Raw genomic sequence first — 57,671 nt, 5'->3', positions numbered from 1 at the left:
ATGGCATCAACCTGACGCAGGCCGGCCGGCGCAAGCTCGCCTTCTATGTCGAAAAGCCTGCCCGCCGCATTCTCGGCACCCAGGCAAGCCCGGATTTGGTCCGCCTGGACGAAAGCAATCTGCCGGGCCTCGGCCTTCCCACCAATCCGGTCGAACACACCGTGCCGATCAGCCTCTCGGATCCCAATCTCGACGGCGGCGCCGAGCTTCTCGGCGCGAGGCCCCCGCCAATTACTTTGACCAGGTCGCCCCGCGACCTCCTGGTCGAGCAGGGCGAAATGACGCCCGCGCCGCCCGGCCGCGTCGACGATTACCGCCTGCCTGCGGCAAAGACGCCGGCTGAAGTCTCGGTGAAATGAAAAGTCGGCGCGGCAGCCTTCCGCACCGTTCCGTTTGCGTCACCGCCACCTGCGGCCAGCTTCCCAGCATTGCTTAGAGGCTTGCGTCGGATACCGGCGCGTCAAGCGGTGGCACCCAGAGCCTTTTCCCAATAAAAAACTCCGCCGGAAGGGCGGAGTTTTCTCTCGGGATCTCTATGCGGCCTGCAGTCAGTTCGGCAGAACAGTTGAGCCCATCAAGGCCTCGTCGATGGCCCGCGCCGCCTGGCGGCCTTCGCGGATTGCCCAGACCACCAGCGACTGGCCGCGGCGCACGTCGCCCGCCGTCCAGAACTTGTCGACCGACGTCTTGTAGTCGCGGTCGTTGGCGACGACATTGGTCGAGCCGCGTTTGTCGGTGTTGAGCGTCAGCTTTCCTGCGAGTTCCTTCAGCACGCTTGTTGTGAACGGGCCGCGGAAACCGATGGCGATGAAGGCCAGATCGGCGCGGATGATGAATTCCGTGCCCGGAACCGGCCGCCGGCGCTCGTCGACCTCGCAACACTTGACCCCGGTCAGCACGCCGTCTTCGCCGACGAATTCGAGTGTTGCCACTTGGAACTCGCGCACGGCGCCTTCGGCTTGCGAGGAAGAGGTGCGCATCTTCGTCGCCCAGAAGGGCCAGACGGCGAGCTTGTCTTCCTTCTCAGGCGGCTGCGGCCGGATGTCGAGCTGGGTGACCTTGACGGCGCCCTGGCGAAACGCCGTGCCGACGCAGTCCGAAGCCGTGTCGCCACCGCCGACGACGACGATATGTTTGGCGCCTGCAAGGATCGGGTCCGACGGCCAGCCGACGCTGTCGATGTTCTCGCGCCCGACACGGCGGTTCTGCTGCACCAGATAGGGCATGGCATCATGCACACCGGCAAGATCCGTGCCCGGAATGCCCGCTTCGCGCGGTGTCTCGGAGCCGCCGCAATAAAGGACGGCGTCGTGATCGGCGAGCAGTTGCTCGACCATGACGTCGACGCCGACATTGGCGCCGCAATGGAAGGTGACCCCCTCGCCCTTCATCTGCTCGACGCGGCGGTCGATGAAGTTCTTCTCCATCTTGAAGTCGGGAATGCCATAGCGCAGCAGGCCGCCCGGCTTGGTCTCGCGCTCATAGACATGCACCTCGTGGCCGGCGCGGCCGAGTTGCTGGGCAGCCGCCATGCCGGCGGGGCCGGAGCCGATCACCGCAACCTTCTTGCCGGTATGAACCGTGGCCGGCTGCGGCCGGATGAAGCCGAGCTCATAGGCCTTGTCGGCGATCGCCTGTTCGACCGTCTTGATGGCAACAGGCGCATCTTCGAGGTTCAAAGTGCAGGCTTCCTCGCAGGGCGCCGGGCAGACGCGGCCGGTGAACTCCGGGAAGTTGTTGGTCGAATGCAGGTTCTGGATCGCCGCTTCCCAGTTGTTGTTGTAGACAAGGTCGTTCCAGTCGGGGATCTGGTTGTGCACAGGGCAGCCCGTCGGGCCGTGACAATAGGGGATGCCACAGTCCATGCAGCGCGCGGCCTGTTTCTGCACTTCCGGGTCCGACATCGGGATCGTGAACTCACGGAAATGGCGGATACGATCCGACGCCGGCTGGTACTTCGCCACTTGCCGGTCGATTTCCAGAAACCCTGTTACCTTACCCATATCTTCGTCCCTTACCCTCATGACCGCCTCATCCGCGGCCAATTGTCTGTCGTCAGTCCCGGCATTCCGGGCGGGTTGCTTCTCTTGACCGTCATTGGAACATATCCCCTGAAACTTCCGGGCGATCTCGACGGCCATCGGCCATCGGCGTGATCGTCACGGATCATCGAGACGTTTCCGATATTCGCCACCTGCAATCAGCACGTGGCGAATATCCCGGTGCAATTCACTCGGCAGCGATGCCCATCCGGCTGCGCTCCATTTCCTCGAGCGCACGACGGTATTCGACCGGCATGACCTTACGGAACTTCGGGCGGTAGTCGGCCCAGCTGTCGAGGATCTGCTTGGCGCGGGTGGAGCCCGTATAGTGCAGATGGTTGGAGATCAGCTGGTAAAGGCGCTCCTCGTCATGGCGGGTCATGTCGCCCGAGACGTCGACGCGTCCCTTGTGCATGAGATCGCCGCCGTGATGATGCAGCTTCTCCAGCATGTCGTCCTCCTCCGGCACCGGCTCGAGTTCGACCATCGCCATATTGCAGCGGCTGGCGAAATCGCCGGTTTCGTCGAGCACATAGGCGACACCGCCGGACATGCCGGCTGCGAAGTTGCGGCCGGTCGCGCCGAGCACAACGACGACGCCGCCGGTCATGTATTCGCAGCCATGGTCGCCGACACCTTCGACAATGGCGATCGCTCCCGAGTTGCGGACGGCGAACCGTTCGCCCGCCACGCCGCGGAAGTAGCATTCGCCCTCGGTCGCGCCGTAAAGCACGGTGTTGCCGACGATGATCGAGTTCTCGGCGACGATCCGCGAATTTTCCGGCGGCCGGATGATGATCTTGCCGCCCGAAAGCCCCTTGCCGACATAGTCGTTGCCATCGCCGATCAGGTTGAAGGTGATGCCGCGCGCCAGGAAGGCGCCGAAGCTCTGACCCGCCGTGCCGCGCAGCGTCACATTGATCGTGTCTTCCTTCAGCCCGCGATGGCGGTAACGCTTGGCGACCTCGCCGGACAGCATCGCACCTGCCGAACGGTCGACGTTCTTGATGCCGACCTCGAAGGCGACGGGCGTCTTGTCGGTCAGCGCCGGCTCAGCCTGCGCAATCAGCGCGCGGTCGAGAATATCGTCGATCGGGTGCTGCTGCCGGCTCGTCCAGAAAGTCTCTTCCTTGGCGGCATCGACCTTGTGGAAGATGCGGCTGAAGTCTAGCCCCTTGGCCTTCCAATGCGCCAGCATCTCGTCCTTCTCCAGCAGCTCTCGAGGCACCGATGATCTCGTCGAGCCGGGTGACCCCGAGCGAGGCGAGAATTTCGCGCACTTCGTTGGCAACGAAGAAGAAGTAGTTGATGACATGCTCCGGCGTGCCCTTGAAGCGCTTGCGCAGCACCGGATCCTGGGTCGCCACGCCGACCGGACAGGTGTTGAGATGGCACTTGCGCATCATGATGCAGCCGGCGGCGATCAGCGGCGCGGTGGCGAAGCCGAATTCGTCGGCGCCGAGCAGCGCCCCGATGATGACATCGCGGCCGGTCTTCAGGCCGCCGTCCACCTGCAGTGCAATACGCGACCGCAGGCCGTTCAGCACCAGCGTCTGCTGGGTTTCGGCAAGGCCGATCTCCCAGGGGCTGCCGGCATGCTTGAGCGAGGTCAGCGGCGACGCACCCGTGCCGCCGTCGAAGCCGGCGACCGTAATATGGTCTGCGCGCGCCTTGGCGACGCCGGCGGCAACCGTGCCGACGCCGACTTCGGAGACCAGCTTGACCGAGACATCGGAGGTCGGGTTGACGTTCTTCAGATCGTAGATCAGCTGCGCCAGATCCTCGATCGAATAGATATCGTGGTGCGGCGGCGGCGAGATCAGGCCGACGCCCGGCGTCGAGTGACGGGTCTTGGCGACCGTCGCATCGACCTTGTGACCGGGCAGCTGGCCGCCTTCGCCGGGCTTGGCGCCCTGCGCCACCTTGATCTGCAGCACGTCGGCGTTGACCAGGTATTCGGTCGTGACGCCGAAGCGGCCCGACGCGATCTGCTTGATTGCCGATCGTTCCGGGTTGCTCGAACCATCGGAGAGCGGCATGTAGCGGTCGGATTCCTCGCCGCCCTCGCCGGTGTTCGACTTGCCGCCGATCCGGTTCATGGCAATCGCCAGCGTCGTATGCGCCTCGCGGGAGATCGAGCCGAAGGACATCGCCCCGGTCGAGAAGCGCTTGACGATATCGGCCGCCGGCTCGACCTCGTCGATCGACACCGGCTTGCGGCCGAGCGCCTCGGCGCTCTTGATGTTGAATAGCCCGCGGATCGTGTTCATCCGCAGCGCCGAATCGTTGACCATCTCGGAGAATTCGCGGTAGCGGTCCTCGGCATTGCCGCGCACGGCATGCTGCAGGGCGGCAACCGCATCCGGCGTCCAGGCATGGCTTTCGCCGCGCATGCGGTAGGCGTATTCGCCGCCGATATCGAGCGTCGTCGCCAGCAGCGGATCGGTGCCGAAGGCTGCGTTATGGCGCGCGACGGTCTCTTCGGCGATCGCCTCAAGGCCGATGCCTTCGATCATCGTCGCGGTGCCGAAGAAATACTTGTCGACAAGTTCCGACGACAGGCCGATCGCATCGAAGATTTGCGCGCCGCAATAGGACTGATAGGTCGAAATGCCCATCTTCGACATGACCTTGAGGATGCCTTTGCCGACCGCCTTGATGTAGCGGTAGACGACCTCGGAAGCATCCACTTCCTTCGGGAACTCACCCTTGGCATGCATATCGAGCAGCGTGTCGAAGGCAAGATAGGGGTTGATCGCTTCGGCGCCGTAGCCGGCGAGCAGGCAGAAATGATGCACTTCACGCGGTTCGCCGGTCTCGACGACGAGACCGACCGAGGTGCGAAGCCCCTTTCGGATCAGGTGATGGTGCACGGCCGCCGTTGCCAGCAGCGCCGGAATGGCAATCCGATCTGGCCCGATCTGGCGGTCGGAGAGCACGATGATGTTGTAGCCGCCCTTGACGGCCGCTTCCGCGCGCTCGCAGAGCCGGTCGAGCATCTCAGGCATGCCCGCCGCGCCGCGCTCGATGTCATAGGTGAAATCGAGCGTCTTGGTGTCGAAACGGTCCTCGGTATGGCCGATCGAGCGAATCTTTTCGAGGTCGCCATTGGTCAGAATCGGCTGACGCACTTCGAGCCGCTTGGCGTTCGCCATGCCTTCGTGGTCGAGAATATTCGGCCGCGGGCCGATGAAGGAGACGAGGCTCATGACCAGTTCCTCGCGGATCGGGTCGATCGGCGGGTTCGTCACCTGCGCGAAGTTCTGCTTGAAATAGGTGTAGAGCAGCTTCGGCTTTTCCGACATCGCCGAGATCGGCGTGTCCGTGCCCATCGAGCCGATCGCCTCCTGGCCCGTCGTCGCCATTGGCGACATCAGGATGCGGGTATCTTCGAGCGTGTAGCCGAAGGCCTGCTGACGGTCGAGCAGCGACACGTCGCGGCGCAGCGCCCGCGGCTCCACCGGCTTCAGTTCTTCGAGGATCAGCTGGGTGCGGCCGAGCCAGCTGCGATAGGGATGCGCCGTCGCAAGCTTCGACTTCACCTCGTCGTCGGAGATGATGCGGCCTTCTTCCATATCGATCAGCAGCATCTTGCCGGGCTGCAGACGCCACTTCTGGATGATCTTCTCCTCCGGAACCGGCAAGACCCCGGCTTCCGACGCCATGATGACACGGTCGTCATCGGTGACGAGGTAGCGCGCCGGCCGCAGGCCGTTGCGGTCGAGCGTCGCGCCGATCTGCTTGCCGTCGGTGAAGGCAACGGCAGCCGGTCCGTCCCAGGGCTCCATCAGCGCGGCGTGATATTCGTAGAAGGCCTTGCGTTCTGGAGCCATCGACTGATTGCCGGCCCAGGCCTCCGGGATCAGCATCATCACGGCATGCGCCATCGAATAACCGCCGCGCACGAGGAATTCGAGCGCATTGTCGAAACAGGCCGTGTCGGACTGTCCTTCATAGGAGATCGGCCAGAGCTTGGAGATATCCTCGCCGAATAGCGGCGAGGAGACCGAGGCCTGGCGCGCCGCCATCCAGTTGACGTTGCCGCGCAGCGTGTTGATTTCGCCGTTGTGGGCGACCATGCGGTAGGGATGCGCGAGCTTCCACGACGGGAAGGTGTTGGTCGAGAAACGCTGGTGCACCAGGGCGACCGCGCTTTCGAAACGCGGGTCCGTCAGATCCTTGTAATAGGCGCCGACCTGATAGGCCAGGAACATGCCCTTGTAGACCACCGTCCCCGACGACAGCGACACCGGATAGAAATTGCTCTCTTCGCCGTCGAACTCGTCATAGATGCGATTGGAGATCACCTTGCGCAGGGTGAACAGCCGACGCTCGAACTCGTCGTTGTTTTCGGCATCCTCGCCGGCGCCGATGAAGACCTGCACGTGATGCGGCTCGGTGGCGGCAATCGCCGGCGCCTTGGACAGCGAGGAATTGTCGACCGGCACGTCACGAAAGCCGATAAGGACCTGGCCTTCCTCGGTGACGACATCCTTGATCACCTTCTTGAAGTGCTCGATCTGCTTTTCATCGCGCGGCATGAAGATGTGGCCGACGCCATATTCGCCGGCCGGCGGCAGGGTGATGCCCTGCGCGGCCATTTCCTCGCGGAAGAACCGGTCGGGGATCTGCACCAGGATGCCGGCGCCGTCGCCCATCAGCGGATCGGCCCCGACGGCGCCGCGATGCGTCAGGTTCTCGAGGATGAACAAGCCGTCCTTGACGATCTGGTGCGACTTCTGGCCCTTCATATGGGCGACGAAGCCGACGCCGCAGGCATCATGTTCGTTGCGCGGGTCGTAAAGACCTTGTTTCTTCGGCAGGCCGGAGGCGGATTTGGACATATTGGCCGTGGCGCGCACATTGGCAGCAGCGAACCGGTCAAATTCCATGGATGGCGTCTTCGTCATCATCTTTCCTCCTGTCGAAGCCCGCGGAGCCGCGGGCGGCTTTTCGTCCTGTGCCGCAACCAAAATAGGTCCGGCGCATGACAGCGCTGTTGCATGGTGAAGATCGGCCGCAGACATCTGCTTATCAAGGAAAGCAAACCGTCGCGTTCCGCGCCTGCCATTCGCCCTCCGCGCAACGCCCTTGAGGCTTGACGCTCGGAAGAACTATAGCGTGAAAAGCCGTCCGTTCCAGGGCTTTCGGCGCCTCTTCGGCCGTTCGGGCCAAAATAGGACAGCAACACTGTCCTAATTCATCTGCTCTATGCCAGAAAGCATTCGGGTCCGCAAGAGCGCGTCCTCAAAAAACGTCATTTTGCGACGGAAGATTACCGGATCGGTCGCCACCGCGAAATAAAATTACGAAAAAGATGATCATTTTGTTTATTGATTGCGTAGTTCAATTTCTGTGATGTGTCATGGGCAACAGCCTTGATCCTGTGAAGCTTTGGCGTAATCTCCGCCTCGGCCCTGTCAAACCCTTCCTTTGCATCGGTTCCCCTCATGTTCTTTGCTTCCGATAACTGGGCCGGCGCCCATAGATCCATTGCCGAACGTCTGCTGGCGGAATCGGCCGGTTTTGCCGCCGCCTATGGCGCCGGCGATCTCGACAAGAAGGTCGAGGCTCGTTTCTCCGAAGTCTTCGAGCGCGAGGTTTCGGTATTCTTCGTCGCCACCGGCACCGCCGCCAACTCACTGTCGCTGGCAAGCGTCCAGCGCCCCGGCGGTATCACCTTCTGCCATTCGGAGGCGCATGTGATCGAGGATGAATGCGGCGCGCCGGAATTTTTCTCCGGCTCCGCCCGCCTCGCCGCCGTCGACGGCGAGGCCGGCAAGATCGATCCGGCCAAGCTTTCCGCAAAAATCGCACACTTTCCGGAGGACGCCCTCCGTCAAGGACGCGCCAGCGCCGTGACCATCACCCAGGCAACCGAGATCGGCACCGTCTATTCCCTTCCCGAGATCGGCGAGATCGCCGCCATAGCAAGGAAACGTAACCTGCCGCTCCACATGGACGGCGCCCGTTTTGCCAACGCGCTGATCGCCCTTGGCGCGACGCCGGCCGAAATGACCTGGAAGCGCGGCGTCGACATGCTGTCCTTCGGCGGCACCAAGAATGGCTGCTGGTGTGCGGAAGCGATCGTCTTCTTCGATCCGGATCGCGCCCGGGAAATGCCCTTCATCCGCAAGCGCGCCGCCCAGCTCTTTTCCAAGTCGCGTTTCATCGCCGCCCAGTTCGATGCCTATTTCGAAAACGGCCTCTGGCTTGATCTCGCCCGTCATTCGAACGGCATGGCCAGCCGCCTGCGCGCCGGTATCGGCGCCAGCAACGCCGCCCGCCTTGCCTGGCCGACCGCTTCCAACGAAGTCTTCGCCGTCGTCAGCAAACATGCGGCAAAAACCGCCGAGGAAAAGGGCGCAAAATTCTACGAGTGGCCGGTCCCGGCGGCAACGCCCGAACTGGTTTCCGAGAACGAAACCCTGATCCGCCTCGTCACCAGCTTCGCGACGACGGAAGCGGACGTGGATGGCTTTCTGAAGTGCCTGGCCGCCTGACCGCCTCCGAGCCTGCCTGCCGCAGGCCTTTCGGCGACGCAGTGGCTCACGCCGACCTCAGCCCTCTCACTTTCTGCAGAATATCGTCCGAAAGGGCGGCGACCAGCGCCTGATCCGCCCCCTTGCGCGGCACCAGCACGAATTCCACGCCCTCCAGCAGCGGAAGCTTTGCCGCAGCGATCTCTTTCAGCCCCGAAGGCGCCATGCTGCGCGGCTGCACCAGCACGCCCATCCCGGCCCGCGCCGCCGCCGTCAGCCCGCTGAGGCTCCCACAGGTGCAGACGATCCGCCACGCCACGCCGTTTCGCGCCAGCGCTTCCAGCGCGATCGCCCGTGTGACGCTCGGCGGCGGAAAGGCGATCAGCGGCAAAGGGCCGGAGGCCAGCACACGTTCAGGATCGCGCGCCAGCCAGACGAGCGGTTCGCGATAGACCAGTTTTCCACGGGCATCGCCGAGCCGGCGCTTGGCGAGCACCAGATCGATTTCGCCATTGTCCTGCATCTCGTAGAGGACGCCGGATAGCGCCACCGTCAGTTCCAGATCGACGGAGGGATGCGACCGAACGAAATCCTCCAGCACGGCCGGCAGCTGGCTGGTGACGAAATCCTCCGACACGCCGAGCCGCAGGCGGCCGCGCAGGCTGTTGCCCCGAAACAGCGACTGCACCTGCCCTTCGATCGAAAGCATGCTGCGCGCATGCGACAGCAGTGCCTCGCCATCGCCTGTTAAAATGACCTTATGCGTGTCACGTGCCAGGAGCTTGCGGCCGAGTGCCGCCTCCAGGCGCTGGATGTGCTGGCTGACCGTAGACTGGCCGAGACCGAGCCTTTCCGCAGCCAGCGTGAAGCTGCTCATCTGTTCGACGGCGACGAAACTGCGCAGTTGCGAAAGGTCCAGCATGATCCAGCTTCTTGATAACTGTTATTTCTTGCATCGTGGATCATAATGGACGACAAAACAATGACTATCTGTCACGCCGCGAGACCGCCATGCGCCGCTTTTTGCCTGATACGTTTACGACCCTGCTGGTCTGCACCGTCATTCTCGCCTCGCTATTTCCGGCGAGCGGCACATTCGCAGGTTATTTCGGCATCGCCACCGATCTTGCCATCGCCGCCCTGTTCTTTCTGCACGGCGCCCGCCTTTCGCGTGATGTCGTCATAGCAGGCCTGTTGCACTGGCGCCTGCATCTCGTCATCCTGCTGACCACCTTCGGCATCTTCCCCTTGCTTGGTCTCGGCCTCGGCTTCATCCCCGACACGATCCTGCCGCAGCCGCTCTACCTCGGCATTCTCTTCCTCTGCGTGCTGCCGTCGACGGTGCAGTCGTCGATCGCCTTCACCTCGATGGCCGGCGGCAATGTGCCTGCTGCCATCTGCTCCGCCTCGGCCTCCAACATTTTCGGCATGTTCCTGACGCCGCTGCTGGTCGGCCTGCTCTTTTCCGTCGGCGGCCATGGCGGCTTTTCCTTCGACGCATTGCAGCAGATCCTGTTGCAGCTGCTTGCCCCCTTCATCGTCGGTCAAATCCTGCAGCCCTGGATCGGCGACTGGATTCGCGCCAAGAAGAAGATTTTGATGCCCGTCGACCGCGGCTCGATCCTGATGGTGGTCTATCTCGCCTTCTCGACGGCGGTGGTGGAGGGCCTGTGGCACACCTTCTCGATCACCGACATCGCCGTCGTCATTATCGCCGATATGGTTCTCCTCGGAATCGTGCTGGTGCTGACAATGTTCAGCAGCCGCCGGCTCGGCTTCAACAAGGCCGACGAGATCACCATCACCTTCTGCGGCTCGAAGAAGAGCCTTGCAAGCGGTGTGCCGATGGCAAACGTCATCTTTTCAGGCCAGTCGATCGGCGCGATCGTGCTGCCACTGATGCTCTTCCATCAGATCCAACTGATGGTCTGCGCCCTCATCGCCCAGAAATACGCCGCCGCCGCGGCCCGCCGCGCAACGGAAAAGGAAATAGACGAAGCCGCCAGTCCGGCCTGAACCTATTGCCGCAATAAAAAACGGCGCCCCGATCGGAGCGCCGTTTTTTTCTTAACGGATGTGATTAGCCGTTGATGACTTGCGCTTCGATGGCCTTCGGAGCCTCGACCGGCTCTGCGGCAATCGCAATCTTGCGGGGCTTCATGGCCTCGGGAATGTTGCGCAGAAGGTCGATATGCAGCAGGCCGTTCTTCAGCGAAGCGGCAGTCACCTCGACATGGTCGGCAAGCTGGAAGCGGCGCTCGAAGGCGCGCTTGGCGATGCCGCGATAGAGGAATTCGCCATTTTCGGCAGGTTCCTCGGCCTTTTCACCCTTCACGGACAGCACATGGGCGTGGGCTTCGATCGAAAGTTCGGTCTCGTCGAAACCGGCAACCGCCATGGTGATCCGATAGGTGTTTTCACCGGTGCGCTCGATATTATAGGGCGGATAGGTCTGGGCCTGCTCCGGCTGGGCGAGGCTGTCGAGCATGGTGAAGAGCCGGTCGAAACCGACGGTCGAGCGATAGAGCGGAGAGAAGTCTACGTGACGCATGATGTCCTCCTGTGGAAGCGACGTGTTGCGATAAAATGCCCCTGAAACCCCATCTTTGGCGGTCTCGGGACGGTTGCGCGGGCCCTCTTCGGCACCCGCAAAAAGGAGATGGTGATGGGATTTGACGAGTTCAAGACCCTCCCGAAATTGCCCGGCCGGCCCGTGAACCCCGCATGAACGGCCGGTTCGGAGCGCATTCAGGCGCCGGCGCCTAGAGATCGCAGCGTCGGGTGAATCTGGTCCCGATGGCTGAAGTGCATCGTCCCTTCTTCTTCAGCCTCAAACTCGGCCGGCTGTGAGCACCCTCATGCTCCTGCCGGCCCTTTTCGCGCTTTGCAGACTTGCGGACGCCGCCGCTTTCCAAGCCGGGTGCCATGCGTTATCCCTGATGCGAAGCACTCAGCAGCGGCGCATTGGCAAAGTCATGGATCAGGTTCTCTATTCGACGCCCGACAATCCCGCCCCGGAAAACCGCACGGAAGGGTTCTTCGAAACCCATGACGGCCACCGGCTGCGTTATGCCGTTTTTCGCTCCGGCGCCCAGGTCGCCAAGGGCACGGTCGTCATCCTGCACGGCCGCAACGAATATATTGAGAAATATTTCGAGACGATCCGCGACCTGACGGCCAAAGGTCTCTGGGTCGCCACCTTCGATATGCGCGGCCAGGGCGGTTCTGGACGGCTCCTGAAGCGGCGCAACCACGGCCACATCCGCCGCTTCGGCGATTACGAACGTGATCTCGACACCTTCCTCGAAAAGGTGGTGCTGCCGGATACCCGCCTGCCCTTCTACCTGCTCGCTCATTCCACAGGCGGGTTGATCGCGCTCTCGGCCGCGCCCTATCTCAACACCCGTATCGATCGCATGGTGCTGTCGGCGCCCTTTATCGGCCTGACCGGCCAGTCGGCCTCGCCCCGCGTCATCCGCGCCCTGGCCGGCGCGTTGACGGCAATCGGTCTTGGTTCCTTGCCGCTGACCTCGAAGCTGAAGGAACCGGATTTCCGCGACAACCCGCTGACCTCGGACGAAACCCGCTTTGAGCGCAATGTCGCGATGATGAAGGCGCATCCCGAGCTGACGCTCGGGCCGCCGACGGCCCGCTGGCTGACCGAGGCTTTCCGCACGATGGACCGGGTCACCTCGCCCTACCATCTCTTCTCCATCACCATCCCGACCATCGTCATCGCTCCGACGCGTGACGGTGTCGTGCCCTACACAGCGCAGGAGCGGCTCTCGCGTTATTTCCGCGCCGGCCAGCTGATCCCGATCAACGGCGCCCGCCACGAGATTCTCCAGGAACGGGATACCTACCGCGCGGCCGCCCTTGCCGCCTTCCACGCCTTCATTCCCGGCAGTGACGCCGAGGAAAACCAGGATGTCGCCGCCCTCGGCACATGAATGGGTTTAGCCCTGCGGATCCGGATCAACGCTGCAGGATGGCGATCGCCTGCTCGTAGACGGCCCGGCTGCCGGCGGCGATGATCGAGCCGCCGTTCTCAGGCCGCCCGCCGTCCCAGGTGGTGATGATGCCGCCCGCCCCTTCGATGACCGGAATGATACCGCCGACGTCATAGGGCTTCAGACTGTTTTCGATGACGAGATCGATATGGCCGGCGGCAAGCAGCGCATAGGCATAGCAGTCGCATCCATAGCGGAAGAGCCGCACCTGGCCCTCGATCTCCCGGTATTTTTCCATCTCCGTGCCGGCGAAGAGATGCGGCGAGGTGGTGAACAGGATGGCGTTCGAAAGCGTCTCGCACTGGCGCGTCGTCAGCCGCCGTTCGCCCTCCGGCCCGCTATAGATCGAACCATTCTGATCGGCGAAATAACGCTCGCCGGTAAAGGGCTGTTCGATCATGCCCATGATCGCTCGGCCCTCTTTCTGCAGACCGATCAGCGTCCCCCACACCGGCAGGCCTGATATGAAGGCGCGCGTGCCGTCGATCGGATCGATCACCCAGACATAGTCGCGGTCGAGCCCGATATTACCGTGCTCCTCGCCGAGAATGCCATGGTCGGGAAAACTCTCTTCGATCAGGGCCCGGATGGCAAGTTCGGCCGCCCGGTCACCCTCCGTCACCGGATCGAATCCGGAGGAAAGCTTGTTGGTGACGTCGAGGCCCGAGCGGAAACGCGGCAGCGTCTCGGCCTTGGCGGCCTCCGCCAGACGGTTGAAGAACGAGCGGTCAGGAAGCATGGTCGATCCGTTTGCTGGCGGGCGTGGTGCTTTCATAGCGAAAAGCAGCGGGAATGCAAACGGGAGCCGTTCGGCCGAACTGCCCAAAGATATCGCAGCGCAATATATTGCTTGACATTTGTGCAACGCAATAGTAGTCTCCTTCGTACAGTCTTATGACTGTAAATACCCTCCTTGGGTGTTTCCTCCCTAGACTTAGCCGCGCTTACAAGCGCGGTTTTTTTGGCGGCGAAGACCGGCCGGATAATGTCGGTGAAATCGACTGAGCTATTCGGCGGCCAGCGCCCGATCGCCGGCGAATTTCTCGACATAATCCGCCATCTGCTGCATGAAACCCGTGACCGCCTCGGCCACCGCGGCGAAGTCAGCGCGTTTTTCCAGCGTCACCTCGTCGACATAGATCGCCCGGTTCACTTCGATCTGCAGCGCATGCAGCCCGCGCGAGGGCCGGCCGTAATGTTCGGTGATGAAGCCGCCGGCATAGGGCTTGTTGCGGATTGCCGCGAAACCCATTTCCTCGAGGATGGCGATGGCGGCGCGCGAAAGTTCAGCCGATGCACTGGTGCCGTAGCGATCGCCGATGATGAAATCGGGCCGTGCGGTATAGCCGGCGACACGCACATTGCCGGGCATCGAGTGGCAGTCGATCAGCACGCCGAAGCCGAACTGCACATGCGTCCGCGCGATCAGCCGCCGTAGCGTCGCATGATAGGGCTTGTAGACCGCTTCGACCCGGTCGAGCCCCTCCTGCACCGGCAGCCGCCGCGCATAGATCTCCATGTTCTCGGCGACGATACGCGGAATGGTGCCGAGCCCGCCGGCGACCCGCAGCGAATTGACATTGGCATAGGGCGGCAGTAGCCCGTCGAACATCCGCGGGTCGAGCTCGTAGGGCTCGCGATTGACGTCGAGATAGGCGCGCGGAAAGTTGGCGGCGAGAAGCGGTGCGCCGAGTGCCACGGCCGAGCCGAAGAGCTCGTCGACATAATGATCCTCGGAACGGCGGATGGCGATGCCCTCGAGCCTGGACTGGGCGATAAATTCCGGTGGATAAATACGGCCGCTATGCGGGGAGTTGTAGACGAAGGGAATGGTCTGCGACACGGGCTCATGAACCTCAAAAAGCTCGTATTCGCGTATCTCCGGCACTTTCGGCCCTCTTTACCATGTCATGAACTGGCTGCTGTGCCCATGTTGCCAGTTGCCCGGCCCCAAGTCCATACTATGTAGGAGGGATGCGGCCGCGCACAGGCAATTCACCGGTTGTTTACCGGGTCAAGACTAGTGTAAACGCTTGGCAGCCCACCAAAACTTATTGATCAGCGGTCTGGATTGATGACTCAGAAGATACTTCTCGCAGAAGACGACAACGACATGCGCCGCTTCCTGGTGAAAGCGCTCGAAAAGGCCGGTTACAAGGTCCTTTCCTATGACAATGGCGCCAGCGCCTACGACCGGCTGCGCGAGGAGCCGTTTTCCCTGCTGCTGACCGATATCGTCATGCCCGAGATGGACGGCATCGAGCTGGCGCGCCGCGCCACCGAACTCGACCCCGACCTGAAGGTGATGTTCATCACCGGCTTTGCGGCCGTGGCGCTGAACCCTGATTCGAAGGCGCCGAAGGATGCCAAGGTCCTTTCTAAGCCTTTCCACCTGCGCGATCTCGTCGACGAGGTCAACAAAATGCTTGCCGCATAAGGCTTGCCGGGTGGCGTGTCACAAAACTGAAAAAAGCCTATTGACGGCTCCGAAGGTTTTGTGATCTATGCGCCGCCATCGGATGGGCGTGTAGCTCAGCGGGAGAGCACTACGTTGACATCGTAGGGGTCACAGGTTCAATCCCTGTCACGCCCACCATCCGATCTCCTTGCCCCACGAGGGGTTTTCGCCAAACCGCTGATTGGTGAATTGTTCCCGGTTATCTTCTTTACCACTGCCGATGCCGGATCTTCGTCGCTTCTGGCGCATGCGACATAGCGTCGATCGCTGGTCCGCTGCCAGTGAGACTTTGAGCCCGACATCCGCACGTCCGCACAAAGCGCGCTGGTCAGGTTGAGCCGATTCACGCAGATTGCGATTATCTGCGCTCGCATATGAGAACGCGCTCATTCGAGCATCAATTGCATACCACTCACGAGCCCTCAGCCCTTCGTTGTTTGTGACGGACAGATGACGAGTTTGTGACAAAACGCGTGTTATTTCAGCAACATAACCATGCCGGCCTGCTGTCATGATTGATATCGTTGTTGCGGCGCAGCATCCCCTATGTAAGTTCCGCGGCGAGGCAGGCGCCAAGCCAAAAGGCGCCGCTTCGCTCACACGGGGTGAAGATCCGTAGGGACTGCCGATGGCAACGGTCTTCATCCTCTTGCATCTGAACTGGAGGTTATTCCATGAACATCAAGAGCCTTCTTCTCGGCTCCGCTGCTGCTCTCGCAGCAGTATCCGGCGCCCAGGCTGCTGACGCTATCGTTGCTGCCGAGCCGGAACCGGTTGAATATGTTCGCGTCTGCGACGCTTACGGCACCGGCTATTTCTACATCCCGGGCACCGAAACCTGCCTCAAGATCAACGGCTATATCCGTTTCCAGGTTGACGTCGCTCCGAACGCCAGCTCGATCGGCGCCAGCGGCGGCGGTTCTGTCGCCAACGACTCGGATTGGGACGCCCGTACGCGCGGCCAGGTTCAGTTCACCGCCAAGAGCGACACCGAATACGGTCCGCTGACCGGCGTCATCGTCATGCAGTTCAATGCTGACAACGCCTCTGCCCAGAAGGCTCAGCTCGACTCCGCTTACCTCGACATCGCCGGCTTCCGCGCTGGTCTGTTCTACAGCTGGTGGGACGACGGCCTCTCCGGCGAAACCGACGACATCGGCTCGCCGGTCACGCTGCATAACTCCATCCGTTATCAGTACGAAACCGACGCCTTCTACGCCGGCATCAGCGTCGACGAGCTGGAAGACAGCCCGTTCTACAACGGCGAAACCGCAAACAACGTCGGCGTTGCCGTCGGTCTCGGCGGCAAGGCCGGTGCCTTCAGCTACCAGATCACTGCCGGTTACGACACCGACAACGAAGAAGGCGCCATCCGGGCCATGGGTACGGTTGCTGTCGGCCCGGGCACGCTCGGCCTCGCAGTTGTCTACGCAACGAACCCGAACGCCTATTACAACAAGGCTGAATGGGCAATCGCTGCCGAATACGCCATCAAGGCGACTGACAAGCTGAAGATCACCCCGGCTGTTCAGTACTACGACAACTACGGTGTCACTGCCGGCGAGTTCAACGACGACGTCAGCGCCTGGAAGGCCGGCGTAACGATCGACTACCAGATCGTCGACAACCTCGCAGCCAAGGTCTCGGTTCAGTACCTCGATCCGGACAATGCTGCTGACGTAACCTCGGGCTACTTCCGCCTGCAGCGCGCGTTCTAATAAAAGGGCTGCTGGCGACTTGCTACGGCGCTGTGTGCCGGCAGCTACAAATTCCTGATCCGACTGACCTCCGATCGGGAAAGAATGGGCCTGGACTTCCCTGCCTCAGGCCCATTCCCCTTGACCAGAATGTGTCCAAGACGGCAGGCGCTCTATCAGCGCCTTGCCACCGCCATGCCGCATCTGTTCGTTGTCGATGCTCCGCATCCCAACCCATCGCCGACCCTTGTGACCGCTTCCCGAGCCAGCCCGGCCGCCGATGGAAACTTTCCGCCTCGGGGAACAACAGAACCAAATTTCGGACACAGAGCCGTGCCATGGCCGAACCGAGGATGAGGTGGTGATTCGCCTCGCCAGCACATGGGGTTTGAGATCGAAATGAAATTATCCGCGCCTGTTGCCGCCGCAATTTTTTCCGCCGCCCTCGCCTTGCCGGCCGCTGCAGCGCCAGCGTCTCCTGCCGAGACGTTTCCAGGCGCGCCCGGCGTCATCACGCTCTCCGGCAAATGCGCCAAGCTTGTCGTCGCCAAGTTCGACGCCACCAAGGGCTGCAAGAACGAACTCGCCAGCGTCACGCTGGTCAATGGCCTGGTGACCTTCATCTTCACGTCGGACGGCAAGGCGCTCGGCTTTCAGGGCGATGGCAGCGGCATCAAGCCCGCTTCCAACGGCAATGCCCGCCTGCCGCTCAGCCTCGTCACCACAGGCGTCGGCAATAAGATGACCGGGGAGGTTAAGGTCGCTGGCTTCTGCACCTTCGGCAATCCCTATGCCGGCAAGCCGATTGCGATCGAATGTACGGCCGAAAGCAAGGATTCCTCGTTTACCGGCAGCTTCCGCACCGGCGGCAAGCTGGTGAAAAAGGGAAAGTAGAGCAATCCCGGCAAAAGGGCGCAGCGGTTTAGCGTCCGGGATTGTGTGAAAATGTTCTAGCCGTCAGGCGCACCACGCACCGCCGGCAGCGCCTGGCTTGCGCGCCAGCCCTTCATTGATCAGCTGCGCGCCGAACGAGCGCCCGTCGCGCGAGACAACACGCGGCGCTCCGGATGGCTCAGCCTTGCCCGCAGCATTTATGGTGAAGGGACCGGCGTTCAGAAGGGCCAGCAGCCGAGACTTTGCGGCAAAGGCCACCCTACGTTCGCCGTCACATCGCGCCTGGTAGACGACCGGGCTTGCCATATCGGCGATCACGATCTTCTCCCCCTTGTACCAGAAGACGCCGCCATCGCCGACGCAGTTGATATGGGCGCCTTGCCCGCAATAACCAAAAGCGATTGTCCCGGTTTCCGGATTGGCGGGGGTAAGTGGAGACGGCACCGCCTTGCCCGGCTGGACGGCTGGCGTCGGGATGGTCGCCGGCGGCAGCAGCTGCGATTGCGGCGCCGGCGGTACGGCTTTCGGCGTGGGTGTGGCAAGCGCCACCTGCTTCGGCGGCACGTCCTTCCTGGCGGCAGGTCTACGCTCCGCCGTTTCGCGCGCCACCGGCGCCGATTGCCGGGCAAACATCGGCTGGATGCTCCTCCAATGGTCATGGGCGACGATGCCGCCGATCGCGGCAATGCCGATCACCGCCCAGGGCAGCAATCCGCCACCGCTGCTGCGCGCTTTGCTCTTTCCTCTCGCCGGCGCCTTGCGGCGGCCGCGTGTCGCTGTCTTGGCCATCTGTCCGAATCCCGTGAGGCCGGGATTATCGCCGCCCAATCCTTTCTGAAAGGTTGGCGCCGCGGCACGACGATGCCGGGTTCGCCGATCTTTCATGCGAATACCAGCCGGCTTGGGAGAAGCGCTGCGTGGAATCCACGCGAATGAGTGAAAAAAGCCGAACAAATCTAGCGCTCAGACGTTAGCCAGCGAAAAATTCATCCGTTGTAGGAAAATCCATGGATCTGATCATCGCCGACATGATACCGGCGTCGCGTATCCACTATCCCATCATCTTTGCCCGCCTGCTCGGTGCCATCGTCTTCGGCGGGTTGATAGGCTTCGAGCGTGAGGCACGCGACCGCCCGGCAGGCTTCCGCACCCATATTCTGATCAGTCTTGCCGCTGCCCTCTTCGCCATCATTTCGATCGAGGCGGTGCACATGCCGGGGTTTGCCGATGACGAGCAGGTGCGGATCGACCCGCTGCGCGTCATCGAAGCCGTGACCGCCGGCGTCGCCTTCCTTGCCGCCGGCATGATCGTCTTTGCCAGGGGCCGGGTGCACGGGCTGACGACGGGGGCCGGCATGTGGCTTTCCGGCGCGATCGGCCTTGCCATGGGTTTCGGATATTGGCCGATCGCCTTCTTCACGACGTTGGCTGCCATTTGCGTGCTCTTCGCCTTCGGCAAGCTCGAACACCGATTCGGCTACAATTCCGCCCGGCGCGCCGATCGGGACAAAGAGCAGTAGAAAACGAAACGCCCGGCATATGCCGGGCGTATATCATTGCGCCTGTCTGTTTCGTCATTCGGAGCGTGCGGCCGGAGCATCGCTTGTCCCAACCGGCGCCGGGCCGCCGGAGGCGGTAAGCGGCTTCTGGCGTTTGCCGATATCAATGCGCTCTTCCGCCGCCTCGCGCACGGCCTGCCATTCGTTTTCGTGCCTGATAAAAATCTCGCGGGGCACAAAGTTGATCGTCATATTGTTTCTCACCCTGTTTCAATTCTGCGGTAAGCCGCGCCAAGCAGGCTTGCGCAATGCCGGTTATTTCTTGCTTTCTGCATTACCCTTGATGTCGGGACCACCCTTGGAAAGATCCGCACCGGTAACGTGGGCTGGCACGTGAATGTCGTGGTAGACGCCCGGGGTCAGAGTCAGGTCGACATGATGCGGCGGCAGCACCTGCGCCTTCTGCATGCGGTTCGGCTTCGCCCGCTTCATGCGGTCGGACGCCTCCGTGCGTTTGTCGGGAACATGGGTCGAAGTGTGCATCATCGGCCTCCTTTTTAAGCTCAACCAGTGTCTAACGAGCAGGCACCGGGATGGTTCCAAAAAACACTTCGTCTCCGTGCGGCCGCCGGCCTTGACTGCCTCGCGAAGTTGATTACCTATGGCCTGTCCCCAGCCTTCCAGACATCGGCTGCGGGTAATTTTGGTGCCGGGCCCCTCTGGCGAGAGTTTTTACGGCGCTCTCGTGATGTCGGTACCGCCTGCAGCTTAGCCGGCGGATTTTTCATCGATGAACAAGATCACCATGCCTTATCCGCATGCCCGTTGTGGCATGCCGCGCTCCTCCCTCTCCACCATGATTTGCGGCCGCGAGGTGCGGCCATGAACCAGCCCGCGACCCACCACTCCTCGCTCAGCTATTTCCGCTGGGCCTTCATCGTCACTGCCCTCGGCCTACTTCTCGGCGCCGTGCTCGGCTGGCAGACGACAGGCACGATCGGCGGCATGGCGACCGTCTTCTTCATCTGCACCGTGCTTGCGGTCCTTGAGATCTCGCTCTCATTTGACAATGCCATCGTCAACGCCAACAAGCTGAAGGAGATGACACCGGCCTGGCAGAAGCGATTCCTCACCTGGGGCATCATCATCGCCGTCTTCGGCATGCGCATTGTCTTTCCGCTGGCGATCGTTGCGATCGCGGCACGGATCGGCCCCTGGGATGCGCTTGTGCTTGCGGCCCGTGAGCCGGAAGAATATGCCCGCATCATGAATGACGCGCATCTGCCGATCGCAGCCTTCGGCGGCACCTTCCTGATGATGGTCGGCCTCAGCTACTTCTTCGACCACGAGAAGAAAATCCATTGGTTCCGAGGCCTGGAAAAAGTGATGGCGCGCTCAGCCACCATCAGGGGCATCGAGATCGCTTTCGTTCTGGCGCTGATGCTGGTTTTCTCCTGGCTGATCGGCGGCGAGCAGGCGAGCGTCTTTGTCCATTGCGCCATCTACGGGCTGCTCACATTCCTGGCGGTCGAGGTGGTGGGTGAACTGCTCGATGCCTCGCAACAGACGATGAGTGCTGCCGTCAAGGGCGGCCTCGGCGCCTTCATCTACCTCGAGGTGCTGGATGCCAGCTTCTCCTTCGACGGCGTCATCGGCGCCTTTGCATTGACGCAGAACCTCTTCGTCATTGCGATCGGCCTCGGTATCGGCGCCATGTATGTGCGCTCGATGACGATCATGCTGGTGGAGAAGGGGACACTTGCCGAATACCGCTATCTCGAGCACGGCGCCTTCTACGCCATCCTGATCCTCTCGGTAATCATGTATGCGCAGACCCTGGTGCACATCCCCGAGGTTATCACCGGGCTCGGCGGCGCGACGCTGATCGGTCTGTCGCTCTGGTCTTCCATTCGCCACAACAGGCGCGAGCGGGTGGAGGATCATGCCAACCGGCAGAAAGAGCTTCACGCCTGACGATTGCAATGCATTTAGAAACAGAGTCGCAGCGCTTGGCGTTGCGGCCTTCCCTTTGGACAAAAATAAAGCCCGCGACCAATCGGTTGCGGGCTAATTCATTCATGCATCGCTTCCAGCTTGTTAGCGGGAAACATGACCGAAGGAGACCGGGTTGATGCCGAGTTCCCTCAGGTCGCTGGCACGCGGCCGGCGGCCGGCTTCAACGGCGGCGCTGACAGCATTTGCGGCGCCAAGCACTGCAAATGCGCGACCGAAGAAACCTGTGCGGACTGAATTGCGGATGGCGGACATTGTCCATTTCCTCTTGTTTTGATTGACCCCTTATAGATGATATCGCGCAGGTCGCCCCACAATGCTCAGAAAATCACCGCAGCCATGCAAAAACAGAAGGCCGGCGCATGTTTCCATGGCCAGCCTTGAGGGAGGGGTAATGTCGTCTTTTTAGTCTTCGTTTGCAGCCAGCTGCGACAGCACCTGGCCGCGACCGCGAATCCGCAGGATCAGCGGGATGAGAAAGGCGGCCGCCGCAACGATCAGCAGTCCGGCGGCGATCGGCGACATCACCAGCGTCGTGACGTCGCCTTGGCTGATCGCCAGCGCACGGCGCAGCTGCTGCTCGGCCAGCGGCCCGAGGATCAGGCCGACGACGGCAGGCGCAATCGGATAGCCGAAGAGCCGCATGAGATAGCCGAGCAAGCCGAAGGCGAGCAGCATGCCGAGTTCGAACACCGACGGATTGGCGCCGATCGTCCCAAGTGTCGCAAACAGCAGGATGCCCGCGTAAAGCCAAGGCTTCGGAATCGTCAGCAGCTTTACCCAGAGCCCGATCATCGGCAGGTTCAAGACCAGCAGCATCGCATTGGCGATGAGCAGGCTGGCAATCAGCCCCCAGACGAGCTGCGGATTGGTGGCAAACAGCAGCGGCCCCGGCTGCAAGCCGTATTGCTGGAAGCCGGCAAGCATGATGGCCGCGGTTGCCGTCGTCGGCAGGCCGAGGGTCAGAAGCGGCACCAGCGTGCCAGCGGCCGACGCGTTGTTGGCAGCCTCTGGACCGGCCACGCCTTCGATCGCGCCATGGCCGAACTCCTCCGGGTTCTTCGCCAGCCGCTTTTCGGTGGCATAGGAGAGGAAAGTGCCGATTTCAGCGCCGCCCGCCGGCATCGCGCCGATCGGAAAGCCGATCAAGGTGCCGCGCAGCCAGGGCTTCCAGGACCGCGCCCAGTCCTCAGCCGTCATCCACAACGAACCCTTGACCGCCTCGACCTTCTCGGCGATGCGGTTGCCCTGCGCGGCGATATAAAGCGTCTCGCCGATCGCAAACATCGCCACCGCAAGCGTCGTCACCTCGACACCGTCGAGCAGGTCGGGAATGCCGAAGGAAAGCCGCGCCTGCCCCGTCTGCTGGTCGATGCCGACCATGGCGAGCGCGAAGCCGATGAACAGCGCCGTCAAACCCCTAAGGGCTGAATCGCCGAAGGCCGAGGAGACGGTGACGAAGGCAAGCACCATCAGCGCGAAATATTCGCGCGGCCCGAAGACCAGCGCCAGCTTGACAATATAAGGAGCAATGAAGGCGAGCCCCAGCGTCGCAATCAGGCCGGCGACGAAGGAGCCGATCGCCGCTGTCGCCAGCGCCGGTCCGCCGCGCCCGGCGCGCGCCATCTTGTTGCCCTCGAGCGCCGTGACGATCGAGGCGCTTTCACCCGGCGTGTTGAGCAGGATCGAGGTCGTCGAGCCGCCATACATGCCACCATAATAGATGCCGGCGAACATGATCAGCGAGCCGCCGGGATCGAGCTTGTAGGTGACGGGCAACAGCAGCGCCACGGTGAGTGCCGGGCCGATGCCGGGCAGCACGCCGACGGCGGTGCCGAGCGTCACGCCGACCAGCGCATAAACCAGGTTCATCGGCTGCATCGCAACCAGGATACCCTGCCATAGGAATTCGAATGTGCTCATCTTGGTGTCCCAAGCAGCGTTCCCGACCATGTAATTTCGAGGTCAGGCGCCGCGTAAAATCAAAAGAGCTGACAGCGCGTCCGCGCGATCAGAAGAACAGATGTTCGAGCGGGCCGGCCGGCAGCGTCAACTGCAGCAGCTGCGAGAAAATCGCCCAGACGACGAAGCTGAGGACGATGCCAAGCGGCAGCGAGAACCAGAGCTTGCGTTTGCCGAAACCGCGAGCCGTCAGTGCGAAGAGGATGCCGGTGGCAATCGAGAAACCGGCGACACGCAGCAGCAGCATCTGGCCGGCAAGACCAGCGACGATCCAGATGACGGGCGCCACTTCCTGCCGGTCGCGCTCCGGAAACTCGCCGCGCCAGGCTTCGGCGACGGTCCAGACCCCGAGACAGAAGAGGCCGAACGCCACCACTTGAGGCACCGTCGCCGGGCCGATGCGGTCGTATTGCGCGATCGTCTTCAGATGCGAGGCATCCCAGGCCATTACGCCGGCGACGACGAAGAGGAAAACGGCAATGATGAACGCCGCCCAATCAGGGCGGCGTGTGGTTGCCGAGGAGGTGTTATCCTCGCTCATTGAACAAGTCCGATATCTTTGAGAATGCCTTCGGTGGCGGAGACATCCTTTTCGAGCTGCGCCTTGAAGGCGTCGCCTGACAGATAGGTGTCGGCCCAGCCCTTGGTCTTCAGAGTTTCCTGCCAAGTGGCCGAGCTATGCAGCTTCTCGAAATCGGCGGTGACGCCTGCCACCTGCTCTGCCGACAAGCCCGGGGCTGCGGCAACCATGCGCCAGTTCTGGATGGTGACGTCGGTGCCGGCTTCCTTCAGCGTCGGGGCATCGACGCCGTCGATGCGCTTGTCGCTGGAGACGGCGAGAAGACGGAGCGTGCCGGATTTCACCTGCGATTCGAACTCGCTGTAGCTCGAGACGCCGGCTGTGACCTGGCCGCCGAGAATGGCGGCGAGCGCTTCACCGCCGCCGGAGAAGGCAACGTAGTTGATCTTCGTCGGATCGACGCCGGAAGCCTTGGCGATCAGGCCGACCGTGATGTGGTCGGTGCCGCCGGCCGAACCGCCGCCCCAGGAAACCGCGCCCGGATCCTTCTTCAGCGCCGCAACCAGATCGGCCATCGTCTTGATCTCGGAAGAGGCAGGAACGACGACGGCTTCATATTCACCGGTCAGACGCGCGATCGGCGTGACGTCCTTGAGCGTCACCGGCGACTTGTTGGTGAGGATCGCGCCGACCATGACATAGCCGCCGACGATCAGCGAATTCGGATTGCCGGCAGCCTGGCTGCTGAACTGTGCCAGACCGATGGTGCCACCGGCGCCCGGAACATTCTGGACCTGCACGTTGCCGGCGATCTTCTCCTGCTGCAGCGCCGTCTGCAGCGAACGGGCCGTCTGGTCCCAGCCGCCGCCGGGCGCAGCCGGCGCGATGATGGTGTAGTCGGCCGCATAGGCCGGCAGCGCGATGGTCGCGGCAAGAAGGGTTGCGATGAATGTGTGCTTCACGATGTGTCCTCCGTGGGCGGCTGAGCAAACCGCCTGTTATTCTTTAGGAATCGGGAGGAACGGCTGGCCAGCGGACGCAAGCGTCCTGAATGACGAGCAGAATACCTCCCAAGGCTTCAGCTCTCCGCCTCCACGGAGAAGAAGTAGCCAAAGCCACCACAACAAGCTGTCATTTAGCTGACATCGGTGAGATATCCAGGAGAAGGGGCCACTTTTTTGCCGTAATTGCCGGGCGCCGGTCTAAACTGGGGTCCTCTGTGTGGAGCGGCCGACCCCTGAAACGCTTCACTGCGCCCGCAACACCTCGTTCCAGTGTGCGATCAGCCGCGCCCGTTTCACCTGGTCGAGATAGACCATCAGCCCGGGGCTGACCGGCACCGGCCGCAGTTGGGCGCCGAGCAGTTCCTGCAGCGTATTGGCGGTATTTTCGCCAGCCACCTCGGGGCTGACGGCTGGGATCTGCAGCTCGCGCGCCATGATCGTCTGCCCTTCCCTCGACATGAAGAAGGTGAGATAGCGCCGGCCGAGCTCCGGCTCGGCCGCCGCCTGCGGCACCAGCCCGATCCGCGACATTACCACGGTATAGTCCTTCGGCAGTACGATGCCGACATCCGGATAGCGCGAGGCCCAGTCGGCCGCGTAGGAGCCGAGAATATTGTAGCCGAGCACGAAGCGCCCGTCGGCAACACGCTCCAGGATCGCCGAACTCGTCGAATAGAGCTTGACGCCGGCAGCCCCCATCGCTCCGATCACCGACCAGATATCGCCGAACTGCTCCTGGTCACGCGCCATGAACAGAAAACCGACGCCGGAGCGCTCGATATCGTAGGTGCCGATCCGCCCATAGACCTCGTTGCCCTTGCGGGTCAGGTAACCGACGAATTCCGCCCGCGAGCTCGGCACCGGCTCATGCACAAAACTCGGCTTGTGATAGACGAACACCGCCGGCTCGAAGGTCAGCGCATAGGCGGTGTTGCGCCAGTTCGCCCATTTCGGCCATGCAGCACTCATCGGCAGGTTGCTGACCTGCGCATATCCGTCATTGGACAGCTTCACCTGCAAGTCCATCGCCGAGGAAAAGGCAAAGTCCGCCGTCTTCTTGCCGGCATCCGTCTCACGGACGATCCGGTCGTAGATATCGCCGGTCAGCATGTCCTCGTATTTGACCGCGACGTCGGGATTGGCTTCCTGGAAACCCCGGATCATCGGCTGCGCCAACGGCTCGTCGAGCGAGGAATAAACCGTCAATACCGGCGCATCCGCATTGCCGGATTTCGCCGCATAGAAAGCCTGATCGGCCAGCGCAAAGCCCGGCCAGAACGCCAGCAGCAAGATGAAAACTCTCCTCATGCCGCAACAATGCCTCAGCATGCCGAGGGGAGCAAGGGCGGTGGAGCTAGGCGACGACCCATTCCATCAGCGCATTTTGTGCGTGCAGCAGGAAGGCCTTGGCGGCGCGACTTTGGCAAAGCGAATGCTCCATCGCCTCCGCCGTCACCTCCTGGCCGCGTGTCACCGGTGGACACGGCAGGAAGATCGCATCCTCTGGCAAGCGGTCGAGAATATCGGTCCCGATCCGGTAGCCGGCGAGCGCCTCCGAGACGGAATCCCCGGCCATGAATCGGTGATGACGACGCCTGCATCCGATAGCTCGCCCATATCGGTGCTCGCGCGAAACCGCTCGTTGAGCAGGGCCGCATCACTTATGTGCCAGCGTTCGGGATAGACCTGCACCACCTTGATCGGCAATGCGATCGACGCCTCGACCCAGGAGCGGAGGATATTTGCGTCCGCCGCCACGCCAACGACCTTCAACCCGTCGATCGAGCCGCGCCGGCTCATAATATAGGCAAGATCACCGAGCGTCTCGCAAGGATGGTTGGAGCGTGTGCGTGCATTGATGACAGGCACCGGCGCGGCTATCGCCACCGCCTTCAATGTATTAAGCTCCTTCGTGCGGATCACCAGCATGTCGAACCAGTTGCCGAGATAACCCGCAAGATCGCCGGTTTCCTCCCTGGTATTGAAGCCGATCGGCACATGCACGCAGATACCGCCCATCGCCTGGACGCCGAGATCGAAGGCACTCGTATTGCGCCAGCCGCCGTCGTCGACAATCAGCGCGACGCGTTTTCCCGTAAGGCTCTGCGGCATTGCACGCTCATCCCAGGCTTCGGCGAGCTTGCCCGCGCGAGCGACAATCGATCGAAGCCCGGCCTCCGGAATATCATGAAACTCCAGAAAATGCCGGGCCGAACCTGTCATTCAAAATCTCCGTCGCGCACAAACGCCGCCCACAATAGCCGGCGCCGGTCTCGCAGCAACCGCGAATCACATTGTCGACGGTGTTGCATACCCTGGCCATCTTCCTCCCGGCCGTGCACATGGTTCACGCCTCCAAACCGATCAAGGGCCACTCGATCGAATACCGACCCCGAAGCATCGTCCAAAGCACATCACTCCGCTTTCTCCGATCATGATCGCCATTTCACCACAAAGGATTAGCGTCGAACGCCATCCTTCACCCATTCAGAGTATTGATGAAGATCGGCGACGCTATATGGTCGCGCTGCCGTGTCAAACCGTCGAAACCGCCCGAATTTTGTTATTCGTGGGACGACTTTACGCGACAAAAACTCTATAAAAAGCTAGGACTATTCTGGGAAGATCCATGGGAGGGGTCATGGAACGACGACTGAGCGCTATTCTCGCTGCGGATGTCGTTGGCTATAGCCGACTGATGGGCATTGATGAGGCCGGCACGCTGCAGGCGCTGAACCGCCACCGCTGCGAACTGGTCGACATTCGGATTTCGGACTACAAGGGCCGGATCGTCAAACTTACCGGCGACGGCATCCTTGCCGAATTCCAGAGCGTTGTGAATGCCGTCGCCTGTGCTGCCGAAATCCAGCGCAGCATGGCGGCCCGCAACGAGAACGTGCCCAAGGACGAACGCGTCGAATTTCGTATCGGCATCAATCTCGGTGATGTCGTGGTCGAGGACGGCGATATCTTCGGAGACGGCGTCAATCTTGCCGCCAGGCTTGAGCGTATCGCAGCGCCGGGCGGCATCGCCGTCTCGGCCTCGGTACGCGATCAGGTCGGCGCGCGCCTCAATCTCGGCTTCGAGTTCATCGGCGAGCATATGCTCAAGAACATCCGGCAGCCGGTTCAGGTCTATACCGTCACCCTGGCGCCGCCCTCCTCGGCGAAATTGGTCGCGCAGAACCGCAATACCTGCTTCATCGCCGTGCTGCCCTTTACCAATATGAGCGGCGATGCCGACCAGGACTATTTCTCCGACGGCATCACCGAAGACATCATCACCGATCTCTCCAAGATCTCCAGCCTGCACGTGGTGCCGCGCAATACCATCTTCACCTACAAGGGCATATCGGTGAAGGTGAAACGGCTCGCCCAGGAACTTGGCGTGCGCTACGTGCTCGAGGGAAGTGTGCGCATTTTCGGCAATCGCGTTCGCATTTCCGGCCAGCTGATCGACACCGCCAATGGCGATCACCTCTGGGCCGAACGTTACGACCGCGACCTGACCGACATCTTCGCCATCCAGGATGAGATCACCCATGCGATCGTCGGCCAGTTGAAGGTGCGTCTGCTGCCGGAGGAGAAGAAGGCGATCGCCAATGAGCCGACCGCCAATGTCGAGGCCTATACTTATTATCTCCGCGGCCGCCAGCTCTCCCACACCTGGACCAAATCCTATCTCCAGCTCGCAAGGCGGATGTTCTGCAAGGCGGTCGAGCTCGACCCGGATTATGCCCGCGCCTATGCCGGCATCGCCGATTGTGACGCGGCGATCCGCGACTGGGCTCCTGACGACGTGCCGCTGCGGCGCATCCTCGAGATGAGCGCCCGCGCGCTGGCACTTGATCCCGACCTTCCCGAGGCCCATGCCTCTCACGGTCTGGCCCTGCATCAGAGCGGCTTTGATGACAGAGCGGCGGCGGCCTTCGAACGTGCCCTGGCGCTCGACCCGAACCTGTTCGAGGCGAATTTCCATTATGCCCGGTTCTTCTTCATGCACGGCAACTTTGCCGAATCGGTTCAATATTTCACCCGCGCCGCCGCGATCCGCCCTGACGACTACGTCTCGCCGATCCATCTGATGTCGGCCTACCGATCGCTCGGCCGTGTGTTGGATACGGAAAACTGGGCGCGTCTCGGTCTGCTGCGCGCCGAACGCGCGCTGAACCTCAATCCGGAAAATTCCGGCCCGGCCCATCGCGGCGCGCTGGCGCTTGCGCATATGGGCGATACCAAGAGAGCGCGCGACTGGGCCGCCCGCGCCATCGCCATCGATCCCGACGACATCGTCGCGCAGTATAATCTCGCCTGCGTCTATTCCGTCCTCGGCGATGTCGACCAGGCGATCGATCTCCTTGAGAGGCTGCTGCCGCACAGCTCCGTCTACCATATCAAATGGTTCAACAATGATTCCGATCTCGACAACATCCGCGACGATCCCCGCTTCCGGAGACTGCTGGCCGCCGCAATGATGCAGCGCGAACGGATCGAAAGGACCGGGAGCTGAAATCGGCTTTCCCACGGCCGTTCACCAATCTTCAAAATCGCTGTGACATCGCTCCCTCACCTCTGTAATCTCCCTTGAAAAACAGGGGACATCCGTGCGCATCCTGCTTACCGAAGACAATATCGCGCTGGCCGACGGCCTGTCGGCGATCTTGCGCGGCACGGGCCATGCCGTCGATGTCGTCCATGACGGCGCATCCGCCAATGCGGTCATCGCCGCGGAAAATTTCGATCTTGTCATTCTCGACCTCAACCTGCCCGAGATGGACGGGCTCGACGTGTTGCGTGCCATGCGCGCCCGGCAGAACCAGGCGGCCGTCCTTATCCTGACCGCGCGCGGCACGCCGGAAGAACGGGTGAAGGGCCTCGATCTCGGCGCCGACGACTATCTGATCAAACCTTTCGACATAGCTGAATTCGAGGCCCGCGTGCGCGTGCTTCTGCGCCGCCAGGCGGGCCTGCGCTCGGCGACCGTCAGTTTTGGCGGCATCTCCTTCGATCTCAATTCCCGCGCTTTTTCGGCCGGCGCCACACCGCTCGATATTCCCGCCCGCGAGCTCGGGCTGCTCGAAATTCTTTTCATGCGGGCCGGCAAGGTCGTCGCCAAGGAGGCGATCATTCAGTCGTTGACGGCCTTCGACGACGACATTTCCTCGAACGCCATCGAGCAATATGTCAGCCGCCTGAGGAAACGTCTCTCGCCGCACGGCCTGACGGTCAAGACCGCCCGCGGCATCGGCTATTATCTCGACAAGCTCCCTGAGGCCTCATGAGATCAGCCTATTCCCTCAGGCGCCGGCTGCTCTTCTGGCTGCTCGTCTCCACGGCCGTCATCGGCACGCTGGCGCTTGCCGATACCTATCGCGAGGCTGTGCAGACCTCGAACATCGTCTCCGACCGTGTTCTCGCCGGCTCGGCGCTGGCGATCGCCGAACGTGTCGTCGTTGCCGAGGACGGCTCGCTGCAGGTCGATATCCCCTATGTCGCGCTTGAAATGCTGACCTCGGCCGCGCAGGACCGCGTCTTCTACCGCGTCGACGGTCCGCCGGGCAAATTCATCACCGGCTACCAGTCGCTGCCGGTCCTGAAGAAAACGCCGGCCAATGCTGCCGCTTTCGCCGACGACACCTTCCGCGGCGAGCCGATCCGCGTCGCCACGCTCGAACGCTCCGCCTCGACAGGCATCCGCTCCGTGCCCTTCGTGGTGACGGTCGCCGAAACCACCATCGCTCGCCGGCAGCTGGCGCAAGCGATCCTCGTGCGCTCGGCACTGCGCCTCGCCTTCATGATCGCCGGTGCCGCCGTCATCGTCTGGATCTCGGTCACTGTGGCTCTGCGCCCGCTCTACAAACTCGGCGATGCCATCGGCGAACGCAGCCCCGATGACCTGCACCCGATCGAGCAGACCGTGCCGAGCGAGGTCGAGCCGCTGGTCGATACGGTGAACAGCTTCATGGTCCGCCTGCAATCGGCGCTCGATGCGCTGCGCCATTTCACCGGCAATGCCAGCCATCAGCTGCGCACGCCCCTGGCGATCATCCGCACTCAGCTCGCCCTTTCCGCCCGCGCCGGCTCGCTTACGGAGGCCCAGGCGGCAGCGCTCAAGGGGGATCAGGCCGTGGCGCATGCCGAACGCATCCTCGCGCAGCTTCTGCTGATGGCAAAGATCGACGCCGCTACCGCCAAGGAGGCGCTGACCGCCTCCGCCATCGATCTTGCCGCCATCGCCCAGGAAATCACCGGCGAGCAGATCCCGACGGCAGCCGTCGCCGGCATTGATCTCGGCTTCGAGGGCGAAAGCCCGGCAATGATCCGCGCCGAGCCGCTGCTGATCGGCGAAATGCTCCGCAACCTTGCCGGAAATGCCATCGCCTATGCCGGCAAAGGGGCGGAGGTCACCGTCCGCATCATCGCAGCCACGGAGACGATCCGCCTCGAAGTCGAGGACAACGGCCCCGGCATTCCCCGCAATAAACTGGAGGCAGTGCGCGGGCGTTTTTCGCGCGGCAATCAAACTGGTGCGCAAGGCACTGGCCTCGGCCTGCCGATCGTTGAGGAAATCGCCAATCTTTTCAACGCCGACCTGACGCTGGAGCCAGGCCTGAACGGAAAGGGTCTGAAGGCGGTCGTCACCTTTGCCAAGGCGGCTTAAAAGCCTTCGTCCCTCCTTGCTTTATTTCGCTGCATTGCACACACTGATTTCGGGAACAGCACGCCGCACGACGATGCGAGCCGGATAAAAAGAGAAATATGTCGATCAAAGCCAGTATCTATCATCGGACGCATTACACTTATGACAAGCCGGTCCGCCTCGGCCCCCAGATCATCCGGCTGAAACCTGCCTCGCATTCGAAGACGAGGGTGCTCAGCCACTCGCTGAAGGTCACGCCTTCAAACCACTTCGTGAACCTGCAGCAGGACCCCTACGGCAATTACCTCGCCCGCTACGTTTTCCCGGACCCGGTGACCGAGTTCAAGATCGAGGTCGATCTCGTCGCCGACATGACGGTCTATAATCCCTTCGACTTCTTCGTCGAGGAAGAGGCGACCAAATGGCCCTTCGGCTATCCGGAAACGATCCAAGAAGATCTGTCGATCTATATGACGCCGGAACCGGCCGGCCCGCGGCTGAAGGCGCTGCTGCCGACGCTCGACTGGTCGCCCGGACAGCCGACGGTCGATATGATCGTCGGGTTGAATGCCCGCCTGCAGCGGCAGATCGGCTATGTCATCCGCATGGAAACCGGCGTGCAGACGCCAGAGGAAACCCTGGAAAGTGCCAAGGGCTCCTGCCGCGACACCAGCTGGCTGCTCGTCCAGATCCTTCGTCATCTCGGCCTGGCCGCCCGCTTCGTCTCCGGCTATCTCATCCAGCTGACGCCAGATCTGAAGGCGCTCGACGGCCCCTCCGGCACCGAAGTCGATTTCACCGACCTGCATGCCTGGGCCGAGGTCTATCTGCCCGGCGCCGGCTGGGTCGGCCTCGATCCGACCTCCGGCCTGTTGACCGGCGAAAGCCACATCCCGCTTGCCGCCACCCCGCATTACCGCAATGCCGCTCCGATCTCCGGCGGTTATTTCGGCGAGGCCGAAACCGAATTCGCCTTCGACATGAAGGTGTCGCGCGTCGCCGAACATCCGCGCATCACCAAGCCTTTCTCCGACGAAAGCTGGGAGGGGCTCAACGAACTCGGCGAGACGGTCGACCGTGTCCTCGAGGCCGAGGACGTGCACCTGACGATGGGCGGCGAGCCGACCTTTGTTTCGATCGATGATTTCCAGTCCGAAGAATGGAACACCGCCGCCGTTGGCCCGACCAAGCGCGAAAAGGCCGACAGCCTGATCCGCAGGCTGCAGGAACGCTTCGCCCCCGGCGGCTTCCTGCATTACGGCCAGGGCAAATGGTATCCGGGCGAAAGCCTGCCGCGCTGGACATTCTCGCTCTACTGGCGTCGCGACGGCAAGCCGGTCTGGCAGAACCTCGATCTGGTCGCGGCCGAAGGCAAGGATACCGGCGTTACCGCCGAGGATGCCGAGAAGCTGCTGACGGCAATCGCAAGAGAACTGGCGATCAAGCCCGACATGGTGCAGCCGGCCTACGAGGATCCAGCCGACTGGATCATCAAGGAAGGCAATCTTCCCGAAAACGTCGATCCGGCGAATTCGAAGCTGAAGGATCCCGAAGAGCGTAACCGCATCGCCCGGGTCTTTGCCCGCGGCCTTACCGTCGCCACAGGTTACGTCCTCCCGGTTCAGGCATGGAACGCCAAGGCGGCCGAAAGCCGCGTCTGGATCAGCGAGAAATGGCGCAGCCGCCGCGGCCGGATCTTCCTCGTCCCGGGCGACAGCCCGATCGGTTACCGCCTACCGCTCGGCACCCTGCCTTATGTTCCCCCGGCACGTTATCCCTATATCCACCCTGCCGATCCGACGATCCCGCGCGGACCGCTGCCCGATGTCTTCGTGCCGGCTGGCCGCGCCATGCCGGAAGCCTCCTTCCAGGCTGGCGAGAGCAATCGCGGCCGGATCGAACAGACGCTCGGTGAGATCGGCGGCGCCGTGCGCACCGCCATGTCGGTCGAGCCGCGCGACGGCAGGCTCTGCGTCTTCATGCCACCGGTCGAGCGCATCGAGGATTATCTGGAGTTGATCGCCGCGGCCGAAAACGCCGCGGCCGAACTTAAGCTTCCCGTTCATATCGAAGGCTACCCGCCGCCGCCGGACGAGCGTATCAACGTCATCCGCGTCGCTCCGGATCCCGGCGTCATCGAGGTCAACATTCATCCGGCCTCGAATTGGAAGGAATGCGTCGACATCACCACGGCGGTCTATGAGGAGGCGCGGGCCACCCGGCTCGGCGCTGACAAGTTCATGATCGACGGCCGTCATACCGGCACCGGCGGCGGCAACCATGTCGTCGTCGGCAGCGCCAATCCGAACAACAGCCCGTTCCTCCGCCGTCCCGACCTCTTGAAGAGCGTCGTCCTCCACTGGCAGCGCCACCCTTCGCTGTCCTACCTCTTCTCCGGCATGTTCATCGGCCCGACCAGCCAGGCGCCGCGCATCGACGAGGCCCGTCACGACAGCTTGTACGAGCTGGAGATCGCCATGGCGCAGATCGCTGCCCCCGGTCGCGGCCAGCAGCCGCTTCCCTGGCTGGTCGACCGGCTGTTCCGCAACCTTTTGACCGATGTCACCGGCAACACCCACCGCGCCGAGATCTGCATCGACAAGCTGTTTTCGCCCGACGGCCCGACCGGAAGGCTCGGCCTCATCGAGTTCCGCGGCTTCGAGATGCCGCCGAACGCTCGCATGTCGCTTGCCCAGCAGTTGCTGGTGCGCGCGCTGATCGCCCGCTTCTGGATCAACCCGGTCGACGGCAAGTTCGTCCGCTGGGGCACGACCCTGCACGACCGCTTCATGCTGCCGCACTTCGTCTGGGCCGATTTCCTCGACGTGCTTGCCGACCTTCGCGAAAACGGCTTCGACGTCAGCCCGGAATGGTTCAAGGCCCAGCTCGAATTCCGCTTCCCCTTCTGCGGCGAAGTCGAATACGAGGGCTCGAAACTGGAACTGCGCCAGGCACTGGAGCCTTGGCACGTCATGGGCGAAGAAGGCGCGCCGGGCGGCACCGTCCGCTACGTCGACTCGTCCGTCGAGCGACTTCAAGTGCGGCTCGAAACCAGCAATACGGCGCGCTATACCGTCACCTGCAACGGCCGCACGCTGCCGCTGACGCCGACCGGCACGGCGGGCGTGTCGGTCGCCGGCGTCCGTTACAAGGCCTGGCAGCCGGCCTCCGGTCTGCATCCTGTGCTGCCGATCAACACGCCTTTGACTTTTGACATTTATGATACATGGTCGGAGCGTTCGATCGGCGGCTGCATCTATCATGTTGCCCATCCGGGCGGCCGGACCTATGACACCTTCCCGGTCAACGGCAACGAGGCGGAAGCAAGGCGGCTCGCCCGCTTCGAGCCGTGGGGACATACGGCGGGCGGTTATATCCCGCGCGCCGAGACGGGCTCGCTGGAATTCCCGCTGACGCTGGATCTGCGGCGGCCCGCTGGAATTTGATGCCGGGGTTGGGGGATAGCTTGGGTTTTGATGGGTAAGAGGCCGGCAATAGAGCGCAGGGAAGAGACAGAGGACCGCACCGGCAAACGTGCGGCCTTTGACTATGCGCCGCTTCCCGGCACCGCCGACGAGATGGTTGACAACAAAGGCAGGGTCCGCCCGGTCTGGCAGCATTTCCTCTCGCATCTGAGCGCAATGCCGGAAAAGGATCTTGCCGAGCGATTTGCTCGCGCCGACCGCTACCTCAGAGACGCCGGTGTCTTCTACCGTGCCTATGGCAGCAAGGGCACCGGCGAACGCGCCTGGCCGATCTCCCATATCCCGGTACTGATCGACGAGCGAGAATGGCAGACGCTGTCGGCCGGCCTCGTCCAGCGCGCCGACCTGCTGGAGGCGATCGTCGCCGACATCTACGGCGACAACCGGCTGGTGGAGGAAGGCGTCCTGCCGCCGGCGCTGATGGCCGCCAATCCCGAATTCCAACGTCCGCTTGCCGGCATCCGGCCGGCCTCCGGTCATTATCTGCACTTCTGCGCCTTCGAGATCGGCCGCGGGCCGGATGGCAATTGGTGGGTGCTGGCCGACAGGACGCAGGCGCCATCAGGCGCCGGCTTCGCGCTGGAAAGCCGCGTCGCGACCACCCGTGCCTTCTCGGATATCTATGCCGAAACCCCGGTCCACCGCCTCGCCTCGTTCTTCGGCGCCTTCCGCGATGCGCTGCAGGGAATGAAACATTCCGGCGACGACCGCATCGCCGTGCTGACGCCCGGCCCCGCCAACGAGACCTATTACGAACACGCCTATATCGCCCGCTATCTCGGCTTCATGCTGCTCGAGGGTGAGGATCTCACCGTCGTCAAGGGCCGCGTCATGGTGCGCACCGTCGCCGGCCTGAAGCCGATCGGCGTGCTCTGGCGCCGTCTCGATTCGGCCTTTGCCGACCCGCTCGAGCTGAACCAGAATTCGCATATCGGCACGCCCGGCCTCGTCGAAGCGCTGCGCGCCGAAAGCGTCACCATCGTCAATGCGCTCGGTACCGGCGTTCTCGAGACAAGGGCGCTGCTGGCCTTCATGCCGACCATCTGTCGCCGTCTGCTGGGGCAGGATCTGCAGCTGCCCTCGATCGCCACCTGGTGGTGCGGCCAGGAGGAAGAGCGCGAGCACGTCGCCAAGAATATCGAGAAGATGGTGATCGGCCCGGCCTATTCCCGCGCCCCCTTCTTCGACGATGACGGCGAATCCGTGCTCGGATCGTCGCTGCGGGCGACCGCCAAGGATTCCATCACCGACTGGCTGAGTTCGGACGGCCCGAAACTGGTGGGACAGGAGGTGGTGACGCTCTCGACGACGCCCGCCTGGGTGGACGGCAAGCTGGTGCCGCGGCCGATGTCGCTGCGCGTCTTCGCCGCCCGCACGGCGAACGGCTGGCAGATCATGCCCGGCGGCTTTGCCCGGATCGGCTCCGGCGCCGATGTCGCGGCGATCGCCATGCAGTCGGGCGGAGCGGCCGCCGACGTCTGGATCGTCAGCGACAAGCCGGTCGAGCGCCACACGCTGCTCCCGGCCGAAGGCAGTTTCACCCGCAACATGCCGGGCAGCCTGCCGAGCCGGGCGGCCGACAATCTGTTCTGGCTCGGCCGCTACATCGAGCGCGCCGAAGGGGCGCTGCGCATCCTGCGCGCCTGGCATGCGCGTTACGCCGAAGCTGCCGATCCGAGCCAGCCGCTGCTCGCCGACGTCTCCGCCTATCTCTCAGCCGTCGATATCGACACCGCCGAACCCGTGCCGGAAACGCTGCTGCGCAACATCGACAGCGCCGTTTATTCGGCCAGCAATATTCGCGACCGTTTTTCGCCGGATGGCTGGCTGGCGCTCAACGATCTCGCCAAGACCGCCCGCCGCTTCCATGTCACCGTCGCAGCCGGCGACGACGCCAGCCACGCGATGACGATCCTTCTGCGCAAGCTTGCGGGCTTTGCCGGCCTTGTGCACGAGAACATGTACCGTTTCATGGGCTGGCGCTTCCTCTCGCTCGGCCGCTATATCGAGCGCGGCCTGCACATGACCCGGCTGCTCGGCCACATGTCCGGCCCGGAAGCGCCCGACGGCGCGCTCGACATGCTGCTCGAAATCGGCGACAGCGTCATGACCCACCGCCGCCGCTACAACGTCAACACGGCGCGGCTGACCGTCACCGACCTGCTGGCGCTCGATCCCCTCAACCCCCGCTCGGTCCTCTTCCAGGTCAACGAGATCCACCACGAGGTCGAGCAACTGCCGAACGCCTTGATCAACGGCCAGATGTCGCCCTTCTACCGTGAGGCGATGCGGCTTCATTCGGGCCTGGCGGTGATGACGCCGGAGGGCATGGGGCCAGAGGTCTATCAGCGGCTCGAACGCGAATTGGAGCAGCTTTCCGATCTGCTCGCTCAAACCTATCTCGGGTGACGGCGATGCTTTACGATCTTTCGCTGCGCATGGGTTACAGCTACGACGTGCCGGCCTCCGGCGCTCGCCACATCATGCGCCTGATGCCGCTGTCGCTGACCAACAGGCAGCGCCTGGTCGCCGGCTCGATCACAATTTCGCCGACGCCGGACGAGCAGTCGCATTTCGTCGATTTCTTCGATCATCCCGCCACCGCCTTCATGCTGCGAGCGCCGCACGAGACGCTCGACATTCGCATGCAGGCCCGCGTGCAGGTGGAAAGCCAGCCGATCGCCGCCGATTTTTCGCCGCTGCTGGCCGACTTGCCGGACGAACTGTCAGGCGTCTGGTCGCTGGCGGCGGATTCGCCGCACCACTTTCTCGGCGAAAGCCCGCGCCTGACCCAGGCGCGCGAGATCAGCGACTTTGCCCGAAGCTGCGCCATGCCCGATCTGACGGCGATGCAAATCGCCTACGCGATCTGTGCCCGCATCCACAAGGATTTCACCTACGACGCCGACGCGACGACAGTCGACACGACGCCGCTTGAGGCATTTAGGTTGAAGCGCGGCGTCTGCCAGGATTTCACCCACATCATGATCCTGGGGCTGCGAAGCCTCGGCATTCCGGCCGGCTATGTCTCGGGTTTCCTGCGCACCATCCCGCCGCCCGGCAAGGAACGCCTCGAAGGGGCGGATGCCATGCATGCCTGGGTCAGGATCTGGTGCGGCCAGACGATCGGCTGGATCGAACTCGACCCGACCAACAACATCCCCGCCGGCACCGACCACATCGTCGTCGCCTATGGCCGCGACTATTCCGACGTCGTTCCCGTCATCGGCGTGTTGAAGAGTTATGGCGGCCAGCGCGCCGTCCAGGCCGTCGACGTCATCCCGCTGAAATAATCCCAAAACTGGAAAAATCCGCCGATTTATTAGAATTTTATTGAGGTGGTAAGTCAGGCGTAAAGAAGCAGTGTGCGTTAATCACCTCACAGGGTTTCCAATTGGGTGAACATGATGAGCACCTCCTTTTGCATCCCTGCCTGCGTCGCATGTTCAGCGATCGAGGCGGTAACTTCGGAATCATGACGGCGATTATGGCGCCGGTTCTTCTCGGCGTTGTCGGCATGGCGCTCGACTACTCGAACGCGATGCTGTCGAAGCGCCAGTTGCAGGAAGCAACGGATGCCGGTGCTCTTGCCGCCGCGACTGCGCTTGCGAATGGAACGGCTTCGACTACGGCTGACGCCGAGATGATCGCAAGAAATTTCGTAAGCGGCCAAATGGCCAATTATGTCGGCTCCGACGCCTTGAACAGCATCAAAGTTGGAACGAGCGTCACCGTCAATGTCAGCACCACGGCAACAAGCAAGAGCTATAAGGTTGCCATCGACACCTCTTACCCCGTCGCCACTACACCATTCTTGAGCGTTCTTGGCTACAAGACGCTTAATATCGGCGCCTCGACTTCAACTTCAAGCGGCACGAGTGATACGAAAACCGCCTTATCGATGGAACTGGTGCTCGACCAATCCGGTTCGATGGGCGAAAATACGACCACCTGCGCAACCTATAACGGCAAAAATTGCAAAACCTACGTCACGAAAATCGACGCGCTCAAGAAGGCGGCCAATGCCCTCTTTGCTGCATTGGACACCGCCGATCCGGATCACAGCCTCGTACGCACCGGTGCCTATTCTTACAACAACGGTCTCATCTATAAGGATGCACAGAAGACCCAGATCAAGAGCATGAGCGGTATGTCCTGGGGCACAGCGACGACTGCAACTTATGTGAGCGGAATTACGGCAAATGGGGGCACAGATGCTACCGAACCTATGAGACAAGCGACTCTTTCGGTCACGAAAGCATTGGACGGTTCGGATGTTGAGACCCAAGCACACGCGGCCAAAGGCAACAACAATGTGTCTCGCTATATCATCCTGATGACCGACGGCGAAATGACGGGCAACACGGGTGTATGGCAACAATCATTTGACCAGAATGTTCGCGACCAATGCGACGCAACCAAAACAGCCGGCATCAAAATCTTCACCGTTGCCTTCATGGCCCCGGACAAAGGTAAGCAGTTGCTCCAATACTGCGCCTCCCCAGGCGGCAACTATTATGAAGCCGAAACAATGGAGAAACTAGTCGCTTCCTTTACCAGCATTGCAAAAGAGGCGACCAAAGCTCTCACACTGCTGACGAACTGATCGCCCAGTTCCAAAGCCCATCGCAGCAAAAAGCCGCCTCGGAACAAACCGGGGCGGTTTTTCGTTATCGCTGTCTCACCCATTTGATCGGTAAAACCCATTGAAATCAATCCCCTTAAGCCCCGTGAAAATGAAGGTTTCGCAAATTTTTCGTTTGTCCAAATCCCTTGTTGCAAGTGCTTAGTAACGATGCATAAACTGTCGTCGGCACAAGCGACAAATTGATTGAATCAGGGATAACATCCTGAAAGCAAATTAAAATTGGCGAGACCTGACAATGAACACCGTTTCCAAGCCGATTATCCCCTCCCCCGCACCGCGCAGCTCGAAGCCGGAAATTCTCGCCGAAGAAATCATCGAGCGCCTGACCTATCGCATCGGCAAGGATGCCAAGGTGGCAAAGCCGCACGACTGGCTGACGGCGACGATCCTGGTGGTGCGCGACCGCATTATCGACAGATGGATGGCCTCTACCCGCGAGGTGTATGCGACCGGCGCCAAGCGCGTCTATTATCTTTCCCTGGAATTCCTGATCGGCCGCCTGATGCGAGACGCCGTCTCGAACCTCGGCCTGATGGAGGAGGTGCGCGATGCGCTTTCCTCGCTCGGCGTCGACGTCAACGTCATTGCCGGCCTGGAACCCGATGCCGCCCTCGGCAATGGCGGCCTCGGCCGCCTGGCTGCCTGTTTCATGGAGAGCATGGCAACGGTCGACGTACCCGCTTACGGCTACGGCATCCGCTATGTGCACGGGCTGTTCCGCCAGCAGCTGGCCGACGGCTGGCAGGTGGAGCTGCCAGAAAACTGGCTCGCCCACGGCAATCCCTGGGAGTTCGAGCGCCGCGAAAGCGCCTATGAAATTGGTTTCGGCGGCGCCGTCGAATTCATCACTACCCATGACGACCAGCCGCGCTACGTCTGGAAACCGGCCGAGCGCGTCATCGCCGCCGCCTTCGACACGCCGGCCGTCGGCTGGCGCGGCAAGCGCGTCAACACGCTGCGTCTCTGGTCGGCGCAGCCGATCGATCCGATCCTGCTCGATGCCTTCAACGCCGGCGACCACATCGGAGCGCTGCGCGAAAGCAACAAGGCCGAAAGCCTGACCCGGGTTCTCTATCCCGCCGACGCGACCCCGGCCGGCCAGGAACTGCGCCTGCGCCAGGAGTTCTTCTTCTCGTCGGCCTCGCTGCAGGACATCCTGCGCCGCCATCTGCAGCAATATGACGATTTCACCTCGCTGCCGGACAAGGTGGCGATCCAGCTGAACGATACCCATCCGGCCGTCTCGGTGGCCGAACTCGTACGTCTGCTCTGCGACGTGCACGGCATGGATTTCGACCAGGCCTGGGAAATCACCCGCCATACCTTCTCCTACACCAACCACACGCTTCTGCCGGAAGCGCTGGAAAGCTGGGCGGTACCGCTGTTCGAGCGTCTACTGCCTCGCCACATGCAAATCATCTATGCAATCAACGCCAAGATTCTGATCGACGCGCGCAAGGGCAAGAACTTCTCCGATGGGGAAATCCGCTCGATCTCGCTGATCGATGAAAGTGGCGACCGCCGCGTGCGCATGGGCAACCTTGCTTTCGTCGGCTCGCATTCGATCAACGGCGTCTCCGCCCTTCACACCGACCTGATGAAGGTCACGGTCTTTGCCGACCTGCACAAGCTGTATCCCGACCGCATCAACAACAAGACCAATGGCATCACCCCGCGTCGCTGGCTGCAGCAGTGCAATCCAGGTCTCACCGGCCTGATCCGCGAGGCGATCGGCGACGAATTCCTCGACGATGCCGAGAAGCTAAGGCCGCTCGAGGCGCATGCTTCGGATCCGAGCTTCCAGCAGAAGTTTGCAGCGGTGAAGCGCGCCAACAAGGTGGCGCTGTCCAACCTCGTCGCCAGCCGCATGGGCGTCAAGCTGGATCCATCGGCGATGTTCGACATCCAGATCAAGCGCATCCACGAATACAAGCGCCAGCTTTTGAACATCATCGAGGCCGTCGCGCTCTACGACCAGATCCGCTCGCATCCCGAACTCGACTGGGTGCCGCGCGTGAAACTCTTCGCCGGCAAGGCGGCGCCGAGTTATTACAACGCCAAACTGATCATCAAGCTGATCAACGACGTCGCCCGCACGATCAACAACGATCCGTCGGTGCGCGGCCTGCTGAAGGTCGTCTTCGTGCCGAATTACAATGTCTCGCTCGCCGAAGTCATGGTGCCCGCCGCCGACCTCTCCGAACAGATCTCGACCGCCGGCATGGAAGCATCCGGTACCGGCAACATGAAGTTCGGCCTCAACGGTGCGCTCACCATCGGCACGCTCGATGGCGCCAATGTCGAGATGCGCGACAATGTCGGCGAGGACAACATCGTCATCTTCGGCCTCAAGGCCGACGAGGTCGCCAAGGTCCGCAGCGACGGCCACAATCCCCGCGCCATCATCGAGGGCTCGCGCGAACTCGCCCAGGCGCTCGCCGCCATCGGCTCCGGCGTTTTCTCGCCCGATGACCGCAACCGTTACACCTCGCTGATCGACGGCATCTATTCGCACGACTGGTTCATGGTCGCGGCCGATTTCGACGCCTACGCCCAGGCCCAGCGCGAGGTCGATCAGATCTGGACCAACCAGTCCGCCTGGTACACCAAGACGATCAACAACACGGCGCGGATGGGCTGGTTCTCGTCCGACCGTACGATCAGGCAATATGCAGACGAAATCTGGAGAGCCGGATGAAAACGCCGAAAAACGTCCCTGAAGTAAAGCTTTCCTGGGAAATTTCGGCAGATGAAATCGCGGCGATCCTTGCCGGCTCGCATTCCAATCCCTTTGCCGTCCTAGGAGTGCACCAGGCAGGCGACGCCTTCGTCGCTCGCTGTTTCATCCCGGGCGCGGAGGAAGTCACCGCCATGACGCTCGACGGCAGCGTCATCGGCGAATTGAAACAGCTCCATGCCGACGGCTTCTTCGCCGGCCCGGTTTCCCTCACCAAGCTCCAGCCGGTGCGTTACCGCGCCCGGCGCGGCGATGCCGAATGGGCTGTCACGGACCCCTACAGCTTCGGTCCGGTGCTCGGGCCGATGGACGATTATTTCGCCCGCCAGGGCTCGCACCTGCGCCTGTTCGACAAGATGGGCGCCCACCTCATCAAGCATGACGGCGCCCAGGGCATCCACTTCGCCGTCTGGGCCCCGAATGCGCAGCGCGTTTCCGTCGTCGGCGATTTCAACAATTGGGACGGCCGCCGCCACGTCATGCGCTTCCGCTCCGACAGCGGCATCTGGGAAATCTTTGCCCCTGACGTGCCGATCGGCGTTGCCTACAAATTCGAGATCCGTGGCCAGGACGGCGTGCTGCTGCCGCTGAAGGCCGATCCCTTCGCCCGCCGCAGCGAGCTCCGACCAAAAACCGCTTCGATCGCCGCCGCCGATCTGGAACAGAAGTGGGAAGACGAAGCCCATCTGAAGCACTGGCGCGAAACCGACAAACGCCGCCAGCCGATCTCGATCTACGAGGTGCATGCCGGCTCATGGCGGCGCCGCGACGATGGCACGATGCTGTCCTGGGACGAGCTCGCCTCTAGCCTCATCCCCTATTGCGCCGACATGGGCTTCACCCATATCGAATTCCTGCCGATCACCGAGTACCCCTATGACCCCTCCTGGGGTTATCAGACGACAGGCCTCTACGCGCCGACCGCCCGGTTCGGCGAGCCGGAAGGTTTCGCCCGTTTCGTCAACGGCTGCCACAAGGTCGGCATCGGCGTCATCCTCGACTGGGTGCCGGCGCATTTCCCGACCGACGAGCACGGCCTCGGCTGGTTCGACGGCACGGCGCTCTACGAGCACGAAGATCCGCGCAAGGGCTTCCACCCGGACTGGAGCACGGCGATCTACAATTTCGGCCGGACCGAAGTCGTTTCCTATCTCGTCAACAACGCGCTTTACTGGGCCGAGAAATTCCATCTCGACGGTCTGCGCGTCGACGCCGTCGCCTCGATGCTCTACCTCGATTACTCCCGCAAGCACGGCGAATGGATCCCGAACGAATATGGCGGCAACGAGAACCTCGAAGCGGTCCGCTTCCTGCAGGACCTCAACACCCGCATCTACGGCAATCATTCCAATGTTATGACCATCGCCGAGGAATCGACCTCCTGGCCGAAGGTCTCCCAGCCCGTGCATGAAGGCGGTCTCGGCTTCGGCTTCAAGTGGAACATGGGCTTCATGCATGACACGCTGAGCTATATGAGCCGCGATCCGATATACCGCGGACACCATCACAACGAACTCACCTTCGGCCTGCTCTACGCCTATTCGGAAAATTTCGTCCTGCCGCTCTCGCATGATGAGGTTGTCCATGGCAAGGGCTCGCTGATCGCCAAGATGCCGGGCGACGACTGGCAGAAATTCGCCAATCTGCGCGCCTACTACGCCTATATGTGGGGCTATCCCGGCAAGAAGCTGCTGTTCATGGGCCAGGAATTCGCCCAGTGGAGCGAGTGGAGCGAGGCGAAATCGCTCGACTGGAACCTGCTGCAATACCGCATGCATGAGGGCATGCGGCGCCTGGTGCGCGACCTCAACTTCACCTACCGCAGCAAGCCGGCGCTGCATGAGCGTGACTGCGAGGGCGAGGGATTTGAATGGCTGGTCGCCGACGACCACCAGAATTCCGTCTTTGCCTGGCTGCGCAAGGCGCCGGGCCAGAAACCGGTCGCCGTCATCACCAATTTCACCCCCGTCTATCGCGAGAACTATACGATCCGCCTGCCGTCCGCAGGCCGCTGGCGGGAAATCCTGAACACCGATGCCGACATCTACGGCGGCAGCGGCAAGGGCAATGGCGGGCGCGTGCAGGCCGTCGATGCCGGCGGCAACATCACCTGCTCGATCACCTTGCCGCCCTTGGCGACAATCATGCTTGAACCTGAAAATTAGTGACTGGTGGGAGGAGAAAATGGTAGAAAAGCGTGTTCAGCCACTTGCCCGCGATGCAATGGCTTATGTTCTGGCCGGCGGCAGGGGGAGCCGTCTCAAGGAACTGACCGACCGGCGTGCCAAGCCTGCCGTCTATTTCGGCGGCAAGGCCCGCATTATCGATTTCGCCCTGTCGAACGCCCTGAACTCAGGCATCCGACGCATCGGCGTTGCCACGCAATACAAGGCGCATTCGCTGATCCGCCATATGCAGCGCGGCTGGAACTTCTTCCGCCCAGAGCGTAACGAGAGCTTCGACATCCTGCCTGCCAGCCAGCGCGTCTCGGAAACGCAGTGGTATGAAGGCACCGCCGACGCCGTCTACCAGAACATCGACATCATCGAGGATTACGGTGTCGAATACATGGTCATTCTCGCCGGCGACCATGTCTACAAGATGGACTATGAGTGGATGCTGCAGCAGCATGTCGATTCCGGCGCCGATGTCACCATCGGCTGCCTGGAAGTGCCGCGCATGGAGGCGGTGGGCTTCGGCGTCATGCATGTCAACGACAAGGACGAGATCATCGCCTTCGTCGAGAAGCCGGCCGATCCGCCGCCCATTCCCGACAAGCCGGATTTCGCTCTCGCCTCGATGGGCATCTACGTCTTCCACACCAAGTTCCTGCTCGACGCGCTGCGCCGCGACGCTGCCGATCCGAACTCCAGCCGCGACTTCGGCAAGGACATCATCCCCTATATCGTCAAGAATGGTAAGGCGGTCGCCCACCGCTTCGCCAAATCCTGCGTCCGCTCCGATTTCGAGCACGAGCCCTACTGGCGCGACGTCGGCACGATCGATGCCTATTGGCAGGCCAATATCGACCTGACGGCGATCGTTCCCGAACTCGACATCTACGACAAGTCCTGGCCGATCTGGACCTATGCCGAGATCACCCCGCCGGCGAAATTCGTCCATGACGACGAGGATCGCCGCGGCTCGGCCACCTCCTCCGTTGTCTCCGGCGATTGCATCATCTCCGGCGCCAGCCTCAACAACAGCCTGCTCTTTACCGGCGTCAGGGCCAACTCCTTCTCCAAACTGGAAGGCGCGGTCATCCTGCCGAACGTCAAGATCGGCCGGCGGGCGCAGCTCAAGAATGTGGTGATCGACCATGGCGTCGTCATTCCGGAAGGCCTGGTCGTCGGAGAGGATCCCAAACTCGACGCCAAACGCTTCCGGCGGACGGAAAGCGGCATCTGCCTGATCACCCAACCGATGATCGACAAGCTGGATATCTGACTTATGAAAGTTCTTTCGGTTTCGTCCGAAGTCTTCCCTTTGATCAAGACAGGGGGCCTGGCCGATGTGTCAGGCGCCCTGCCGATTGCTCTTAAAGCCTTCGGGGTCGAGACCAAGACCCTTCTGCCTGGCTATCCCGCCGTCATGAAGGTCATTCGCGACCCGATCGTCAGGCTCGAATTCCCCGACCTGCTCGGCGAGCCGGCTGCTGTGCTTGAGGTCCAGCATGAGGGCCTCGATCTGCTCGTCCTCGATGCGCCGGCCTATTACGACAGGCCGGGCGGCCCCTATGTCGATCCGCTCGGCAAGGACTATCCCGATAATTGGCGGCGCTTCGCCGCGCTGTCGCTCGCCGCCTCCGAGATCGCTGCCGGACTCCTGCCCGGCTGGCGGCCGGATCTCGTCCACACCCACGACTGGCAGGCGGCGCTGACCTCGGTCTATATGCGCTACTATCCGACGCCGGAACTGCCGAGCGTGCTGACCATCCACAACATCGCTTTCCAAGGCCAGTTCGGTCCCGAGATCTTTCCCGGCCTGCGCCTGCCCGCCCATGCCTTCGCCACCGACAGCATCGAATATTACGGCACCATCGGCTACCTCAAGGGCGGCCTGCAGACCGCCCACGCGATCACCACGGTCAGCCCGACCTATGCCGACGAGATCCTGACGCCGGAATTCGGCATGGGCCTCGAGGGCGTCATCGCCAGCCACATCGACAATCTGCACGGCATCGTCAACGGCATCGATACGGATATCTGGAACCCGGCGACCGATCCCGTCGTCCACACCCATTATGGCCCGACGACGCTGAAGAACCGCGAGGAGAACCGCCGTTCGATCGCCGAATTCTTCCATCTCGACAATGACGACGCCCCGATTTTCTGCGTCATCAGCCGCCTGACCTGGCAGAAGGGCATGGATATCGTCGCCAATGTCGCCGACGAAATCGTCGCCATGGGCGGCAAGCTCGTCGTGCTCGGCTCCGGCGAAGCCGCACTTGAAGGCGCACTGCTTGCCTCTGCCAGCCGCCATCCCGGCCGCATCGGCGTCTCGATCGGCTATAACGAGCCGATGTCGCACCTGATGCAGGCCGGCTGCGATGCCATCATCATCCCGTCGCGTTTCGAACCCTGCGGCCTCACCCAGCTTTACGGCCTACGTTACGGCTGCGTGCCGATCGTCGCCCGCACGGGCGGGCTGAACGACACGGTGATCGACGCCAATCACGCCGCACTTGCGGCGAAAGTGGCAACCGGCATACAATTCTCACCCGTGACGGAAGCGGGCATGCTACAGGCAATCCGCCGTGCGATGCATTTTTACGCGGACCGAAAACTCTGGACCCAATTGCAAAAGCAGGGCATGAAATCGGATGTCTCCTGGGAGAAGAGCGCCGAACGCTACGCTGCCCTCTATTCAAGCCTCGTCTCGAAAGGCATGTGAACTAAAATGAACAAGTCCGTACCCACCACACCCTATCTGGACCAGAAACCCGGCACGTCGGGTCTGCGCAAGAAGGTTCCGGTCTTCCAGCAGCCGAACTACGCCGAGAACTTCATCCAGTCGATCTTCGATTCGCTGGAAGGTTATCAGGGCAAGTGCCTCGTCATCGGCGGCGACGGACGCTACTACAATCGCGAAGTCATTCAGAAGGCCATCAAGATGGCCGCCGCCAACGGCTTCGGCAAGGTCATGGTCGGCAAGGGCGGCATCCTGTCGACGCCAGCCGCTTCCCACATCATCCGCAAGTACAAGGCTTTCGGCGGCATCATTCTCTCAGCCAGCCACAATCCCGGCGGCCCGACCGAAGACTTCGGCATCAAATACAACATCAACAATGGCGGCCCGGCGCCGGAAAAGATCACCGACGCGATGTATGCGCGCTCGAAGACGATCGACAGCTACAAGATCGCCGATTTCGCCGACGTCAATCTCGACCGCATCGGCAAGGACGAGCTGCCGGGCGGCATGATCCTCTCGGTCATCGACCCGGTCGAGGACTATGCCGCGCTGATGGAAGAGCTGTTTGATTTCGGCGCCATCCGCAATCTGATCAGCCTCGGCTTCCGCATTGCCTTCGACGGGATGAGCGCCGTCACTGGCCCCTATGCCAAGGAAATTTTCGAAAATCGCCTCGGCGCTCCCCTGGGTTCGGTGCGCAATTTCATGCCGCTGCCGGATTTCGGCGGTCATCACCCGGACCCGAACCCGGTTCACTGCAAGGAACTCTTCGATGAGATGATGGGCGATGACGCGCCCGATTTCGGCGCTGCTTCCGACGGCGACGGCGACCGCAACCTGATCATCGGCCGCGGCATTTTCGTCACCCCTTCCGACAGCCTGGCGATCCTTGCCGCCAACGCCAATCTCGCTCCCGGTTATTCCGGCGGCCTGGCCGGCATCGCCCGCTCGATGCCGACATCGGGCGCCGCCGACCGCGTCGCCGAAAAGCGCGGCATCGGCATGTACGAAACGCCGACCGGCTGGAAATTCTTCGGCAATCTGCTCGACGCCGGCATGGCGACGATCTGCGGTGAGGAAAGCTCCGGCACCGGCTCTAGTCACGTCCGCGAAAAGGACGGCCTGTGGGCCGTGCTGCTCTGGCTGAACATCCTTGCCGTCCGTGGCGAGAGCGTCGCCGATATCGTCACCCAGCACTGGCAGACCTATGGCCGTAACTATTATTCGCGCCATGACTACGAAGGACTCGACACCGATGCGGCGAACGGCCTGGTGGACAACCTCCGCAGCCAGCTATCCACTCTGCTCGGCAAGAGCTTCGGAAGCCTGAAGGTCGAAAAGGCCGACGACTTCGCCTATCACGATCCGATCGACAAATCGGTGAGCGAGCATCAGGGTGTGCGCGTGCTCTTTGCGGGCGGCTCCCGCGTCGTCTTCCGCCTGTCCGGCACCGGCACTTCTGGCGCAACCTTGCGTGTCTATATCGAGCGCTACGAGCCGGATTCGAACTCGCCACAACATCGAAACGCAGGAAGCGCTCGCCGATCTGATCGCGGCCGCCGAAAGCATTGCCAGCATTCGTGAACGCACGGGACGCGATGCGCCAACCGTGATCACCTGATCCGGGGGAACATGCGGGGAGAGAGTTCGGCGCAAAGCGGCGCGATCGTCTTCGAAACCGGTGTCGAATTTGCCGTGTGGTCGCATCACGCCGCACAGATCGAACTCTGCCTTTTCGAGGATGACGGCAACAGGGAATTCGCGCGCCTGCCCATGGCGCGCGACAGCAATCACTTCCACCGTCTGTTTGTCGACGGTCTGAAGGCGGGCGCCCGCTACGGTTATCGCGCCGACGGCATCTACGCTCCCGACAGCGGCCTCTGGTACGATCCCTCCAAACTGCTGATCGATCCCTACGCCAAGCAGATCGATAGGCCGTTCCGCTACGATCCCCGCCTCGGCATCTATGGCGAGGACAGCCAGGATCTGATGCCGAAGGCGATTGTCACCACCGATACGCGCGCCGAAATCGGCAAGCCGCTCTTCAAACCGGGCGGCTTCATCTACGAGGTCGCTGTCCGTCCCTTCACAATCCTCCATCCCGACGTGCCGGACGTTCAGCGCGGCACGATCGCCGCCCTTGCCCATCCCTCCGTTATCGCGCATCTGAAGCGCATCGGTGTCGACGCCGTCGAACTGATGCCGATCACCGCCTGGATCGACGAACGCCACCTGCCGCCGCTCGGCCTCACCAACGGCTGGGGCTACAATCCGGTCGCCTTCATGGCCCTCGATCCGCGGCTGGCGCCGGGCGGCATGACGGAACTGCGCCAGACGGTCGCGGCCCTCCATGCCGAAGGCATCGCCGTCATCCTCGATCTCGTCTTCAACCATACCGGCGAGAGCGACCGTTACGGCACGACTCTATCGCTGCGCGGCCTCGACAACCTGCATTATTATCGCCACGCCCGGAATATGCCGGGCGAACTCGTCAACGACACCGGCACCGGCAACACGCTCGCCTGCGATCATCCCGAGGTGCGGCGTCTCGTCATCGACAGCCTGCGCCATTTCGTGCTCAATTCAGGCGTCGACGGTTTCCGCTTCGATCTCGCCCCGGTGCTCGGCCGCACCGCGACAGGCTTCGAGCGCGATGGCGGAACGCTAGCCGCGATCCTCGCCGACAATGTGCTCACCGACCGGATCATGATTGCCGAACCCTGGGATATCGGCCCGGGTGGTTATCAGCTCGGCAATTTCCCGCCGCCTTTCCTCGAATGGAACGACCGGCTTCGTGACGATCTGCGCTGCTACTGGCGCGGCGACGATTGGAAGACCGGGGCGCTCGCCACCGCACTCGCCGGCTCATCCGACATCTTCTCCCGCAACGACGGCAAAGAGACGCGCAGCGTCAATTTCCTCGCCGCCCATGACGGCTTCACGCTGACCGATCTCGTCTCCTATGCGGGAAAGCACAACGACGCCAATGGCGAGCACAATCGTGACGGCCATAATGAGAACCACTCCTGGAACAACGGCGTCGAGGGGAGACCGTCTATCCGACGATCCGCAAGCGTCGCCGTGAGGATGTGATGGCGTTGATATCGACACTCTTTGCCACCCGCGGCAGCATCATGCTGACGGCGGGCGACGAGGGCGGCCGTAGCCAGCATGGCAACAACAACGCCTATTGCCAGGACAATGAGATCACCTGGCTGGACTGGAAGGCGCTGAACGAGGATCTCATCGCCCATACCGCCTTCGTCGCCGAGCTGCGCCGCCGCTTCACGATCTTTTCCGAAACCGGCTTCCTGGCAGGCAACGGCGATGTCGAATGGATTTCGCTCTCCGGCGAGCCGATGACCGTTTCCGAATGGGAGACACCGTCGCTTTCCACCCTCGGCATGCTGCTTTCCACCGGTGACCGCTCGGCGTGCGGCAGGCAGACCCGGCTTGCCGTGCTCTTCAACCGTTCGGGCGACCGCCAAATTTTCACGCTCCCGTCCGGAACCGAACCGGGCTGGCGTCAATTGACACCGGAAGGAGCCAAGAAAACCGGCGCCCGCGTCACCGTCGAGCCACGCTCCGTCGCCTTTTTCGTAGAAAAGTGACCGCCTCCCCTCGCTTGCGCAAATCCTTGTCGCAATCGTCATAAATGCACGATAAGGCTTTGGCCGGCGGCCTATTTCACGAGGAATTCATGGTCACGGAAATTTCACTCTCCGACGTGCGGGGACTGATCGGCATGGAAACAGGCCTTTCGGACTGGATCACCGTCGACCAGACGATGATCGACGCCTTTGCAGGGGCGACCGACGACCATCAGTTCATTCATGTCGATCCCCAGCGCGCGGCCGAAAGCCCCTTCGGCGGCACCATCGCCCATGGCTTCCTGACACTGTCTCTGCTGTCGACGATGAACTACAACTGCCTGCCGAAAGTGCGCGAGCAGACCATGGGCATCAATTACGGTTTCGATCGCGTCCGCTTCATGACGCCGGTGAAGAGCGGCGCCCGCGTCCGCGGCCGCTTCCTGCTCTCGGACGCCCGCTTCCGCGGCGGCGGCATGCTGATGACCACCTATGATGTATCGATCGAGATCGAGAACGAGAAGAAGCCGGCCCTCACGGCAAAATGGATCACCATCATCCAATTCGACCCGAAGGACCGTCCCGAGGACGTTTGAGCAAAACGCCGCTTGCTACGCGGCCGACTTGCAGACGGCTTCGAGTGCGTGTCCGTCCGGATCCATCACGAACGCCGCATAATAATGTTCGCCATAGTGTGGGCGTAAGCCTGGACCACCATTGTCACCGCCGCCGTGGGCGATCGCCGCGGCATGAAACCAATCGACCGCCTGGCGGCTCGGAGCGGCGAACGCCAGATGAAAACCCGGGCCGGCCGGGCGCTGGCCCTCCGGTCTATGTTTGATCGCCAGCTTGTCGCCGCCACCGGGAAGACCGTAGCCGACGGCTTGTCCCGTCTGCCCCGGCCGGATGTCATCCCAGACCCTGACATAACCGAGCGCGGCTAGGGCGGCATCGTAAAATGCCGCCGATCGTTCGATATCGGAAACGCCGAGGGAGGCATGGTGCAGCATTCACCTATTCCTCGAATGAGACTTACGCAGCCGGATTGGTCCGGCTTCAATGGCCGGCATCATGAGCCGCCTCGTCGAGCAGCCCGAAGACGTAATCGGAAAACGACCGCCAGCACTCCACCCGGAACGTGTCTTTATCGGTGCGCAGAAGCACGATTTCCGCCTTGCCGAGGATCGTGCGCGACGCGGCTCCAACCGGAAACGAAGACAAGGACAGATCCTGCGGGCACCCGGCGGCAAGCGTCTTTTCCGCACCCGGTCCCGAGACGATGATCGCCAGATTGCGGTGAGAAACGTCGGTCGCCGAATGCACGGCGCCCACGCCCGAAAGCACCGTCATCAGATCGGCGCCGTCCTCGTCGATGGCAAGCCATTCGTCCGGCCCGATCCAGAGCACCGACCGGGCGCCGGCCCGGCCCGATGTTTTCGGGGCGGTCGGCACGGACAGACCGAGCGCGGAGGAAAGTGCTGCAAGCGATTCCGCCGGGGCGCGTAGCGCCACACGAACTCGCTGCCGGCGCCGTCGTCAGCCGTACTGTTGCGGAGCCGCCGAGACGGCCGGCAAGCGCCGGTTTGCGAATTGCGACATCAGCCATGGATGCGGCCTCCTTCCTTGTCAAAGAATACCAGATCCGTCACCTCGACGGCGATCGTCCGGTCCGCCATCGGCACGTAGAGCGTTTCGCCCATCCTCGCCCGACCGCCGGCGACAAGCGCGAAAGCGATCGACCGGCCGCAGTTTTCCGACCAGTAGGACGAGGTGACGTGTCCGAGCATTGTCATCGGCTTGGGCTCGTTCGGGTTGGCGACGACCTGCGCGCCTTCCTCGAGCACCAGCTTCGGATCCTTGGTGACAAGGCCGACGAGCTGCTTGCGCCCTTCCTTGACGAGATCCGGCCGCTGCAGGCCGCGAATGCCGACAAAGTCCTTCTTCTTCTTCGAAACGGCCCAGGCAACGCCCGCGTCATCCGGGGTAACCGTGCCGTCAGTATCCTGGCCGACGATGATGTAGCCCTTCTCGGCGCGCAGCACGTGCATCGTCTCTGTGCCGTAGACGCAGGCGCCAAGCGGCTCGGCATTGGCCCAGACGGCTTCGAGCACCGACTGGCCATAATCGGCGGGCACGTTGATTTCGAAACCGATTTCGCCGGTGAAGGAGACGCGGAACAGCCGCGCCGGCACGCCGCAGACCGTGCACTCGGCAACGCTCATATGCGGGAAGGCCTCGTTCGAGAGGTCGAGCCCTTCGACGAGGGGCGCGACGATCTCGCGCGCCTTCGGGCCCTGCACGGCAATCACCGCCCATTGCTCGGTCACCGAGGTCAGCCACACCTTCAGATCCGGGAATTCCGTCTGCAGATAATCTTCCATGTGGTGAAGAACGCGCGGCGCGCCGCCGGTCGTCGTCGTCACATGGAAACGGTCCTCGGCCAGGCGCCCGACGACGCCGTCGTCATAAACGAAGCCGTCTTCGCGGGTCATGATGCCGTAGCGGGCCTTGCCCGGCTTCAGCGTGTCCCAGGCATTGGTATAGATAAGGTTGAGGAACTTCGCCGCATCCGGCCCCACCACCTCGATCTTGCCGAGCGTCGAAGCGTCGAAAATACCGGCCGACTCTCGGGCTGTGCGGCATTCGCGGGCGACCGCCTGGTGCATGCTCTCACCCGCCCGCGGATAGAACCAGGCACGCTTCCAGTTACCGACATCCTCGAAGACGGCGCCATGCGCTTCTTCCCAGTTGTGCAGCGGCGTCTTGCGCGTCGGGTCGAACAGCTCTCCGCGCGAATGGCCGATCAGCGTGCCGTAGGTAACCGGTGTATAGGGCGCGCGGAAGGTGGTGAGACCGACCTGCGGGATTTCCTTGCCAAGCATTTCGGCGGCGATCGCCAGGCCGTGCATGTTGGAAAGCTTGCCCTGGTCCGAGGCCATGCCGTTGGTCGTGAAGCGCTTGATGTGCTCGATCGAATGCATGCCCTCGCGCACGGCAAGACGGATATCCTTGGCGCAGACGTCGTGCTGGAAATCGATGAAGGCCTTGGCGTTGGTCTTCGGGCCGGCGCCTTCGGCAGCACCGATCATGCCGCCCGTCCAGTCATAGGCCTGCTCGGCCGAAATGGCGATCTTCTCGCCGCTGCTTCTGCCGGTGGCCTGCGCCATCAGCTCGCCCGCGGCAAGCGATTCTTCGATCGTCCGCTGCAGATCGTCGGTGCCGTTGCAGGCGCCGACCGAAAGGCAGTCCTGTGCATAGGAGCCAGGCAGGAAACGCTGACTTTCGGCATCGAAGGCCACTTTGCCGCGTGACTGCGAGAACAGATGCACCGATGGCGTCCAGCCGGCCGAAACCAGCAAAGCATCGACTGCGATCTTGCGCGGCGAACCGCCGCCGTTGCGCGCCACCGTCATCGACGAGATGCGCAGCCGCCCCGCCGTGTTGATCACCGACTGCCCGGTCAGGACGTCGATGCCGAGCGCACGTGCCTCTTCCAGCACCGCCGCTCCCGGCGCCTGCCTGCAATCGACGATGGCAGCGACCGAAACACCTGATCGTTTCAGATCGAAAGCCGCCTCATAGGCCGAGTCATGCGCCGTATAGATGCCGACCTTGGTTCCGACGGCGACGCCGTAGTGATTGAGATACATCCGCGCCGCCGAAGCCAGCATGATGCCCGGCCGGTCGTTGTTCGGAAATACCATATGCCGCTCGATCGCGCCGTTGGCGAGGATTACTCGCTTGGCCCGCACCTGCCAGAGCCGCTCGCGCGGCAGATCTTGAGAAGGCTTGGCGATATGATCGGTCACGCGCTCGGCGAGACCGACGAAATTGTGGTTGTAGTAGCCGAAGGCGGTCGTGCGGACCAGCACTTCGACGTTGTCCATCGCCTTCAGCCGCGCCACGGCCTTCTGCGCCCAGGCATAACCCTCTTGGCCGTCGATCGTCACGCCAGCATCGTAGCGCAATGCGCCGCCGACTTCCGCCTGCTCATCGCAGAGGATCACCTTGGCACCGGTCCCGGCCGCGGCCAAGGCCGCCGAAAGTCCGGCAACGCCGGCGCCGACCACCAGCACGTCGCAATGGGCATAACGGCTGGCATAATGATCCGGATCTTCTTCCGTCGGCGCGACACCGAGGCCGGCGGCGCGACGGATGAGCGGTTCGTAGACGCTTTTCCAGGCGGCACGCGGCCACATGAAGGTCTTGTAGTAGAAGCCGGCGGCGAAGAACGGCGACATCAGATTGTTGACCGCGCCGACGTCGAAGGCGAGCGAGGGCCAGCGATTCTGCGAGTTGACGATCATGCCGTCGAAGACTTCCTGCACGGTGGCGCGCACGTTCGGCTGCTTGCGCGCCTTGTCGCGGGCGACGTCGATCAGCGCGTTCGGCTCTTCGGCGCCGGCCGACAGAATACCGCGAGCCCGGTGGTATTTGAACGAACGTCCCAAAAGATGCACACCGTGGGCGATCAGCGCCGAGGCGACGGTATCGCCTTCCAGCGCGGTATAGGTCTCGCCGTCGAAGCTGAAGCGCGCGGTTTTGGCCGGCGTTAGGCGCCCCTTGCCGACGATACGGTTCACGCCGCTCATTGCGCCTCTCCTTCCACGGCTTCATATGTCTCGACTGGCGCGTGCTTCTCGGCCGCCGCGCCAATCTCAGGCTTCGGCTCACCCGCCTTGTAGGTCACGATGAACTTGTCGCTTACCGTATCGCGCGCCGCGTTGAAGAAGCGCCCGCACCCATGGATGTGCCGCCAGCGTTCGAAGATCAGGCCTTTCGGATTGTCGCGCAGAAAGAAATAGGCCTCGAATTCCTCGTCCGAAACCGAGGCGATATCGGCAGGCCGCACGATATGCGCGTCACCGGCGCCGCGGAATTCAAGCTCCGAGCGCTCTTCCTGACAGTAGGGGCAATGGATCAGCAGCATGTGTGATTTCCTTCTCCTCCCCTTCTCCTCAATGGGGAGAAGGCGCCTGAAAGGCGGATGAGGGGGTGAGCGACGAAAGGTGCGAACATCCAAATAGCATTCATCATCAGTGCGCCACCGCCGCGGCCGCCGCCTCGTCGATCAGCCGGCCGCTGCGGAAACGCTCCAGCGTCAGCCCGGCATTGAACTTGTGCGGCTCGTCGCGGGCAATCAGGTGCGCGAAGAGATTGGCCGAGCCCGGCGTCGCCTTGAAGCCGCCGGTGCCCCAGCCGCAATTGACGTAGAGCCCGGGAACCGGCGTCTTCGACTGGATCGCCGAACGATCCGGCGTATTGTCGACGATGCCGCCCCATTGCCGCATCATCTTGACGCGCCGGAACATCGGGAAGAGCTCGCAGATGGCATCGAGCGTGTGCGTGATGATCTGCAGCCCGCCGGTCTGGGAGTATGAGTTGTACTGGTCGGTGCCGGCGCCGATGACGAGCTCTCCCTTGTCGGACTGGGAGATATAGGCATGCACCGTGTTCGACATGACGACGCACGGAAAGATCGGCTTCAGCGGCTCGGAGACCAGCGCCTGCAGCGGGCTCGATTGCAGCGGCACACGCACATCGGCCATCTTCATGATGGTCGACGTATGGCCGGCGGCCGACACGGCGACCTTTTTGGCGCCGATGAAGCCGCGCGAGGTCTCGACCCCGGTCACGCGTCCATCGGGGCCGCGGCGGATGCCGGTCACTTCGCAATTCTGGATGATGTGCACCCCGCGGTCCGAGGCGGCGCGGGCATAGCCCCAGGCAACCGCGTCGTGCCGCGCCGTGCCGCCGCGCCGCTGCAGCGCCGCGCCGTTGATCGGGTAGCGGGCGCTCGCCGAAATGTCGAGCGGCGGGCAATAAGCCTTGGCCTGCTCCGGCGTCAGCCATTCATTGTCGATGCCGTAGAGCCGGTTGGCATGGATATGCCGCTTGAACGACTGCTGGTCGTGAATATTGTGCGAGAGCATCATCACGCCGCGCGGCGAATACATCACATTGTAGTTGAGCTCCTGAGAAAGCCCTTCCCAGAGCTTCATCGAATGCTCGTAGATGTGCATGCTCTCTTCATAGAGATAGTTCGAGCGGATGATGGTGGTGTTGCGCCCGGTATTGCCGCCGCCAAGCCAGCCTTTTTCGATCACCGCCACATTGGTAATGCCGTGCTCCTTGGCGAGGTAATAGGCTGCACCCAGCCCATGACCACCGGCGCCGATGATGACGACGTCGTATTCGGCGCGCGGCTCAGGCGAAGTCCACTGCTTCTCCCAGCCCTTATGGCCCCGAAGGGCCTCCCTCGCCACGGCAAAAACCGAATATTTCCGCATCCGCCTTGTTCTCCTATGGGAAAGGGCTGTTCTCCGCGCCCATACAAATCGCAAATCCAAATGCGGCACAACGGTTCTTTTGCGACAGTCGAGCGCTTTGCTTTTGACACTCAGCGACATGATGCCGAAAACTGCGCAGTATTCGCGCGACATCGTCCGCTGCTTCCGAGGCCGTTCGGCAGGACGAGGCAAAATCGGCCTTTCCCAGGGGCCGCCGCCCGGTCGTAGCCCAAGTGGGCGAGAAGACAAGCAGTTACTAAAATGTTAATTCTCCCCGTGTTTCCGGGGTCCGTGTATCATGTGGGGTCGGCGTTCATTACTCCAAGCACTTTGCATTGTGGTTGCCGTCGCGCAGCCGGCTCTCGCCGCCGAGCCAGTCGGCCAAGCTGTCGTCATCAAGACGGAGGTGACGGGACAGAGCGGCCCAATCGAAGTCGACAGCAGCGTCCATCGCAACGAACGCATCAAGACATCCCCATCGGGGCTTGGCCAATTCCTGTTTCGTGACGGCACGAAACTCGCGGTGGGCTGGGGCTCGTCGGTCGTGATCGACAAATATGTCTTCGATGATTCCCAATCGGTGAAGAAGCTGACCATCAGAGCGGCAAAGGGGACGTTCCGCTGGGTAAGCGGCAACTCCAATTCCTCCGCCTACCAGATCCTGACGCCCGCCGGCACGATCGGCGTGCGCGGCACCGCTTTCGATTTCTATGTCGGCCCCGATGGCACGACCGCCGTCGTCTTGCTGAATGGCGCGGCCCGGTTTTGCGGCCCGGGCGGCTGCCGGCA

Annotated in this window: 40 protein-coding genes, 1 tRNA gene and 5 pseudogenes (2 of these 46 only partly in view); 25 read left to right on the top strand and 21 right to left on the bottom strand. The window is 62.3% G+C overall.

Annotation, left to right across the window (positions count from 1 at the left end; translation table 11 throughout):
- Positions 1–359, top strand: the final stretch of a protein-coding gene (locus tag MF410_RS22515; RefSeq protein ID WP_179867171.1) for a DUF459 domain-containing protein. 877 nt of this gene lie to the left of the window's left edge; the window shows 359 of its 1,236 coding nt (coding positions 878–1,236); its start codon lies beyond the left edge, outside the window; it ends in the stop codon at positions 357–359.
- A gap of 189 nt (positions 360–548) precedes the next feature.
- Here the strand turns inward: MF410_RS22515 and MF410_RS22510 are convergent, their stop codons facing one another.
- Both MF410_RS22510 and gltB read right to left on the bottom strand, forming a co-directional pair.
- Positions 549–2,003: a glutamate synthase subunit beta gene (locus tag MF410_RS22510; RefSeq protein ID WP_097628750.1), complete on the bottom strand. Its 1,455-nt coding sequence runs from the start codon at positions 2,001–2,003 to the stop codon at positions 549–551.
- 226 nt (positions 2,004–2,229) lie between these two features.
- A pseudogene (gltB, locus tag MF410_RS22505) lies at positions 2,230–6,955 on the bottom strand (glutamate synthase large subunit).
- A gap of 537 nt (positions 6,956–7,492) precedes the next feature.
- Between gltB and MF410_RS22500 the strand changes: the two are divergent.
- Positions 7,493–8,545, top strand: coding sequence for a low specificity L-threonine aldolase (locus tag MF410_RS22500; protein ID WP_003585809.1), 1,053 nt, complete (start codon positions 7,493–7,495; stop codon positions 8,543–8,545).
- Between the two features lie 46 nt (positions 8,546–8,591).
- Here the strand turns inward: MF410_RS22500 and MF410_RS22495 are convergent, their stop codons facing one another.
- On the bottom strand, positions 8,592–9,446 hold the full coding sequence (locus MF410_RS22495) for a LysR substrate-binding domain-containing protein (protein WP_097628749.1): 855 nt from the start codon (positions 9,444–9,446) through the stop codon (positions 8,592–8,594).
- An 89-nt stretch (positions 9,447–9,535) separates the two neighbouring features.
- On the opposite strand from MF410_RS22495, the gene MF410_RS22490 reads away from it, so the two are divergent.
- Positions 9,536–10,540, top strand: coding sequence for a bile acid:sodium symporter family protein (locus MF410_RS22490; RefSeq protein WP_131711051.1), 1,005 nt, complete (start codon positions 9,536–9,538; stop codon positions 10,538–10,540).
- 64 nt (positions 10,541–10,604) lie between these two features.
- Here MF410_RS22490 and MF410_RS22485 read toward each other — a convergent pair whose 3' ends face one another.
- Positions 10,605–11,075, bottom strand: a complete 471-nt coding sequence (locus MF410_RS22485; RefSeq protein WP_037073833.1) for an Hsp20 family protein — start codon at positions 11,073–11,075, stop codon at positions 10,605–10,607.
- Positions 11,076–11,499: 424 nt separating this feature from the next.
- Between MF410_RS22485 and MF410_RS22480 the strand changes: the two genes are divergently transcribed.
- Complete coding sequence (locus MF410_RS22480; RefSeq protein WP_097628798.1) at positions 11,500–12,474, top strand: alpha/beta hydrolase; 975 nt, start codon at positions 11,500–11,502, stop codon at positions 12,472–12,474.
- A 25-nt stretch (positions 12,475–12,499) separates the two neighbouring features.
- On the opposite strand, the gene hisN is transcribed toward MF410_RS22480, so the two are convergent.
- Together hisN and MF410_RS22470 are read right to left on the bottom strand one after the other, a co-directional pair.
- Positions 12,500–13,273 carry a histidinol-phosphatase gene (hisN, locus tag MF410_RS22475; RefSeq protein ID WP_097628747.1) on the bottom strand — a complete coding sequence of 258 codons (774 nt, stop codon included), beginning with the start codon at positions 13,271–13,273 and terminating at the stop codon, positions 12,500–12,502.
- A 267-nt stretch (positions 13,274–13,540) separates the two neighbouring features.
- Positions 13,541–14,422: an N-formylglutamate amidohydrolase gene (locus tag MF410_RS22470; protein ID WP_003585818.1), complete on the bottom strand. Its 882-nt coding sequence runs from the start codon at positions 14,420–14,422 to the stop codon at positions 13,541–13,543.
- Positions 14,423–14,608: 186 nt separating this feature from the next.
- Between MF410_RS22470 and cpdR1 the strand changes: the two genes are divergently transcribed.
- Entirely contained in the window at positions 14,609–14,971 is a 363-nt protein-coding gene (gene cpdR1, locus MF410_RS22465) for a response regulator CpdR1 (RefSeq protein WP_003542883.1), read from the top strand.
- A gap of 84 nt (positions 14,972–15,055) precedes the next feature.
- A tRNA-Val gene (locus tag MF410_RS22460) sits at positions 15,056–15,130 on the top strand.
- Here the strand turns inward: MF410_RS22460 and MF410_RS22455 are convergent.
- Entirely contained in the window at positions 15,119–15,505 is a 387-nt protein-coding gene (locus tag MF410_RS22455; protein ID WP_131711052.1) for a hypothetical protein, read from the bottom strand. The two genes, MF410_RS22460 and MF410_RS22455, sit on opposite strands and share 12 nt — an antisense overlap.
- 161 nt (positions 15,506–15,666) lie before the next feature.
- Between MF410_RS22455 and MF410_RS22450 the strand changes: the two genes are divergently transcribed.
- Together MF410_RS22450 and MF410_RS22445 are read left to right on the top strand one after the other, a co-directional pair.
- Complete coding sequence (locus MF410_RS22450; protein ID WP_097628746.1) at positions 15,667–16,710, top strand: porin; 1,044 nt, start codon at positions 15,667–15,669, stop codon at positions 16,708–16,710.
- A 360-nt stretch (positions 16,711–17,070) separates the two neighbouring features.
- The gene (locus MF410_RS22445; protein WP_097628745.1) at positions 17,071–17,583 is read left to right on the top strand and encodes a hypothetical protein; all 513 of its coding nucleotides are present in this window, start codon (positions 17,071–17,073) and stop codon (positions 17,581–17,583) included.
- A gap of 63 nt (positions 17,584–17,646) precedes the next feature.
- On the opposite strand, the gene MF410_RS22440 is transcribed toward MF410_RS22445, so the two are convergent.
- Complete coding sequence (locus MF410_RS22440) at positions 17,647–18,372, bottom strand: hypothetical protein (RefSeq protein WP_097628797.1); 726 nt, start codon at positions 18,370–18,372, stop codon at positions 17,647–17,649.
- Positions 18,373–18,590: 218 nt separating this feature from the next.
- Here MF410_RS22440 and MF410_RS22435 point away from each other — a divergent pair, with 218 nt between their 5' ends.
- The gene (locus MF410_RS22435) at positions 18,591–19,103 is read left to right on the top strand and encodes an MgtC/SapB family protein (protein ID WP_097628744.1); all 513 of its coding nucleotides are present in this window, start codon (positions 18,591–18,593) and stop codon (positions 19,101–19,103) included.
- Positions 19,104–19,157: 54 nt separating this feature from the next.
- Here MF410_RS22435 and MF410_RS22430 read toward each other — a convergent pair whose 3' ends face one another.
- Together MF410_RS22430 and MF410_RS22425 are read right to left on the bottom strand one after the other, a co-directional pair.
- Positions 19,158–19,334, bottom strand: coding sequence for a hypothetical protein (locus MF410_RS22430; RefSeq protein WP_165503904.1), 177 nt, complete (start codon positions 19,332–19,334; stop codon positions 19,158–19,160).
- 63 nt (positions 19,335–19,397) lie between these two features.
- Complete coding sequence (locus MF410_RS22425) at positions 19,398–19,628, bottom strand: hypothetical protein (protein ID WP_097628743.1); 231 nt, start codon at positions 19,626–19,628, stop codon at positions 19,398–19,400.
- A 336-nt stretch (positions 19,629–19,964) separates the two neighbouring features.
- Here MF410_RS22425 and MF410_RS22420 point away from each other — a divergent pair, with 336 nt between their 5' ends.
- On the top strand, positions 19,965–21,056 hold the full coding sequence (locus MF410_RS22420; RefSeq protein WP_239620072.1) for a DUF475 domain-containing protein: 1,092 nt from the start codon (positions 19,965–19,967) through the stop codon (positions 21,054–21,056).
- A 123-nt stretch (positions 21,057–21,179) separates the two neighbouring features.
- Here the strand turns inward: MF410_RS22420 and MF410_RS22415 are convergent, their stop codons facing one another.
- The 6 genes and pseudogenes from MF410_RS22415 to MF410_RS22390 all read right to left on the bottom strand — a co-directional run bounded on the left by MF410_RS22415 (position 21,180) and on the right by MF410_RS22390 (position 26,804).
- Positions 21,180–21,350 (bottom strand): hypothetical protein, encoded by a 171-nt coding sequence (locus MF410_RS22415; RefSeq protein WP_097628741.1) that lies wholly within the window; start codon positions 21,348–21,350, stop codon positions 21,180–21,182.
- A 150-nt stretch (positions 21,351–21,500) separates the two neighbouring features.
- The gene (locus tag MF410_RS22410) at positions 21,501–23,018 is read right to left on the bottom strand and encodes a tripartite tricarboxylate transporter permease (protein ID WP_003585833.1); all 1,518 of its coding nucleotides are present in this window, start codon (positions 23,016–23,018) and stop codon (positions 21,501–21,503) included.
- An 88-nt stretch (positions 23,019–23,106) separates the two neighbouring features.
- Positions 23,107–23,598 (bottom strand): tripartite tricarboxylate transporter TctB family protein, encoded by a 492-nt coding sequence (locus MF410_RS22405; protein ID WP_012558939.1) that lies wholly within the window; start codon positions 23,596–23,598, stop codon positions 23,107–23,109.
- On the bottom strand, positions 23,595–24,539 hold the full coding sequence (locus MF410_RS22400) for a tripartite tricarboxylate transporter substrate binding protein (RefSeq protein WP_097628740.1): 945 nt from the start codon (positions 24,537–24,539) through the stop codon (positions 23,595–23,597). Before MF410_RS22400 ends, MF410_RS22405 begins: the two co-directional genes overlap by 4 nt.
- A gap of 285 nt (positions 24,540–24,824) precedes the next feature.
- Entirely contained in the window at positions 24,825–25,871 is a 1,047-nt protein-coding gene (locus tag MF410_RS22395) for an ABC transporter substrate-binding protein (protein ID WP_097628739.1), read from the bottom strand.
- Positions 25,872–25,935: 64 nt separating this feature from the next.
- Positions 25,936–26,804: pseudogene (locus MF410_RS22390) on the bottom strand (ornithine carbamoyltransferase).
- A gap of 418 nt (positions 26,805–27,222) precedes the next feature.
- On the opposite strand from MF410_RS22390, the gene MF410_RS22385 reads away from it, so the two are divergent.
- The 14 genes and pseudogenes from MF410_RS22385 (at position 27,223) to MF410_RS22320 (ending at position 51,188) form a co-directional block, all read left to right on the top strand.
- Positions 27,223–29,091, top strand: coding sequence for an adenylate/guanylate cyclase domain-containing protein (locus MF410_RS22385; RefSeq protein ID WP_097628737.1), 1,869 nt, complete (start codon positions 27,223–27,225; stop codon positions 29,089–29,091).
- 94 nt (positions 29,092–29,185) lie between these two features.
- Positions 29,186–29,863: a response regulator transcription factor gene (locus tag MF410_RS22380; RefSeq protein ID WP_054184216.1), complete on the top strand. Its 678-nt coding sequence runs from the start codon at positions 29,186–29,188 to the stop codon at positions 29,861–29,863.
- Positions 29,860–31,242, top strand: coding sequence for a sensor histidine kinase (locus MF410_RS22375; protein ID WP_097628736.1), 1,383 nt, complete (start codon positions 29,860–29,862; stop codon positions 31,240–31,242). The genes MF410_RS22380 and MF410_RS22375 overlap by 4 nt, the downstream gene beginning before the upstream one ends.
- A gap of 98 nt (positions 31,243–31,340) precedes the next feature.
- Positions 31,341–34,667, top strand: a complete 3,327-nt coding sequence (locus tag MF410_RS22370) for a transglutaminase family protein (RefSeq protein WP_097628735.1) — start codon at positions 31,341–31,343, stop codon at positions 34,665–34,667.
- Positions 34,668–34,697: 30 nt separating this feature from the next.
- Positions 34,698–37,115 (top strand): circularly permuted type 2 ATP-grasp protein, encoded by a 2,418-nt coding sequence (locus MF410_RS22365; RefSeq protein ID WP_097628734.1) that lies wholly within the window; start codon positions 34,698–34,700, stop codon positions 37,113–37,115.
- A 5-nt stretch (positions 37,116–37,120) separates the two neighbouring features.
- Positions 37,121–37,999 (top strand): transglutaminase family protein, encoded by an 879-nt coding sequence (locus MF410_RS22360; protein WP_097628796.1) that lies wholly within the window; start codon positions 37,121–37,123, stop codon positions 37,997–37,999.
- A 101-nt stretch (positions 38,000–38,100) separates the two neighbouring features.
- Positions 38,101–39,312 carry a TadE/TadG family type IV pilus assembly protein gene (locus MF410_RS22355; protein WP_345774727.1) on the top strand — a complete coding sequence of 404 codons (1,212 nt, stop codon included), beginning with the start codon at positions 38,101–38,103 and terminating at the stop codon, positions 39,310–39,312.
- 277 nt (positions 39,313–39,589) lie between these two features.
- Positions 39,590–42,052, top strand: coding sequence for a glycogen/starch/alpha-glucan phosphorylase (locus tag MF410_RS22350; protein ID WP_097628732.1), 2,463 nt, complete (start codon positions 39,590–39,592; stop codon positions 42,050–42,052).
- On the top strand, positions 42,049–44,256 hold the full coding sequence (glgB, locus tag MF410_RS22345) for a 1,4-alpha-glucan branching protein GlgB (protein WP_097628731.1): 2,208 nt from the start codon (positions 42,049–42,051) through the stop codon (positions 44,254–44,256). The genes MF410_RS22350 and glgB overlap by 4 nt, the downstream gene beginning before the upstream one ends.
- A 19-nt stretch (positions 44,257–44,275) precedes the next feature.
- Positions 44,276–45,538: a glucose-1-phosphate adenylyltransferase gene (glgC, locus tag MF410_RS22340; protein WP_097628730.1), complete on the top strand. Its 1,263-nt coding sequence runs from the start codon at positions 44,276–44,278 to the stop codon at positions 45,536–45,538.
- A gap of 3 nt (positions 45,539–45,541) precedes the next feature.
- On the top strand, positions 45,542–46,984 hold the full coding sequence (glgA, locus tag MF410_RS22335) for a glycogen synthase GlgA (protein ID WP_097628729.1): 1,443 nt from the start codon (positions 45,542–45,544) through the stop codon (positions 46,982–46,984).
- A 6-nt stretch (positions 46,985–46,990) separates the two neighbouring features.
- Positions 46,991–48,623: pseudogene (locus MF410_RS22330) on the top strand (alpha-D-glucose phosphate-specific phosphoglucomutase).
- Positions 48,624–48,634: 11 nt separating this feature from the next.
- Positions 48,635–50,613: pseudogene (glgX, locus tag MF410_RS22325) on the top strand (glycogen debranching protein GlgX).
- An 89-nt stretch (positions 50,614–50,702) separates the two neighbouring features.
- Complete coding sequence (locus MF410_RS22320) at positions 50,703–51,188, top strand: MaoC family dehydratase (RefSeq protein WP_097628795.1); 486 nt, start codon at positions 50,703–50,705, stop codon at positions 51,186–51,188.
- A gap of 15 nt (positions 51,189–51,203) precedes the next feature.
- Here MF410_RS22320 and MF410_RS22315 read toward each other — a convergent pair whose 3' ends face one another.
- The 5 genes and pseudogenes from MF410_RS22315 to MF410_RS22295 all read right to left on the bottom strand — a co-directional run bounded on the left by MF410_RS22315 (position 51,204) and on the right by MF410_RS22295 (position 56,882).
- A complete protein-coding gene (locus MF410_RS22315) occupies positions 51,204–51,602 on the bottom strand; it encodes a VOC family protein (protein WP_097628726.1) in 399 nt (132 codons plus the stop codon).
- Positions 51,603–51,648: 46 nt separating this feature from the next.
- Positions 51,649–52,198 (bottom strand): annotated as a pseudogene (locus MF410_RS22310) (sarcosine oxidase subunit gamma).
- A complete protein-coding gene (locus MF410_RS22305) occupies positions 52,191–55,184 on the bottom strand; it encodes a sarcosine oxidase subunit alpha (RefSeq protein WP_097628724.1) in 2,994 nt (997 codons plus the stop codon). The pseudogene MF410_RS22310 and the gene MF410_RS22305 overlap by 8 nt, the downstream one beginning before the upstream one ends.
- Positions 55,181–55,522 carry a sarcosine oxidase subunit delta gene (locus tag MF410_RS22300; RefSeq protein WP_049734737.1) on the bottom strand — a complete coding sequence of 114 codons (342 nt, stop codon included), beginning with the start codon at positions 55,520–55,522 and terminating at the stop codon, positions 55,181–55,183. The genes MF410_RS22305 and MF410_RS22300 overlap by 4 nt, the downstream gene beginning before the upstream one ends.
- 106 nt (positions 55,523–55,628) lie before the next feature.
- Positions 55,629–56,882, bottom strand: coding sequence for a sarcosine oxidase subunit beta family protein (locus tag MF410_RS22295; protein ID WP_049734738.1), 1,254 nt, complete (start codon positions 56,880–56,882; stop codon positions 55,629–55,631).
- Between the two features lie 298 nt (positions 56,883–57,180).
- Here MF410_RS22295 and MF410_RS22290 point away from each other — a divergent pair, with 298 nt between their 5' ends.
- A protein-coding gene (locus MF410_RS22290; RefSeq protein WP_097628723.1) for a FecR domain-containing protein crosses the window boundary here: on the top strand, positions 57,181–57,671 show its 5' portion. It continues 553 nt past the right edge of the window; the window shows 491 of its 1,044 coding nt (coding positions 1–491); the start codon lies at positions 57,181–57,183; the stop codon falls past the right edge of the window.

Origin of the sequence: Rhizobium sp. C104 (genome assembly GCF_022354505.1) — a bacterium.
Lineage (GTDB): Bacteria > Pseudomonadota > Alphaproteobacteria > Rhizobiales > Rhizobiaceae > Rhizobium > Rhizobium redzepovicii.
Note: the sequence above shows the minus strand (reverse complement) of the source record. Positions and strands in the feature narration are given on the sequence as shown.

What these genes read in the sequence shown, in the direction of transcription:
- MF410_RS22510 (WP_097628750.1), bottom strand. Translation starts at nt 2,003, where the DNA reads ATGGGTAAGGTAACAGGGTTTCTGGAAATCGACCGGCAAGTGGCGAAG.
- MF410_RS22500 (WP_003585809.1), top strand. Translation starts at nt 7,493, where the DNA reads ATGTTCTTTGCTTCCGATAACTGGGCCGGCGCCCATAGATCCATTGCC.
- MF410_RS22495 (WP_097628749.1), bottom strand. Translation starts at nt 9,446, where the DNA reads ATGCTGGACCTTTCGCAACTGCGCAGTTTCGTCGCCGTCGAACAGATG.
- MF410_RS22490 (WP_131711051.1), top strand. Translation starts at nt 9,536, where the DNA reads ATGCGCCGCTTTTTGCCTGATACGTTTACGACCCTGCTGGTCTGCACC.
- MF410_RS22485 (WP_037073833.1), bottom strand. Translation starts at nt 11,075, where the DNA reads ATGCGTCACGTAGACTTCTCTCCGCTCTATCGCTCGACCGTCGGTTTC.
- MF410_RS22480 (WP_097628798.1), top strand. Translation starts at nt 11,500, where the DNA reads ATGGATCAGGTTCTCTATTCGACGCCCGACAATCCCGCCCCGGAAAAC.
- hisN (WP_097628747.1), bottom strand. Translation starts at nt 13,273, where the DNA reads ATGCTTCCTGACCGCTCGTTCTTCAACCGTCTGGCGGAGGCCGCCAAG.
- cpdR1 (WP_003542883.1), top strand. Translation starts at nt 14,609, where the DNA reads ATGACTCAGAAGATACTTCTCGCAGAAGACGACAACGACATGCGCCGC.
- MF410_RS22455 (WP_131711052.1), bottom strand. Translation starts at nt 15,505, where the DNA reads ATGACAGCAGGCCGGCATGGTTATGTTGCTGAAATAACACGCGTTTTG.
- MF410_RS22450 (WP_097628746.1), top strand. Translation starts at nt 15,667, where the DNA reads ATGAACATCAAGAGCCTTCTTCTCGGCTCCGCTGCTGCTCTCGCAGCA.
- MF410_RS22445 (WP_097628745.1), top strand. Translation starts at nt 17,071, where the DNA reads ATGGGGTTTGAGATCGAAATGAAATTATCCGCGCCTGTTGCCGCCGCA.
- MF410_RS22440 (WP_097628797.1), bottom strand. Translation starts at nt 18,372, where the DNA reads ATGGCCAAGACAGCGACACGCGGCCGCCGCAAGGCGCCGGCGAGAGGA.
- MF410_RS22435 (WP_097628744.1), top strand. Translation starts at nt 18,591, where the DNA reads ATGGATCTGATCATCGCCGACATGATACCGGCGTCGCGTATCCACTAT.
- MF410_RS22430 (WP_165503904.1), bottom strand. Translation starts at nt 19,334, where the DNA reads ATGACGATCAACTTTGTGCCCCGCGAGATTTTTATCAGGCACGAAAAC.
- MF410_RS22425 (WP_097628743.1), bottom strand. Translation starts at nt 19,628, where the DNA reads ATGATGCACACTTCGACCCATGTTCCCGACAAACGCACGGAGGCGTCC.
- MF410_RS22420 (WP_239620072.1), top strand. Translation starts at nt 19,965, where the DNA reads ATGAACCAGCCCGCGACCCACCACTCCTCGCTCAGCTATTTCCGCTGG.
- MF410_RS22415 (WP_097628741.1), bottom strand. Translation starts at nt 21,350, where the DNA reads ATGTCCGCCATCCGCAATTCAGTCCGCACAGGTTTCTTCGGTCGCGCA.
- MF410_RS22410 (WP_003585833.1), bottom strand. Translation starts at nt 23,018, where the DNA reads ATGAGCACATTCGAATTCCTATGGCAGGGTATCCTGGTTGCGATGCAG.
- MF410_RS22405 (WP_012558939.1), bottom strand. Translation starts at nt 23,598, where the DNA reads ATGAGCGAGGATAACACCTCCTCGGCAACCACACGCCGCCCTGATTGG.
- MF410_RS22385 (WP_097628737.1), top strand. Translation starts at nt 27,223, where the DNA reads ATGGAACGACGACTGAGCGCTATTCTCGCTGCGGATGTCGTTGGCTAT.
- MF410_RS22375 (WP_097628736.1), top strand. Translation starts at nt 29,860, where the DNA reads ATGAGATCAGCCTATTCCCTCAGGCGCCGGCTGCTCTTCTGGCTGCTC.
- MF410_RS22370 (WP_097628735.1), top strand. Translation starts at nt 31,341, where the DNA reads ATGTCGATCAAAGCCAGTATCTATCATCGGACGCATTACACTTATGAC.
- MF410_RS22365 (WP_097628734.1), top strand. Translation starts at nt 34,698, where the DNA reads ATGGGTAAGAGGCCGGCAATAGAGCGCAGGGAAGAGACAGAGGACCGC.
- MF410_RS22360 (WP_097628796.1), top strand. Translation starts at nt 37,121, where the DNA reads ATGCTTTACGATCTTTCGCTGCGCATGGGTTACAGCTACGACGTGCCG.
- MF410_RS22350 (WP_097628732.1), top strand. Translation starts at nt 39,590, where the DNA reads ATGAACACCGTTTCCAAGCCGATTATCCCCTCCCCCGCACCGCGCAGC.
- glgB (WP_097628731.1), top strand. Translation starts at nt 42,049, where the DNA reads ATGAAAACGCCGAAAAACGTCCCTGAAGTAAAGCTTTCCTGGGAAATT.
- glgC (WP_097628730.1), top strand. Translation starts at nt 44,276, where the DNA reads ATGGTAGAAAAGCGTGTTCAGCCACTTGCCCGCGATGCAATGGCTTAT.
- glgA (WP_097628729.1), top strand. Translation starts at nt 45,542, where the DNA reads ATGAAAGTTCTTTCGGTTTCGTCCGAAGTCTTCCCTTTGATCAAGACA.
- MF410_RS22320 (WP_097628795.1), top strand. Translation starts at nt 50,703, where the DNA reads ATGGTCACGGAAATTTCACTCTCCGACGTGCGGGGACTGATCGGCATG.
- MF410_RS22315 (WP_097628726.1), bottom strand. Translation starts at nt 51,602, where the DNA reads ATGCTGCACCATGCCTCCCTCGGCGTTTCCGATATCGAACGATCGGCG.
- MF410_RS22305 (WP_097628724.1), bottom strand. Translation starts at nt 55,184, where the DNA reads ATGAGCGGCGTGAACCGTATCGTCGGCAAGGGGCGCCTAACGCCGGCC.
- MF410_RS22300 (WP_049734737.1), bottom strand. Translation starts at nt 55,522, where the DNA reads ATGCTGCTGATCCATTGCCCCTACTGTCAGGAAGAGCGCTCGGAGCTT.
- MF410_RS22295 (WP_049734738.1), bottom strand. Translation starts at nt 56,882, where the DNA reads ATGCGGAAATATTCGGTTTTTGCCGTGGCGAGGGAGGCCCTTCGGGGC.